This is a genomic window from Bacillus sp. S/N-304-OC-R1 (assembly GCF_019749375.1).
GTDB lineage: Bacteria > Bacillota > Bacilli > Bacillales > Cytobacillaceae > Cytobacillus.
Genome location: NZ_JACWFE010000001.1, coordinates 115,344 through 173,014, shown reverse-complemented (window position 1 = coordinate 173,014; position 57,671 = coordinate 115,344). Strand labels below are relative to the sequence as shown.

Genomic DNA, 57,671 nt, shown 5'->3' with positions numbered 1-57,671 from the left:
TGTAATCTCGATCAAATTGCCGGAATGCGGTTTTTATATTTCGGGCTCCCGCTCCGAATACGCAATGGAACAGGGTCTCCTATAAGAGCAGTTGCGGTCTTCATCGAATGAATAAATGGAGGATGATAGTATGAAAGAAATCTTTAATAGGGATAAAATTCGTGAAGAAATTATCATACCTCCTTATGAAGGTAGAAGTGCCTTTTTAAGAAAAGGAGAAACGCTTATTATTATCGATTTAGAAGGGAAGCAAGTTGGGGATTTTGTTTGCTTTAATCATGGGGATCCAAAGGAATATGTCTCACCTGTTCATATGAGAGCATCATTAAGCAGTATCCGATTAAAAAAAGGTGACTTATTATTCAGCAATAGACGCCGTCCTCTCATGCAGCTTATTGAGGACACTGTTGGGGTCCATGATATATTTTTTCCTGCTTGTGATTATTACCGCTATAAAATTGATTTTGACAGTGAAGATCATCCGAATTGTCATGATAATTTAGAAGTTGCACTTAAAAAATATAATATCCATCCTGCTATTATTCCAGATCCTATCAATCTATTTATGAATAATGTTCTAGATGATCAAGGTGACTATGTAATTGAGGAGCCTCATTCCAAGCCAGGAGATTATGTCAAATTGAAAGCTTTGGAGGATGTAGTTATTGCTTGTACGACATGTTCGCAAGATATGGCACCAGTCAACGGCTGGAAGGTTACACCGTTAAAAATGCAAATTGTGGAGGCGGAATAATGGATGAAATTCAATTTCTTCAAGAAATTCTGCAGATAAATAGTTCAAATCCCCCTGGAAATGAACACAAAGTAACTGAGGTTTTCATTGAAAGATGCAAGAAAAAAGGAATTCCTTTCAAATTGACTTTCCTTGAAGAAAATCGAAGTAATTTTGAAGTAACACTAAAGGGCAAAGGAGATAAACATTTATTCCTTTGCGGGCATATGGATACAGTTTCCCCTGGAGAGATTGAATGGGATCACGCTCCATTTTCAGGGGAAATCGTGGGAGAAAGAATCTATGGCAGAGGTGCTTCAGATATGAAAAGCGGTTTAGCCGCAATGTATTTGGCACTTGAGTCATTATATCTAGAAAAGGATGTTCCACCTGCTACAATCACGTTTTTAGCAACTGCCGGAGAAGAAGTGGACAGCTGCGGGGCAAGGGCTTTTTTGAATAATAACGAAAATAGAGTAATAGATGCACTTGTAATTGGTGAGCCAACAAATGAAAAAATCGTCGTGGGTCATAAAGGTGCCCTATGGCTTGAAATTTCAACATTTGGGAAAACAGCACATGGAGCAATGCCCCACCAAGGAATTAATGCTGTTGATCATATGGTTGAAGTAATAAAAGTATTAGATAGATTGAAGATAGATTGGAAATTAGAGAGGGAACCTCTAGGAAGCAGCAGTTTGGCAGTCACGATGATTAATGGCGGAATTCAAACAAATGTTATTCCTGATAAATGTACCATCCGTATAGATATAAGGACTGTTCCCCCACAATCCCATGACAGGTTGATGGTAGAGCTGAATACAGAGCTAAATAAACTCGTTGAAAGAAATATACTCTACCAGTTTAATATTACAAAAGTTCTTGACCGTCCACCTGTATTAACCCCTGTGACATCTGATATTATTCAATGTGCATTCGCTATTAAGGATGAACAGGATACCAATTGTTTTGGTGTTTCTTATTATACTGATGCCGCGGTATTAAACCCAAGAAGTGTAATTCCGACACTAATCTATGGGCCAGGTGATGAAAAATTAGCTCATCAGCCTAATGAATGGGTCAGTATTTCATCCTATAGAAGATCAATTGAGTTTTATAAATCATTAATTTTATCCTATAGCAATGAAACGGCAGATAGTGCGGAATCTTTGCAAGGAGGGGTAAAATGAGCAGCATTTTAATAAAAAATGCAGAAATTATTACGATGAACGATAACGAAGAGATCATTACTGGTGATATTTATATTATAGATGATCGGATCGTTGAGATTGGTCAAAACCTTCCTCATTTTGCCAGCAAAGTTATAGATGGAACCGCCAAGACTGTCATTCCCGGCTTTATCCAAACCCACATTCATCTATGTCAAACATTGTTTAGAGGCCAAGCAGATGATCTTGAACTATTAGATTGGCTAAAACAAAAAATTTGGCCACTAGAGGCTTCACATGATGAAGAATCTATTTATTATTCTGCCATGCTCGGAATTGGAGAGCTGCTGCAAAGCGGGACAACAACGGTAGTAGATATGGAAACAGTCCATCATACAGATTCGGCTTTTAAAGCCATTGCAGAAAGTGGAATCAGAGCCTTGGCGGGCAAAGTAATGATGGATAAAGGCGATGAAGTCCCTGTATTATTACGGGAAAATACAAAGGATTCAATTCAGCAAAGTGTTGACCTTCTTGAAAAATGGCATAATTATGATAGAGGCAGAGTCCAGTATGCCTTTTGTCCGCGATTTGTTGTGTCCTGTACAGAAGAATTATTAACAAATGTCAGAGACCTTTCCCATCAATATAATGTTAAGGTTCATACTCATGCTTCAGAAAATGCAACGGAAATATTATTAGTTGAGCGAGATCATGGAATGAGGAATGTAGTCTATTTAGACAGTATTGGTCTTGCAAATGAGAGGTTAATACTTGCACATTGCGTATGGCTTGATGAAGAGGAGAAGAGAATAATTAAAGAACGTGGTGTCAAAGTCAGTCATTGTCCTGGTTCAAATCTTAAGCTTGCATCTGGTATTGCTGAAATTCCTTCTCTTTTGGATTCCCATGCACATGTAAGTCTTGGTGCTGATGGAGCCCCATGTAACAATAACTTGGATATGTTTAATGAAATGAGAATGGCCGCAATTATTCAAAAACCAATACATGGACCGACTGCAATGAATGCCAGAACTGTATTCCGAATGGCTACTATCGGCGGTGCAAAGGCTGTTGGCATGGAAAATGATATTGGCAGTATTGAGGTTGGAAAAAAAGCGGATTTAGCCATATTAAATCTGAATGATTTTCACGTATATCCGTCTTTTGATATCGATCCGATTTCTAGAATTGTTTATTCAGCAACAAGAGCTGATGTAGAAACAACTATTGTTAACGGTAAAATTCTTATGGAAAATCGACGAATGAACACAATGGATAAAGAAATAATTTTAAAAGAATCGAATAAATCCATTAATCGTTTAGTTAAAAGGCTAGAAACAATTGCTTACTAAACTTGCTTGTACTGACCCTTCCTCTTCAATAACCTAAACCCTATATTAGTAAAAATACTATTAATTCGGTATGATAAAGATAGATCAAAAAATGATAATAGTTGGAGGGTCCTTATATGGCAATTGAAATTCCTAGCAGGGATGAGCTCGGTGTCATTCTCAAAAAAGCAAAAAAAGTCGCAGTAGTTGGTTTAAGCGGCAATCCTGAAAGAACATCATATATGGTTTCAAAGGCAATGCAGGATGCAGGCTATGAAATAATTCCTGTTAATCCAACAGTTGATGAAGTATTGGGAGTTAAGGCTGTAAAGAGATTGAAGGATATTGAAGGTCATGTGGATATTGTTAATGTTTTTCGCCGATCCGAACATTTGCTCGAAGTTGCGAAGGAATTTGCAGAAATTGATGCAGATGTTTTTTGGTCACAGCTTGGCTGCATTGACGAAGGTGCCTATAACTTTTTAAAGGAAAAGGGCTATACAGTTGTAATGGATCGCTGTATAAAAGTAGAACATGCCTTAACCAAATAAGCCAATTCATGAGATCTAAAATAGATCTCATTTTTTATTTTTCCAAATATATTTAAGGTTAGTTTCAATTCTTTGATCGTATTTCGGTCCAAACCTTATTTGCCAAATTTGAATAAATCGATAAAATAAAGCATAGACGCTTTTTAATATGTGGTAAAATACATATTAAGAACATTTGTTTGCGTCTTGGTTTTTCTTTAATTAATAGAGGATTAATCATTTTTTAGACGAATACGTTAAATGAAGGTATAATCAAGTTTGTTTCCAATCGAAATGTTTTCTTACATAATTGAATAGGTAATTGATTATAACTTTTTAAGCAATTCTTTTTGCAGTTACGAAAGGGGTATGTTTGTGGCAAGAAATCAGGGAGCTTTTGACTATAATGATGATGCCATACAAGTACTCGAAGGGCTAGAGGCTGTAAGAAAGCGCCCGGGTATGTACATTGGGAGTACGGATGCAAGAGGACTACATCATCTTGTGTATGAAATTGTCGATAATGCTGTCGATGAGGCATTGGCAGGTTTCGGCGATCAAATCATTGTCAAAATACATAAAGATAATTCAATAAGTGTAATAGATAAAGGACGCGGAATGCCTACCGGAATGCATCGAATGGGTAAGCCTACTCCAGAAGTTATATTAACAGTCCTGCATGCAGGCGGAAAATTTGGCCAAGGCGGCTATAAAACGAGCGGCGGTCTTCATGGAGTTGGTGCTTCAGTTGTAAACGCACTGTCTGAATGGCTAGTCGTTACGATAAAGCGTGATGGTATTATTTATGAACAGCGCTTTGAAAATGGCGGTAAGCCGGTAACGACACTTGAAAAAATAGGGAAAACAAATCAAACCGGGACAACAATTAAATTTAAGCCCGATAAAACGATTTTCTCCGCAACTACTTATAACTATGAAACTTTGTGTGAGCGGTTACGTGAGTCAGCCTTCCTTTTAAAAGGAATGAAAATAGAAATTATCGATGAACGTCATGGACTACATGAAGTGTTTCATTTTGAAAACGGAATTGAGGCTTTCGTTGAATATTTAAATGAAGAAAAGGATGTTTTACACTCTGTCGTTAGCTTTGAAGGTGAGCAAAATGGAATTGAAGTAGATTTTGCTTTCCAATTTAACGACGGCTATTCAGAAAATGTTCTTTCATTCGTTAATAATGTTCGTACGAAGGATGGCGGAACACATGAGGCAGGGGCAAAAACAGCGATGACTCGTATTTTTAATGAGTATGCTAGAAAGGTCAATCTGCTAAAGGAAAAAGAGAAAAATTTAGATGGTGCAGATATTCGCGAAGGATTTACAGCCATTATTTCTGTACGTGTTCCAGAGGATTTACTCCAATTTGAAGGTCAAACAAAAGGCAAGCTTGGAACAAGTGAAGCTAGATCAGCAGTAGATGCGGTTGTATCTGAGCATTTATCTTACTTTCTTGAAGAAAACCCGAACATTAGTTCGTTGTTGATAAAAAAGGCTATTAAAGCATATCAGGCTCGTGAAGCAGCACGTAAAGCGCGTGAAGATGCTCGAAGCGGAAAGAAAAGAAAACGTGCAGAGGCTGTACTTTCTGGTAAGTTAACACCTGCTCAATCTAGAAATCCCCAAAAAAATGAATTGTATTTAGTCGAAGGGGATTCAGCAGGAGGTTCGGCAAAACAAGGACGTGACCGTCGTTTTCAGGCTGTTTTGCCGCTGCGTGGTAAAGTAATTAATACGGAAAAAGCAAAGCTACAGGATATTTTTAAGAATGAAGAAATCAATACGATTATCCATGCGGTTGGTGCTGGTGTTGGAGCAGATTTTAATGTAGCTGATGTTAATTACGACAAGGTGATTATCATGACGGATGCTGATACAGATGGAGCTCATATCCAAGTTCTTCTCCTAACCTTTTTCTACCGTTATATGAGACCGCTTCTAGATGCAAGGAAGGTTTATATTGCGTTGCCACCTTTATATAAAGTAAGCAGGGGTACAGGCAAGAAGGAAGTTATAGAGTATGCTTGGAGTGACGATGATTTACAGGATGCTATTAAAAAGGTAGGAAAAGGCTATATGCTACAGCGTTATAAAGGTCTAGGCGAGATGAATGCGGATCAATTATGGGAAACAACGATGGATCCAGAAACCCGAACGTTAATTCGAGTTAGAATTGATGATGCTGCGAGAGCAGAAAGAAGGGTGACTACTCTTATGGGTGATAAAGTTGAGCCGCGCCGCAAATGGATTGAGACGAATGTTGCTTTTGGCTTAGAAGAAGATGCAAGTATACTAGAAAATGAAAATATATCAGTCATAGAGGAGGAGATTGAATAATGCCATCTGCTGAAAAGTTTCGTGATCTCCCTCTAGAAGATGTTCTTGGTGATCGTTTTGGCCGCTATAGTAAATATATTATCCAGGAACGGGCCTTACCTGATGCCAGAGATGGGTTAAAGCCTGTTCAGCGCCGAATACTATATGCAATGCATGTAGAGGGAAATACACATGAAAAAGGATTCCGGAAATCAGCAAAGACTGTAGGAAATGTAATTGGTAACTATCACCCACATGGGGATACATCTGTTTATGATGCAATGGTGCGGATGAGCCAGGAATGGAAATTGCGTAATCTTCTTGTTGAGATGCATGGAAATAATGGAAGTATAGACGGAGATCCTCCGGCAGCGATGCGTTACACTGAGGCAAGACTTTCTGCAATTTCTTCAGAATTGCTCAAAGATATTGAGAAACGGACAGTAGATTTTGTTCCGAACTTTGATGATACATCTAATGAGCCAACTGTTTTGCCTGCTATGTTTCCAAATCTCTTAGTCAATGGTTCTACAGGTATCTCAGCCGGATATGCAACAGAAATTCCACCACATCACCTTAACGAGGTTATAGATGGTGTCATTCACAGGTTGGAAAACCCTAATTGTTCTGTTGATGATTTGATGAAATATATAAAAGGACCTGATTTTCCAACTGGCGGTATTATCCAAGGTGTAGAAGGAATTAAAAAAGCATATGAAACTGGGAAGGGTAAAATCATTGTCCGCGGGAAAACAGAATTTGAAGAAATTCGCGGCGGAAAGAAACAAATTGTTATTACCGAAATCCCATTTGATGTTAATAAAGCCAATCTTGTAAAGAAAATTGATGAATTCCGGCTAGACCGTAAAGTAGAAGGCATTGCTGAAGTTCGTGATGAAACAGATCGGACAGGCTTGCGCATCGTCATCGAGCTTAAAAAAGATGCAGATCCAGAAGGTGTTCTTCATTACTTATATAAAAATAGTGATTTACAAGTTCCTTATAATTTTAATATGGTGGCAATTTCAAATAGACACCCGAAATTAATGGGGCTTAGGGAACTGCTTGATGCATATATACAGCATCGTAAAGAAGTTGTTACTAGGAGAACAGCATTTGATTTAGAAAAAGCTAAAGCAAGGCAGCATATTGTTGAAGGATTAATGAAGGCTTTATCAATACTAGATGAAGTCATTGCGGCAATTAGAGCATCTAAGGACAAACGGGATGCGAAAGATAATTTAATCGCCAAATTTGCTTTCACTGAAGCACAAGCAGAGGCTATTGTGTCTTTACAGTTATATCGTTTAACAAATACTGATATTACTGCATTACGTGAAGAAGCAGAAGAATTGTCTAAGAAAATTAATGAATTAACTGCAATCCTTGAAAGCGAGAAAAAGCTTTATTCTGTTATTCAGAAAGAGTTAAAAGATGTAAAAAAACGCTTTGCTGACGATCGCCGAACTGTGATTGAGGAAGAAATTGAAGAGATCAAAATTAATCTGGAAGTGCTAATCGCAAGTGAGGATGTCATTGTTACTGTGACAAAAGAAGGCTATGTCAAGCGGACAAGCACTCGTTCATTTGCAGCCTCTAACGGACAGGATTTTGGTATGAAGGATTCTGATAGGATCCTGGCTCAGTTAGAAATGAACACAACAGATGTATTATTATTGTTCACAAATAAAGGAAATTACTTATATTGTCCAGTTCATAATCTTCCTGATATACGCTGGAAGGATCTTGGGCAGCATGTAGCAAACATTATACCAATTGATGGAGACGAGTCGATCGTCAAGGCACTTCCGGTTAAGGATTTCGAAACAGAGTCATTCCTATTATTTGTAACGAAATATGGAATGGTGAAGAAAACCGAACTTAAGTTATATAAAGCACAGCGTTACTCCAAACCGCTAGTAGCGATTAACCTAAAGGATGATGATGAAGTAATCGATGTCTATATTACGGACGGTTCAAAAGATTTATTCCTTTCTACTTATAACGGTTATGGACTATGGTTCCATGAGGAAGAAGTCAGTATTGTTGGGACAAGGGCAGCTGGGGTAAAGGGAATTAATTTGAAAGATAGTGACTATGTTACTGGAGGTCAAGTGATTGCCGGTCCTGAAACTCAATCGGTTGTTATTGTTACCCAGCGTGGTGCCATTAAACGAATGAAATTAGCCGAATTTGAACGAGCTTCCCGTGCTAAACGAGGAGTTGTAATGTTAAGAGAACTTAAATCAAATCCTCACCGAGTAGTTGGAGCTGTTATTGTCAACGAAAATGATGATATCTATATGGAAACAGAAAAAGGTATCATTGAATCAACAAAAGCCTCTGCTATTCGATTTAATGATCGTTATTCAAATGGTTCGTTTATTCTTGATGAAACAGAAAGCGGTAAAACAAAAAATGTCTGGAAAATTGAAAATAAAATAAATGATCCTGCTTGTGAAGAGTAGGAAGGAGATCCCTGTATTAAAGTGCAGGGGTCTTTTTTGCATTATTTATAGCAGAAGCATTTTCAAAGGAATTAATTTTTATTAGAAAAATATTAATGTTAATAGATACACCTGTTACTGGAGTTCACCTCTTATCGAACTCAATTCAGTTCACGCAATTTTATGTTAATAGGTAGGAGGAACAATAAATGGATTTTGATAAATTAAAGCAATGGATGGAACTAGCAAAAAGTTATCAAACAGGTGATTTTTGGAGCGGCATGCTTGACCAATCATCCTTTAACCAATTTATGAAAGAAAATATGGAGATGGGTGCTAGTGAACCATCACGACAACGTACGATAAAAAATCAGTTTCCAAACATTGATATATATATAAATGATCTTGAAGTTATTGTTATTGCCGATTTGCCAGGATATAAAAAAGAAGATCTACATGTGTCAGTATCGGGGAACAAATTATTACTTAAAGGATCTACAGTACCGATTGTGGCAGGCGAGGCGGTACTTCAGGAAAGGATACAGGGGCAATTTCAAAGAGTTGTTGAATTACCTGAAGCAACTGATTCGGATCAGATAAAGGCTAAATTTCAAAATGGAGTGCTAACTCTAACGTATAAAAGAAAGTATATACAAGAGGAAAAGGTGATTATCGATTAGTAAACTAATTTCTTCGAATCCTTAGTTTCCTGAAATTTGGATCATCAATGTTGAATCCAGGCAGAGGAAAATCCCCTATCTCTCAGATTTTCACCAAATCCCTCTACACGTTTGTTATTCACATGATTTCTTACATGGTTTTAAATTAAATTATGAATATAGTGGGGTAAATATATATGTCTATAAAAGATTTATTCAACCAAAATCGAAATCATGAAAATATAACCCAAAAGATTTTGGAGCTCGAAAAGAGTTTCTTAAAAATCAATACACTTGAACTGCATATTAAAAGGCTGTTAAAACTGGAAGAAAAATTATTCTCGATCCAAAAGATTAAGGATGAATTAATGGTTACTGCTAAAAACTTAGATACTGGTAACCTAAACAAAGATAAAATAGAATATTTCATCCAATCCAAAGTGCAAGAAGTTGTAAGTACTGCCTTAATTCAAAACGATGATTTCAATGATAAAATAAAACTTCTTGAAAAATCTGTTGAAAGCATTAAGCGAAAAATAGCTCATCAAGATAAAGTTCATGAGATAGTTATTGGAAGAGTTGAAATGATTCAAGAAAAAATGAACACTTTAACCTTATCTACAGATGGGATTGCACAATTCAACTCAGATAACAATGATAACTATAACGAAACCGAGCACACTCTTTTTCAAAAATTAGAATTAATCGAGCAGAAGCTTAATCAATTTGAAGAATTGAATAAAAAAGAAAAAGGATTATCCGAAAACCCTGTTGTTATAAAAGAGATTCACATCGATAAATTTTATTTGGACAAGTATGAACAGAATAATAATATTGCTCAAGTAGGTATTAAGGAATTAAGCGGCGCGCTTAATATAGGAGCAACTTTCGGAAAGGATACAATCCCGAAAGAAATGAATGAACAACTTAAGGAATATTTTGATGAGGTTATTGCCATGAAAGCGGATAAAAATACAGCTGAAAAAGGAACATTTTCCAATGAACAAACTGAAGATGGAGAATCTAATGAATTTGCAGAAGATTATTCAGATATAGTGATTGAAGAAGAATTTTCAGAGATACAGATTGAAGAAGAAAATGACTAAATATGAAATATACGGTAAATAGAGAAAACCAGATTTCATTTTTAAAATCGGGGTATATATAGGATACGCTCATTAAATTATTAATTCCTCCTTATTATTAGGATTGAATCAACACTTGTTTATTCACTAATCTTTTGATAGATTAGTATGGTGTGATTAATATATCAATATAATAAAAAACGCAGAATTTTGCTGGGAGGTATAAAATGGATTTCCTATTAAAGGGTCTTGAATCGGCAGTAGGGGTTCTTAATGATTTAGTATGGACCTATATTCTAATTGCCGTATTAATTTTATTAGGCGCTTATTTTAGTTTTAGAACTAAATTTGTTCAATTTCGTTATATAGGCGAGATGTTTCGCATATTAGGCGATAAATCTATGATTTCCGCAGAAGGAAAAAGGGGAATTTCATCTTTCCAGGCTTTTTGTATTAGTGCGGCTTCACGTGTTGGGACCGGAAATATAGCTGGTGTCGCAACAGCAATTGCAGCTGGAGGTCCTGGTGCTGTCTTTTGGATGTGGCTGATTGCATTTTTAGGAGCAGCTTCCAGCTTTGTTGAGAGCACATTAGCCCAGATTTATAAAGTTAAGGACAATGATGGTTTTCGCGGCGGTCCGGCTTACTATATGGAAAAAGGGCTTAAAAAACGCTGGTTAGGGATTATTTTTGCTATCATCATAACTTTTTGTTTTGGTCTTGTTTTTAACTCTGTGCAATCAAATACCATTTCTTTAGCTTTTAATGAGGCGTTCGGCATGAGCCGTCTTTCCATTGGCTTTGTGCTCGCAGCTTTAACAGCGATAATTATTTTTGGCGGTGTTAAACGAATTGCGAATGTATCACAAGTAATTGTACCAATTATGGCAGTTATTTATCTTGTGGTTGCTATTATCGTTGTCTTAATGAACATTACTGAAATTCCTCATTTGATTATGATGATTATTAAAGGTGCATTCGGTATGAAGCAAGCAGTTGGCGGAACGTTAGGGGCTGCAATCATGATGGGAATCAAACGGGGACTATTCTCGAATGAAGCAGGTATGGGGAGTGCACCAAATGCTGCTGCAACCGCAGCAGTGAGCCATCCAGTTAAACAAGGTTTGATTCAGACTTTAGGTGTATTTGTGGACACGATTTTAATTTGTTCGGCAACAGCATTTATCATTTTGCTGTATAGTGACTTCTCAACTTCAGGGCTTACAGGCATTCAATTAACCCAAGCTGCTATGAGTGAGCATGTTGGATCTTGGGCTCCACTATTTATAGCAGTTGCAATTTTCTTATTTGCATTTAGTTCGGTTATTGGTAATTATTACTATGGTGAAACAAATATAGAATTTATTAAAAATAACCGTGTAGCATTGTTTATTTACCGATTGGCTGTTGTTGGAATGGTCATTTTCGGTACAGTTGCTGATTTATCCATTGTGTGGAATTTAGCTGATTTATTTATGGGTATTATGGCATTAATAAATCTAGTTGCCATTGTTATGCTTGGTAAAATTTCTTTTGCTGCATTAAAAGATTATAGAGAGCAAAGAAAACAGGGCAAAGACCCTATATTCTATGCGGACACAATTCCCGGCTTAGAAGGTGTTGAATGCTGGGAAACGAAAGAAGAAGCATTAAAAAAGACAAAAGATAAATAAATCATTTTTATACCCTTGTCCTAACTGGATAAGGGTTTTTTTCATAAATTAAAAATAAATACATTAAATTTCCATTATTGGACAAAATAAGCTGAGATATGTCCAAGGAGGATGGAAATGTCCATGAGAAAAGAAGTATTATTTGCTCTCGCAGCGTTTTTCTTTCTAACATTATCAGCAATTACCGCTGCGAATGCCGGAGAAAATCAAAATAAAATAATGACGATTTCAAAAGAAAAAGCCGATGTTACAGGAGATGGAAAAAAAGATCTAATTGTCATTAAAGGGCTGCCATATGAGGAAGGCACTGAATTTTTAAAGGAAATATTTGTAGAGATTCAAACCTTGAATAAAAAAACAATAAAAATTGATGTAGATAGCGGATTTAACCCGAGGGTAAATTTTGTTGATTTAAATCATGATGGAATAAAGGATATTTTTATAACAGTGGATACAGGTGGAAGCGGAGGCATTACAAATCATTACTTATATACGTTGAAAAATTTAAGTTTGGAAGATTTATCAGTCCCTGATCCGCTTGTTATTAACAGTCAATTTTTAGACGGCTATAAGGCATCGATAACCATACAAGATACTGGGGAATCCTATACTTTCGATTTAAGTAACCGTGCTGATGACTATGAAAAGACTGGCTTATATCAAAAAGGGAAGCTTAGTGAGCCAACCGAGCTAATGGTTGATAGCTTTTCAACTTTAAAGCCTATTCTAATGGATAATCAATACGGGTTAAGAGGAACTCAAGCTGTCAGTGGTGCTTACCATGCAGATAGGATAGCTATTATCGAATCCAATTGGCTGTATGAAAATGGGAAATGGATTTTAAAGAAGACGAGAGTGATGGAGAACAATCCTCGTATAAAAAAATAGAGGAATTAGGCAATTGTCACGTTTTTTTGAAAGGGACATAAAATGAGGTAAGTGAAAATCCTAACTTTTAGGAAGGGGGCACTTATCGTGAATAAATTGGATGTAGACCAATTATCGGTATCTTATTTACCGCCAACAACTGAATTTAGGCCAGTAGATGGGAGAAAATATACGTTGCTTCAATCCAATACTTCAGGTGAATGGTTTTTAACTATTGGTTATCATTATCATTCGAATGACGCAAACCGAAAATTTCGTGATGAAGTTTTTGCAGAATGGGTTCCGCAAATGGGTCAATATGTTTTAAGCGGAAAGGTCTTTGTAAGTGATCAGGAGTTTGATAAGCAATATGCCAAAATACGTTTTATGATTTTTCAACGAGAAGTAGAACAAGCATTATCAGCCATTGTTTATGGTGATCGAGTATTCTACTCAAATTATCCTTGGCTGTTAGATTCACCAATCTACATTCACTTTGATTCAAATTATGAAGATTTCAATAAGATGATTTATTATGGAACTCCCCGCCAGTATTTAAATGCTGTAATACAGCCCATTGAGACATAAGTATTTTTAATATCTCCTCACAAAAATGACAGGATCTTCTCCTGTATTTTTTTTGGTCAAAATCCGAAAATGGCATAAAAGCCTAATAAATACACACTATAAACATGGAAAGGGGTGATCCTCAGTGGAAAATAAAAATAAAGATTCTATAAGGATGAGTTATGAATCAGATGGAAAAATGGGAAAAACAAAAAAGCAGCAAGGGAAAAGAAATGAAAATGCAGATTTTTTTAACAGTACACAAAATAGTGAATGAAAATTGAAAACAGACACAGTTGATCAGTGTCTGTTTTTTTAATGGATGCAAAGGAATATACATAATTATATTATGTAAACTTGAACGCGAACCAACGGGATTGAAAAGAGGCAATTTAATGGGAAAAATTAACGTAATATTTGTTTTTATATTGAACTTTATTTTGAAATTAGGCTAGAAAAAATCTCAATGAAAAATGGATTAATTAAGCTAAATGCATTACTTGGGATCAAGATCAAATCTAGTTAATGATGTTGGGTTAAGAATGAATTTATGTATGAAAAAGTTTAATTCATTCATTTGTTAACCATTTTTCGATTCTGTCTCACTATTTTAAGTATACTTAGTAACTGAGACCATTTTAGTATTACTTCCTATAATATATATTATGTAAACTAGAAAAAGCTCTTAACAGAACGATAACTATCTTCTATTTCACATAATAAACATTATCAGGAAGTTCTCCTCCACAACTTGAAGATAATGTTTGGGGCGTTCTGGATAACTTCCCCCGCCGTCTCCATTACCATTAGGTTGGGATCATTATTATTAGTACTTCCAAATAATAAAACATTTGGACGACGTACACATGCACTACTAGCAAGCAATAGATGATTTTTTACTGTATCTAGTGGTCGAATAAAATTATTCATCCAACACGATTGTAAGCTATGAATATTAGAAATTGTTTTATTTTGTACATTTTTGGATTTTATTATATTGATATATTAAATTATAGATAAAATGCTAAAAATAACGGGTTTAGACTAAAAAAATATTTTATTAATATAATTTTAGGTCAGTTTAGATGTACTTCTCTTTTTAAGAGCCAGAAAGATCGAATCCAATTCTCTGCCATTTTCGCTAAGGCGCTCTGTATTCAAATGAATGACCTATCGTATTAAAAAACAAAAGTAATTTCGTCTGAGAGCGAATCTCAGACGCGTAACAAATAACTACGTATTTGATCAATTCCACTATATAGAACAAATATTCTATGATAATATAGAAGTAAAGATAAGTATGCCTTATCTTTACTATACATAATAAGATTATAATCAACTTAGGAGATTGACTATGAATGATTTAATCCTTTTTGATCAATTAACGAGTGAACAATATTTAATGAAGCTGAAAAATGAATTAGCACATCGGAACTTGCTTGATGAAAATAGAAATCTTACTCTCTCAGAAAGTTCTGAGCAGGAATTTTTGGAAATGTTTTTTTTAGAAAAAATTTTCTCTTTAGATAAACAGCTTTCCTCTCACACGATTAGAGCGTATCGTTCGGATGCCAAGACGCTGCTCCTCTTTTTAACAGAGCATTCTCTCTCTTTTCGGGATATCGGCTTCCCAGAAGTAAAAGCATACAATAAATATATAACAGAAAAGTATGCTCCTAAATCCGCTATTCGGAAACTAGAGTTTTTTCGAAGACTATTAGACTTTGGATATGAAACACAATTTTATAAGGCTCATCTTTCTACTTGGATCACTAAGCCAACATCTAAAAAAGGTCATTATATAATAGATAAAACTCGGCAAGAAACAGGGCAAACTCGTGTCCAAGTCAGAGAGTTAAATCAGAAAGATGCAGAATATCTGATTTCCTTCTTCCCGAAAATTGTGAAAGCAAATAGAAATCGCGAACAGCTGCAAAAGCGAAATTTATTGATTGGTTACCTTCTCTATACTACTGGTCTTCGCGCGAGTGAGTTATTAAGTTTAAATTGGGGAAGTTTTCGGTATAATCGACAAGGCTATCTTTTTGCCGATGTGATTGGTAAAGGAAACAAAGCGAGAACCATCCCTATTAAAGAAGAAACCATTGAGGTGATATTAGATTATCGTCAAAGCCTTGGAGAGTCAGTAGAAATAAATCCAGAAGATATCAGTCCTCTCTTCTTCTCTCTATATAATAAGAAAGGACCATTCGAACATAAAAAAAGGCTGACTTATGCCAGCCTCTATAAAATGGTGAAGGAAGCTGTTTCTTTAGCTGGAAGAAACTCAAAAGTTTCTCCACATTGGTTCAGGCATACGTTTGTTACAATGCTGCTTGAACAAGATGTACCGCTTGCGGTTGTCAAAGATTGGGCTGGTCATGCAGATATTTCTACCACTAATATTTATTTAGAACGTGTGAATCAGATAATACTTATGTTCATTTAAATAAAATGAAAGTATTTAATTGATGATAAAACGTTACAATTAAATGCCGTAATTTAATGAGCACCGCTTCCTTTAAGAAATGCGGTGCTTTATTATCAATCAAATGAGGCAGTCGAAATTTGATTAAGACTCAACTAACTTATTTTACATAATATTAGTCCGGTATAATTAATTTAATATCGTATATTTAAATACTGCGTTGGAGTGCCATAATTTATCATTTGATGATACCGCGGTAACACCGATTGGAACTGAATATAAATAGGGGCATGAAGAAGGTAAGGATAGTAGGAAAATAGTAAACGATCTCCGAAAAATATTGCCTTTAATGCGAGTGGTAATTCTTTTTGAAAAATCACGAATCTTCTATTTGCGATTTCTTCATCAAATTCCCCGCCAGTTACGTAAACAGTTCCAATCAAGGTGATCCTTCCCTCTACAAGTGTCCATTCAGCTATCACCTCATCACGTTTTTTTAAGTTAATACTATTGTTATCGTATTGCGTGCCAATACTTAAGTATAATTCCCCGCTCTCATCTGAATGTGTTAGAGTATATTTTCTACCTAATATAGGCTTTAGTGCTGAAGCTGGTGAGATGAATTTAGTCTGTAGTTTAGAGGGATCAAAATGGCTCATCTTATATCTTACCTCCAACCGAATATATATTAATTTAAAAGGTAACATTAAACTTAATCAAAAAACTGGGAGGCAAAAAAATGGACAAGCAGCGCGCGAAACAAATATCAGAATCTCCAGAGATGATGAATGTTACTTATAACGGCAAACAAGTTTATATCCAAAATGTAAATGAAAATGATACAGCAAGAGTTTATCCTCTTGATCAGCCCGAAAATGAACAAGATGTGGCATTAACACAATTAGAGGAGCATTAATTTGTATTAAAAACAAAAAGGGGCTGCACTATTCGTATTTTTTTGCAATATTAAGAAGCCCCTTTTAATTACTATTCTAATTAATTTTTCCCAGGCTGCCTGATTGGCTGTGTCATGCCAAGATTTAAATCAATTTTTACACCGCAATGAGGACATAATCCATGTTTTGCATCATCGTAATAATGTCCATTTATACATCTTTTCATGTTCCTTTCCCCCCTCTGCTTTTTGGCGGAAAAATGTCATTACCTCCTATCTATATGAAGATCTCCCAAGCTTTGCTCATTGTCGTTAAACTATCCTAAAAAGTAGTTCTGATTTTCTATCTTCGGTAAAGCTAAATGCCTAATTATATATATATGAAAATATGATATTAAAATTGCTTATCTGCCTTTGCAGAAATGTTGGCTTCATAATTTAGCAAAAAAAACCTTGTATAAAACAAGGTTCTGGTGAAATTATCCTATCTAAAATGTTTTTTAATGCTCTATCATTTCTCCTCCAATAATGGTCATCTCTATATTTGTCTCTAATAGTTCATCGGGATTACTCATTGAAAAAAGATTTTTTGAATAGACCGTCATATCAGCCAGCTTTCCACGAGAAATTGTTCCTTTTTTATGTTCTTCGTTTGTGGCATACGCCCCGCCAATCGTAAACAGTCTAACAGCTTCTTCCATCGATAGTTTTTCATGTTCATTCCACCCGCGATGATTTTCCAATGGAGAACGTCTGGTAATAACTGAGTGAATGCCTAATAGAGGATCAACAGGCTCTACGGGAGCATCTGAACCTCCTGCACAATGAACTCCTGCTTGAATAAGCGTTTTCCATGCGTATAAGAATTTCTCTCGTTCCTCCCCAATACTGTCCTTAACCCAAGGATAGTCGCCAACAATAAATCTTGGCTGAATATCAGCAATTCTGCTTTGATGAGCTAAGCGAGGGATTAAATCCATTCTGACAAGCGATGTATGGATAAGGCGATCACGATATTGTACACTAGGCATCTGATCAAGCACATTTAATACATTTTCCAAAGCTTTATCACCAATCGTATGGACAGCTATCGGCATACTATAGTCCCTTGCATCTTTAATGATTGAATAAAGATTTTCATAATTGTGCATGGCTTCACCATAATGCTGTGGCGCATCGGAATATGGTTCGGAAAGAAGAGCGGTTCTTCTTCCAAAGGCGCCGTCTGCAAAAATCTTTATTGCGCCTATTTGTAATTTTTCATTCCCATATCCCGCAGTCATTCCTAAATTCTTTAATGCTTGAAGATATGGAAAATCAATAAGGAGATTACATCTTAATCCTTTTCCATGCTTATTAATTATTTCATCATACAGCTTGTACGTTTGTTCTAGTCCTCCAAAGTAGACAGGATCATTTGTATGAACACTCGTCAGCCCTTTTTTTATTGCAAAGTTCATCGCCTGTTTTAAGCCGTGCTTTAATTCATCATATGATTTATCAGGAATATGTTTAGTTACAAGGGCAGACGCAGTTTCTAATAATAACCCTGTTGGCTTTTTCGTTACTGAATCAAGTACAATTTCTCCGCCTTCAGGAATGGTGGAAGTCGAATTAATTCCGCATACCTCTAAGGCTTTGCTATTAACTAGAAAGGCATGATGACAAATCCTTTTTAAAAAAATTGGACATTGAGGTGCTGCATAATCCAGCTCCTCAATAGTAGGAATTGACTTATCAGCAAACAGATTCTCATCCCAACCCATTCCGATAAGCCACTGCCCTTGTGAAAGTGTATGTGCCCTCTCCTTTATCCGTTCAAGCATATCGTGTTTTGATGCTACTCCTGTTAAATCTAAGTCTAGAAAATTAAAAGCAACACCTGATAAATGAAGATGACTATCGATTAACCCAGGGGTCACCATATTCCCCTGTAAATCTATTATTTTTGATTCTGGCCTTCCCCACTGCAAGGTCATATCTTTATGAGCTCCAGCATCTAATATTTTGCCGTTTTCAACGACAACAGTTTGTACAAGAGGCTGATTTTCATCTAAAGTATAAATAAGTCCGTTTGTAAAAATTGTTCTTGCCATACTAAAACCTCCATGTTTAAAGGAAATCGCTTAGTTATGATATTGCAAATTTTATGCCAATTTATTTTAGTTATATTAAGGGGTTTGAAAACAAAAAAGTTAATGAAAGTTCTTTGTTTTACCCTTATATTAGTAAAATTAATAATAATATCTAATAGACTTTATGTTGAATGTAGTAAAAATTTCTTTACTATGTAGAAAAAAATTACCCCCCTTTTAATAAAAAAACATGCCTGCTTTAGCAGACATGTTTTATTCGTTATTTGTTAGTTTGATTATTGGGATTCTCGGGAAGAAGTTCTTTTGCAAACTCGGCCATCATTGCATTTGGAATAGGACTATTAGTCTTTGCGGAAGTGAAACTATTCATAAGGTTTTGAATAGTATTATTGTTTGGCCCATTCGTACCTGGATTTCTTCGGACAAAATAGGCTGCAGCACTTACAATCAATCCAATAACTGATGCCCAGATCATGCCATTATTATTTCGCTTTTTCGGAAATAATTGTTTGCTCATTGTATTTATCAACCTAAGTAACTGGTTGTTCATATACAACACTTCCTCTAATAGTTGTTTGGAAAGAGATGTTCTCCCTTTCCCCATCTATTATTTACTTTCCCTTTAATGAACATGCTGGTAAGTTTTTGATTACATTCAAAAGTTATTTTGCAATTGCTTCCTGCACATTATAATCATTTAAGTCAATGTCCAGTTCATTTCCAAGAGCAAGCTTTGCCAGTTGTCCCCCTAAAAATGGGCCAACTGTCAATCCGGAAGCACCTAAACCATTGGCAATCAATATTCCTTCATATCCTAGCAAAGGTCCGATTACCGGCAAGAATCCTGGTGTAAAAGGACGAAATCCTACCCGTGTCTCAATTAATTCACAGTCATTTAGCTCTGAAGCAACGGCTAATGCTTTATCAAATATTTCGTGAAGACCGCCTGCTGTAACACTTAGATCGTACCCTTTATTGTCTTCATGTGTTGCTCCAATTACGATTCGATTGTCATCAAAAGCCAATATGTATTGATTATTTGGGGGCATAATAACAGGGAATTCACCTGTATCTGCTTCTGGCATGCGTAGATGAACGATTTGCGCCTTTTGTGGTGATACTAAGAAGTTTATCCCCAGTGGCTTCAAGAGTTCATTTGCCCAAGCACCCGCAGTCACAATAACAGTATCTGCTGACAGTGAACGTCCATCAACCATAACCCCGGTTACTTTATGGTCTTGATATACAATCGAGGCATCCCCATGAATGAAGTCTGCTCCATTTTTTATTGCACTATTTAACAATGCCAAACAAAGAGCCCGTCCGTTGACACGTGCAGCACCACTAATATGTACGGAGGAAAATTCTGTGTTTATTGGAGGAAAGAGCTCTTTAGTTTTTTCTTTTGACAAACGGCTAATTTCTCCAATTTCTGGTGCCTCTTCTCTACGCATAAAGGCTCGTTCTTCCATTTTATTTAATTTTTCTTCTTCCGTATGAATGCTAATTGCTCCGACTTTTTTATATCCCGTATTTTTTTCTCCATCGTCTTTTAATTGTTTAATTAAGCTTGAATAATATTTAGCTCCTTCTTTTGCAAGTGTATACCATGCCTTGTTTCTTCTCTGTGAAAGCCATGGACATACTATTCCTGCTGCAGCATCTGTTGCCTGTCCGAGGTCTTGACGGTCAATTATCGTTACCTTTGCTCCTGCCTTCGCTAAATGATAAGCAGCAGATGTTCCCAATATACCTGCCCCAATTACAATGACTCTTTTCATGTAAACACCTTTTCTTAAATTTAATTACTTCTTACATTCAAAAAGTATTATACCCTTCTTTTCAAAAAGACTGATAGCACAAGGATCAATTCTTATTAATGAAAAGAAATGCATATAACTACAATTTATTGGAAAAATATACTTAAAAGTTAAGGGAGGCTCTTAAATTTGGTTAATTTTAGCAAAAGGAAAAAATTATTTGATTTTAAAATAGAAAAAATCCAAGAGCCTTCAAGTCAAAAATCAAAAGATATTGATACACAGTTAGAAGCTAATAAAAAGAACCTAGAAGATATTTTTCAAAACTGTTCAGATTTTGTAACTCGAGTTATTTCAGTGAATAACGAAAAGAAGCTTCTTCTTGCATATATAGATGGTTTAATTGATACAAAAAGCCTTGAAGAAGATGTATTAAAACCTTTGCTATTCAATGGATTGCCGAAGGGTTTGGGTCAAATTGATTCTATTGGACAAGTTTTTGAACAAGAGCTCATCTCCATAACACAGATCAAGTCAGTGTCGAATATGAGTGAGCTAGTCGATGGAATATTAAAAGCAAACGTAGGAATAATGACAGAGGGTGAACTAAATGCAATAATAGCTGACTTAAAAGGCTTTGAAAAGCGAGGAATAGAAGAACCTCAAACAGAGGTAGTTATTCGAGGACCAAGAGATGGATTTACAGAAACCATTCGAACGAATACAACTCTTATCCGGAGACGAATTAGGAGTCCTAAGCTTAAGTTTGAGGCGTACTCATTAGGAGAATATTCAAAAACAGATGTAGCTATTGCCTATATAGCGGGAATTGCACAAGATTCAATTATCGAAGAGGTTCGGCAAAGAATGACCCGTATCCAAATTGATGGCATATTGGAATCAGAATTTATAGAAGAATTTATTGAGGACTTTCCTTTTTCCCCTTTTCCACAAATCTATAATACGGAAAGACCAGATGTTGTATCCGCTAATTTATTGGAAGGAAAAGTAGCCATTTTTGTAGATAATACCCCCTTTGTTCTTATAGTGCCGATGACATTTTGGGGAAGTCTTCAAGCAGCAGAGGATTATTATGAACGTTTTATATATACAACCTTTATTCGTATTATTCGTTTTACATTATTGAATATTTCACAATTCCTTCCTTCTATATATGTAGCACTTACAACGTATCATCCTGGACTTATTCCAACTTCTTTGTTAATAAGTGTTGCAGCTGCACGAGAGGGTATTCCTTTTCCAGCAATAATTGAAGCTTTAATTATGGAGCTAGTATTTGAAGGACTTCGTGAAGCAGGTATTCGGCTGCCAAAACCAGTTGGCTCTGCAGTAAGCATTGTCGGTGCTCTCGTAATCGGCCAGGCAGCTGTTCAGGCAGGCATTGTTTCTGCACCAATGGTAATAGTAGTCGCTACAACAGGAATTGCATCATTTGCGATTCCTCGTTACAATTTCGGAACTGCATTTCGGATGCTACGATTTGGTTTGCTTCTCTTAGCGGGAATGTTTGGATTGTATGGTGTTGTATGGGGATTTATTGCCATTACTATTCATCTTGTCAATCTTCGGTCATTTGGGGTTCCTTATTTCAGTCCATTTGCCCCGCAAATTATTTCTGACTTAAAGGATGTCATTATAAGAGTGCCTAAATGGGCATATAACTATCGCCCGAAAGAAACAAGCGGTTCAAATAAGAAAAGAATCCCCTTTAATCAAAGGCCAAAACCAGGTCGAGGCAGGGAATAATGATGATAAGAAAAAGCATGACAATTTGTACAATATGCTTAACTGTATTGTTTACAACAGGCTGCTGGGACCGCAAGGAATTAAATGAAAGAGGTTTATGGCTTGCGACAGGGTGGGATGTTGGAAAGAATGGAAATATTCAACTTAGCGGGCAGATCGTCGTCCCCTCAAATATGCAGTCTCAATCTGGCAGTACTTCTGGAGCAAATGCATTTTTTACGATTTCATCAGAAGGAATAAATGTAAATGATTCGACACAAAATTTACAGGCAAAGCTATCTAGAGAATCTTTTCCTGGTCATAGGAGAGTTGTTTTCTTCGGTGAAGAATTTGCTAAGCGCGGATTAACAAATAAATTGGATGCAAACACACGAGGATCAGATGTTAGTTTGCGAACAGATGTATTTGTCGTTAAAGGTGCTACAGCAATAGAGGTACTTGATTTAAATGATCCGTTAGAAAAACCTCCTGCTGTTGCAGGTATAAAAGGGCATCAAGAGTATGGCGGCAGAGGAGACATTGCTTTTGTTAATTTTCTTATTGCAGCAAGTAGCGATGGAACTCGTCCATCACTCCCTGTTATTGAGATTACTAAAATTCAGACAGGAAAGTCCTCAGAAGGAATCACATCTGAAAAAATCATGAGAATTGGAGGGCTCGCTGTATTTAATAAAGAACTAAAATTAGTTGGCTATTTAAACAATATGGAAAATCGAGCTTTTCTATGGATTAAAGGGCTTTTAAAAAAATTAACACTTACTGTGAAATATGATGATGGTAATGCAAGTATGATTTTTACAAAAATTAAAAGTGATATTGTACCTGAAGTAAGCAGTGATAATAAAATAAAAATTACTGTGAAGTTATCTGGTAAAGGCGCCATTCTTGAAAATAATACGAATTTAGACCTTAATGATCCTAAAAATGTTGACAAGCTAAAAAAGGCATTTGAAAAAGAATCCAAAAAAATAGTTTATAAAACAATCAAGAAGGTTCAAGGTAAATATGGCCAGGATATATTTGGCTTTGGCGATGTAGTTCATAAGAAATATCCCCAAAAGTGGAGTTCTTTAAGAAAGGATTGGGACATGCATTTTTCTAAAGCAGACATCGTCGTGACATCTAATTTACAAATAAGGCGGGTTGGTATGACAGGACCATCAATCTTGCAAAAAGAGAGCGAGATTAATAAATGAAAATTAGTCCTATGCAAATTTTTTGGATTATTTTTACTTTTGAGACTGGAAATATGCTTTTGTTATCAGTGAATCCTGCCATTATTGAAGCAAAACAAGACGCTTGGATTTCCTCCTTTTTTTCTATCATCTTAGGTGTCGTCATCTTATTTATTGCGAATAAGGTCACGCAATTTTATCCAGGAAAAACTTTAATCGAATTTAGTAAATTAATTTTAGGCAAATGGATTGGTACAATTATTATCTTCATTTATTTTATTCAATGGTATTCAGTAATTGGGAATATTCTCGGAGAGTTTTCACAATTTACTATAACCATTCTGTTGCCTCAAACGCCGTCATGGTCATTAATCTTAACAATGATGATCATTATTATCTATATAAATTATATTGGTGGAATTGAAGGAATTGGTCGCTGCAGTGAAGTATTCGGAGCACTTGTACTCACGATGGTCATTTTTTTAGTTTTTCTTACAATTCCAAATCTTGACTTTCAAAAGTTGTTGCCGATTTATTCGGAAAATGGTTTTCTTCCAATTTTAAAGGGATCCTTGTCTCCACTATCATTTTTGGGAGAGTCTGTGTTAATAATGATGCTTGTTGCATTCATGGATGAACCAAGGAAGTCTCTTTCCAGAGCTATTTGGGGTATTGTGCTCTCTGGTATATTTGTAAGTACTTCAATCATCACAACCTTAATGATATTCGGGCCACAAATCTCATCAAAATTATTGTTCCCTGCTATTGATATGGTTCGCTTTATTTCCATCATGAATTTTATTCAAAACTTAGAGATCATTGCAGTCCTTATTTGGATCCTGAGTGTATTTATAAAATTATCGTTATACTTTTTTGCTGCAAGCTATGGGACAGCTCAGTTACTTAAATTGAAGGATTGGAAAAAGGCAATTTGGTTTGTGGCAATTGTGACGTTTGTTTTGGCCGTACAAGAGCCAACTGTCACTCTATTTGGAATACAATATGTGAAAGAATATTGGGTAAAGTATGTATTGCCTATTAATATGGTTGGAATTCCTATGCTGTTATTGATTGTTGGCAGCATCCGCAAAGGTTTGGCTGCTGACAAAAAAGCATAAAATTAGGCGCTGATCTATTCAGCGCCTAATGTTTTATAAATCATTGAAGCTATCCAATATATTAAAGATTTCTTCCAGATGCCGGATCTCATATGCAGGAACTACTTCATTCCGTTCCTTATCATGTCTGTTAATCCAAACTGACTTAATGCCACAGCGATTGGCACCGAGAATATCAGTCATCAGATTATCTCCGACCATTAGCACTTCATCCTTTTGTAAAGACATAAGAGATAATGCATGTTCAAATATAGAAGGATCTGGTTTACCTCTTCCGAAATCACCTGAAATAAGAATTTGATCAAAAAATGGGGCAATTTCAGGTGTAATCTTTAATTTTGTATGCTGCAGATCAGGAGACCCATTTGTTAATAGCAGCAGCTTATACTTCCCCTTTAATGCATCTAATACTTGAAAAGTTTCTTCATAGACGAATGGATTTTTTCTCCTCTCTTCAGGAAATCTTTCCGCTAATTCATAACCAAATTCAGGGTCATCGAATCCCATTTTTGATAAACCTTCCGTCCATGCATCACGTCTATAGGCAGGTATGATTTCACTCATTTTTTTAAACTCATCATGATCATCTAGGAAATTTCCCCAAAGTCCTTCAAACGGATTAATACCGATCATCTGTGTAAAATCATATGTTTCATAGGAAGAGTATAGATTTCTGGCAGCTTCACGCACCGCTTCTTCTAATTGATCAGGATCTAATCCATAGCGATCATGTGCAATTTTGCATGTTGCTAAAAACGCTTCTTTCACACTTTTTTGATCCCACAAGAGGGTGTCATCTAAATCGAAAAAAATAGCCTTTATCATTTTGAGCCTCTCTTTTTTGTAAAATTTCGTTTCTACAAGTTTATCATTACTTTCTATGTAAAAATATCATTCTTTTGAAAATTAATAAATAAAAACAAACCCACCTTAAAAGATGGGCTTGCTTTAATGTGAATTGATTAGAAGGCTGCAGCAGCTTTTGCAGTTTTTTCTAATCCCTCCTCGATTATTTGCTGAGAACGATCTGGATATTGATTATGTCCTTCAATAATTACTACTTCTGGATTTGAAATTCCCCACAGTGCAATCGTTGCCTTCACTAGATTAACAGCCATTTCGGAACCAGCCATATACTCAAGTGAATAATCAGAGCCACGTGCATTTAACAGCATAACTTTTTTATCTCCTGCTAATCCAACTGGACCTTCTGCAGTATATTTAAAAGTTCGTCCAGCCTGAGCTAAGTATGCTAGGTAATTAATTAGCGGTGCAGGAACAGTTGAATTCCATAATGGGAATGCGAATACAATTTTATCTGCTGCGAAGAATTGATCTAAATATTGATCAATTAACTGAACAGCTTTCTCTTCTTCAGCTGTCAGTTCCATTCCTTGCTTAGCCTTATAGGCACCGGTAATGGCTGTGTTTCCATAAGTAGGAATTTTTTCATTGAATAAATCTAACTCGATGATCTCATCATTTTTATTTGCTTCTTTATATGTTTGTAAAAATGCATCATACATTTTTGCACTAATAGCTTGATTAGCAGGACGATCATTTGCTTTAACAAAAAGTACTTTTGACATAATTTAAAATACCTCCGATGTATAATAATATTATATTTAATTAAGATATATTCAATCTATTTATCTCGAATACGAGATTTATATTAATATAATAAAATCATATTGTCAATAAAAAGAAAAGAGCTGCATTAGCAGCTCCCTATAGCAAAGAAAATTCATCAACAAGTTCGGAAAATCTTTTAAGTGTATTTTTAATTGGCATTGGTGAAGTAAGGTCTACGCCAGTTTTCTTAAGTAATTCCAGAGGATAATCGGAGCTTCCGCTTCTTAAGAATTGTAAATAGGATTGAAGTGTATCTTTGTCTCCCTCTAAGATTTTAGTAGCAAGATGAATAGCTGAAGCGAAGCCGGTCGCATATTTATAAACGTAAAATGGGCGATAAAAGTGAGGAATTCTAGACCAGCCGTATTTTACCTCTTCATCAAATACGACTTCTTCTCCATTGTAATCTCTAAATAGAGTCTCATATGTTCTATTGAATACCTCGACATTTAATGGCGCTCCTTTTTCAGCCAGCTCATGTGTAATTTTCTCAAACTCGGCAAACATTACTTGAGTGAAAAATGTTCCCCTAAACTGGTCAATGAAATGATTTAATAAGTGTTTCTTCATATCAAAATCCGTTTCATTATTTAATAAATAGTTAATTAACAAAACTTCATTAACTGTTGAAGCTACTTCAGCAACAAATATACTATAACGAGCAGTAATTTGAGGCTGATGCTGTGAGCTTAGTTTGCTGTGCACACCATGACCGCATTCATGAACAAGAGTGAATAAGCTATCCAAATCATCTTGATGATTTAATAGAATGTATGGATGTACACCGTAGACGCCAAGATTATAAGCACCTGATCTTTTTCCAGGAGTTTCCCTTACATCTATATATTGACCATCTTTAAATTCATCCAGGATTTTACTATATTCATCACCAAGAGGAGTTAAGGCTTTTTTCATTGTTTTAAATGCTTCTTCATATGAGATGACTGGTTTTACTCCTTTTACAAGTGGTGCACTCAAGTCATATTGTCTAAGTTCTTCAACTCCGAGTATTTCCTTCCGAATACGGGAATATTTGTGCAGCGGAGCAATATATTCTTTAGTTGTATCGATTAGATTTTCGTACACTTCTTTCTGAACATTATCACCAAATAAAGCTTTTTCTAGTGCTGATGGATAATGGCGTACCTTAGAAAGGGTAACATTATTTTTTATAGCGCCTGCTAAAGTAGAAGCAATAGAGTTCTTTAACTGTAAATAAGGCTGATAATATGCCTTATAGGCTTCCCTGCGTTTTTCTCTATCATCATCTTCAATTAACTTTGCATACATCCCTCTCGTTAATTCAACCTTCTTTCCATTCTCTGTAGCAACCTCACCAAATTTGATATCGGCATTATTCATCATGCCGAATGTTTGGCTAGGAACTGAAAATGCTTCACCTAATTGCGAAAGCAGCTCTTCTTGCTCTTTATTAAGTACATGTGGCTTATATCGGAATGATTCCCATAAGTCATTCTCGAAATACTTTAAACTTTCTTCTGATGCTATGTATGCTTTTAATGTATCTTCATCTAAACTTAATAGGAATGGCAAAAAGAAAGCTGATGAGGCACTAACTTTGACACTTAGCTGCTTTGCACGGTCTAATAATGCTTGAGCATTGGTCTCCCTTGTATCTTCATCTACCTTTAACATCGCATAGGCATATAGTTTGTTAAAAATAAATGATAGCTGTTCTCTGTTTTTAAGGAATCGAAGCATTGAATTGCCATCTTGGATTTTTCCATCATATCCCTTCAGCTTTTTTGCCAATCCTTCAATTTTTTCATAATCTTCTTCCCAAGAGCTTATGTCAGAATAAATATCTGATAAATTCCATTTCTCGTAGCCTGGGATTTCTTGTCTGCTAGCATATGTTTGCATATTTTTTTCTCCTTTACACAATTTTTAGCTTCTATCATTATTCTAGAAATCATTAACAAACCCCTTTGAATGAGTTAATATATGGTTAATGATTATAAGCACGTTCCTGATTGTTATAAATATTCCTACGAAAGGTTGAGTATTCATGTCTGCAACTTCCCAAATTAAAGAAATATACCTGCTTCCTCCAAAAGGAGAATATGAGACATTTACAGATGATGTTCACTATTCAGAAAAAGTCAGAGAATGGGGACTTTCTACAACAAAAGAAGTAAAAAAACAATTCCTGTATAAGGAGAAAAATCTCCTATATACAGTTACTGTAAAAGGTTATGAAGTCTATGGCAAGGAAAATGATCAAAACACAATCATTATTGAATTCCAGGACGGAAGCTTAACATGCATCCATCCTGCCTATTTAAAAGAAATGCAAGCTTCAAGCTTTGGAAAAGGAACTTTTACTGAAGCAGCAGCAGCTCCAGCAGCTGCTTCAGTAGCAGAAAATAAGGAAACAGATGCAACACCTGTTAAAAGAACCGAAAAAGTCAACGAAGGAAACAACAAAAACGAAAAGAAAGAAAAGCCTGTAAAGCTTGAGCTTCCAGAGGATAAAGTTCATTTTACTGCAGCTGTAAAGCAATTCGCATTCAGCTGGAACAACTTTAATGAAGAAAATGATGAAGTCATTGTATTGGAGGATGTTAGGATTGAGCAAGAAAATCCAATCGATGTTGGTTTATCATGGTGCTCTCATTCGAAAACATTGAAGAAGTTTGAATTGCAGCCTGGAGATATTCTTGAATTTGATGGGAAAATAGTTAGGAAAAAATTGCCAAAAGCTAAAGATGCAGAAGAGGAATTCATTGTTTCGGAGCCAGTACATTACAAAATCAATAATCCTTCCAAAATTAAAAAGCGCTAAAAGAACGATCCGTTCTTTTAGCGCTTTTTTTATAACTCATATTCCCATTCGTCTCTTAAATTTAAATAAAGAATTAATAAAACATTTTCGATTTCTTTGAAATTTTTTCCACTTAATAATACCCCGGCTTTTGGGAACACAATGTCAGCAACTTGTCTCGTAAGAATAATCCTTTCCTCATCTGATAATTGTAAAAATCGGTTGCAGTATGTTTTGACTAAGTGCCAGTCCTTTTGACTGAATGATTTGATCACTGCATCTTCTAATTTGATATTTTCTTTTGTAAGACCCCGTCTCTCTATTTCTTTTTCTAGTGGAGAAAGTCTTTTTTTCTTGCCAGTCCTTCTTTCGTGAACAACAATTGTTCCAGCGACGAGATCCCCTATTCTTTTATGTTTGGAGTGAAAGAAAATCATAATCATGCCAAGAAAATAATTAGCTGGCAATGAATCAATAATGCGAAGTAAATTACGAATAAAGCTCGAAAGCAGTGTAATGCTATGCCCATTTTCCTGAATGACTCTTAATCCGAGTATTTTCTTGCCAATTGTTCGTCCTCCAGAAAAATATTCAAAGGCAAAAAAGTATCCCCAATTAATGATAAAAAGAATAATAATCGTTATGGCATAGGTAGAAGAGCTTATTTCATCCCAAAAGAATAATTTTGATTGCCCGTATAAAAGCGCAAAAAGTCCTAACAAAACTAACATATTTGAGATTATTAAAATAATCTGATCAATTAAAAATGCTGCAGTCCTGCTTCCAAGACCAGCAAGCTGAAAGTTTAAGGATACATATTCAGGGGTTTTAATCCCAATTTGGTCTTGGTTCATGATCTAACCTCCACTCATTGTTTGTTAATTGAACCAAATTATTTCTATTTTTCTACAATATTACTATAATAAGGATAATGGCAGTTAACAAGAGGTGTTCATATGAATGTAAAGCAATTTATTAAACAGCATCGTGAAGATTGGAAACAACTCGAAATATTAACCGTAACCATGCATAAAAGAAAAAGTGCGATTAGCGGCGAAGACATTAATAAGTTTCACCGGCTGTATCAAAAAGCTGCTCAAAATTTATCATACAGTCAAACATATTTTCCTGATGAAGAAGTGACCCACTATTTAAATGCTATTGTCTCCAAATCACATAATCTATTGTATAAAAGTCAAACGACTAGCTCGAAGCAAATCAGTTATTTTTTTAAAACGAAGTTTATTAGCTTATTACTCGAGCAATGGAAATTTATTATAGGTGCAATGATTTTGTTTACAATTGGCGCTGTTGGCAGCTTTCTATCAGTTGCCAATGACCCACTGAATATCTACTCGATTCTGCCTTCGGAAATATCACAAAGCGTAAATCCTGAGAACCTTGGGAGCAGCGATGGTGCCGTTGATTCTTCCCTTATGTCAGCTTCTATCATGACGAATAATATTAAAGTCGCCATTTTGGCATTTGCAGGTGGTGTCACATTTGGCATTTTGACTGTTTATTTATTAATCTACAACGGGATAATCGTTGGCTCTTTAGCTGCCCTATTTTGGCACCACGGCATGTCGTATGAATTCTGGGCTTATATCGTACCACATGGGATGATCGAATTGACCGCTATTTTTATTGCTGGCGGTGCCGGATTATTGATGGGCTATAAGCTATTTGTTCCAGGGAATAACTCCAGACTGTTTCAGCTAAAGAAAGGAGCAAAACGATCTGTGCAGCTTTTGCTTGGAACGATTCCCCTATTTGTCATTGCTGGAATTATCGAGGGTTTTATTACCCCAGCTGCTATCTCTCTTGAAGCAAAATATATTGTGGCTCTTTTAACCGTAATTGGATTAATAATTTATATTCTGCTTGGAAGGCTATCCTTAAAGAAAAACCATGCTATAACAGATTTCGATTCATAATATCGATATAATGAGAAACTGCAGTCACAGCAAGCTTTTCCTCGAGGGCCTCTACCATAAGGAGGCCTTGCTTTTCCCATTTTGCCTTCTGACTCTTCTTTAATAAAATCTGCTGCTGAGCCATACTTTTAACCATGGCATCTTGTATTCGAACGGGTTCTTTTTGTACTGTTTTTAAAAGTGTCATATCCTCAATACCGATGATTAAGAATAAATGGCGCCTTCTAAGCCTTTTTAAGTATGCAAGCGCAGTTTCCTCATGAAGGAAGGTGGCAACATCACTAAATAATAATAGAAGGCTCCGTTTTTTCTGCATTGTTTCCAAATAATGAAGGACGGCAGCATAATTAGATTCAGCTGCATCCACCTGAAGATCATAAATTGCTTGAACAATTGTTTGCAGATGAGACATCCCCTTGCCAGGGGGAACAAACACTTTGACTTCCTTAGAGAAAGCGAGTACAGATACATGATCTCCTTTTTGAAGAGCGGCTGCTGCTACTGTTATTGCGGCTTCAAGTGATTTTTCAAGCCTGTTCCCTTTTGTCAGCTCCGCACCCATCATTCTTCCACAGTCGATTAATAGCGTAATATATTTCCCATGCTCTGGTTCGTTTTCGTTCGTCATTAATTCGCGAAGCTTAGCACTTTGTCGCCAATTAATTTTTCTCGGATCATCCCCGACGACATAGCTTCTTATTTTGGCAAAGTCACCTAACCCGCTTTGCTGTTTTCGAATCTTTAACCCCTCATATAATAAAAATGCTTGTGCATTTTCCAAATATCTTTTCGTCTCAGTTAAATCTGGAATTACCTTTACAGATTGAGGTAGCCCGTAGGTGATTTGCTTTTCCCACAAACCAAGTGAACTTTTGTACCGGAAGTAAAGCTTCGTTATTTCATATTTTCCTCGGACTCTTGCCGCTGTTTCATAAGCTGCTGTAACAGTTGAATTCCTTGGAACGCTGCCATGATAAGGAAAGGGTCTGTCGAAAATTTGCGGAACTTCGTCAACTAAGCGAAATTGCATTGGATATTTTGATGAATTAGTCATTTCAATTGTAATCGGATATGTAACTCCTCTTTCCATTTCTTCAGGAAATATTCGATTTAATTGAATTTGTCTTTTTCCTGGAGAAAGCAATAAATCCAGCAGACTAATAGAAAAAACAAATAGATTAATAGAAATTACCAGTGTCCAGGAAAGTGAGAAAAAGGAACTTGCCAATAATAAAATGGATATGATGCTAAAAAGAACTAGTAATCGATTTGCAGGCAATATTCCTCTATCTTGGAACAGGAATCGACCCCACAAGCTCTTCAATAATTTGGTCACCGGTCACTCCCTCCAATTCTATATGCGGAGATAACTGAATTCTATGTCTTAAAGCTGATTTTGCTACCATTTTTACATCATCTGGTGTGACATAATCTCTTCCTGCGAGATATGCCCAAGCTTGTGCGGCTCTCCCAATTGAAATCGCTGCTCTGGTACTCGCACCAAAGCGAATGGACTCTGAATCGCGTGTTTTTCTTACGATATTCATGATATAGTCCAACACTCCATCACCGATTGTTGAGTTTTGAATCTCTTTTTTTATCGCTAGAAAAGTATCCATTTCCATTATTGGTGTAATATTTTGAAGTTCAAAGCTATTTTCGATTACTTTCTTCAATACATTTTTTTCGTCTTCAAAAGCTGGAAAGTCAATATTCAGCTTGAATAAAAATCGGTCTTGCTGTGCCTCTGGCAATGGATACGTCCCTTCAAACTCTATCGGATTTTGAGTTGCTACAACAAAAAACATTTCTGGAAGAGAGTACGTTTCCCCTTGAATGGTGACCTGCTTTTCCTCCATTGCTTCTAGTAGGGCAGCCTGAGTCTTGGCTGGGGTTCTATTTATTTCATCAGCTAATAGAATATTAGTAAATACTGGGCCTTTAAGTGTTTGAAAACTGCTTTCTTTCATGTTGTAAATGGTGCTGCCCGTAATATCACTTGGCAACAGATCTGGTGTGAATTGAATTCGATTAAAACTGCCACCCAGAAGATTGGCAAGCGATCTTACCATTTGTGTTTTTCCGGTGCCGGGAACTCCTTCAATCAATACATGGCCACCCGCAAGAATAGCTGATAAAAGCAACCTAAGGTTTGTTTTCTGTCCTAAAATACGTTCTTCATACTTTTCCAATAAGGATGATAATTCTGTCCTCATTTCTTCTCTACCTCTTTCCTTAAACGTTCAAGTTTTTTCGACCATAGCAAGTACTCCTGCTTAGTTATTTTATCTTTCGTTAATGTGATTGTCAGACCTTTTAGAAAAGCTTGAATATCCTTCTGCGAGTTATTCCTCCATTTTTGAAGTAATAGATCCGAAAGATCAAGCCACCCTTTGTTAAATGGAATTCCCCACTTTTCCTGCATAAGCATCTTCACATAATCGGATTGAGTTTTTATTGATTCTTGATAACTTCTGCTTCGAATATACAAAAATGCCAAAGCACGAATTCTTTCATCACTGAACCGGACAGTCTCTTCTCTTGTTATATAAATTGGCCCAAAACGCTTACCATTTCGCCAAAGAAGCAGGATCATTATAATAATTCCTTGAAGCACTAATAGTAAGAACCATCTCGGGTAGAGGTCAGTCCATTTTCCAGCGTTCTCACCGCCATGTATGTATACATCAAATAATATCGTTGTAGGTTTCTCTTCATTAAGCAGTGAAAAAAGAAGATTAGTATGATTATAGACTGTAATGTTTTCATTCGTTATCCATTCAGGGGCGGTAGATACAATTAATTGTCCCTCGCCAAATGTCCTCTTTAATGCAATGATTCCCTCTTTATTTGAAAGTAGGACAGTATCTTCTTTATTTGCCTTAAGACGAAAGAGTGAGCTTGTTTTTGCAAGATAACTTTTCCCGTCACCGCTTGTTATAGTTACAGCATCATCCGGTGAATGATTAGCTAGTATTGGAATCGTGTTTATGCTGAAGAAGTCTTTGGGGTTCTTTTTCAATAATAATATGACATTTCCCGCTTCCATAAACTTTAAATATGCTTGCATTTCTTCACTCTTAGGCATAAACAATGGTTCAGCCATGATTAATAATTCTCTCTCTTTAGTTTTTCCTAAAAGATTGGGTGGATGAGACCATTTTTTAACGTTCTTTTCTTTTCCTAAATACGTATATAATGCCTTTATTCCGGTTGGGGAAGGAGATTCAATCGTGTAGCTCGGATATTGTGTAGGCTTAGGTGAGTAAGAAACATAGCTTATGAAGATAAATGCACTAAGTAGGATTGGCAGAGAAATCCAGGCTTTTCCCTTCGATATCATATTCAGCAAATTGAATTCCCTCCTTTACCCATCAAGCGAAACATTTTGATCCGATATCCAGAACATCGCCTCTTTTTTAAACCGGCTGTATTCCTCTTTATTAATGTTCCGCTCTCCATATGTAGCTTCATCAAACAGATAAGCAAGATAGAAAAATTGATCTGCCCACCTTGAATTTACTTTCTGAAGCTCATCATAATACTCCCAATTTGTTTTCCAAATTCTAGCTTCAAGCCATTCTTTTTCATGAAAATAAAGGAGTAATGCGAGAAACATATGCCGGGTAGAAAGGTTGTAGTTTCCTAATAACTCTTGTTTCTCCGCTTCATTCATATGCTGATGATATGTCCAATTTAACTCTATGTTGGATTGAAGTGGATTGTTATTGCGCAGCAGCCGATTTCTCATCCTATTTCTTAGGGTGAAAAATAGTACGAATCCGAGCAGAGCTATAATGATAATGATCATAACAATTAATATAAAACTAGAGACATTCCCGCTCGGTTCAAAAGAAGGAAAAAGATTTGATAGTCTATCAGAAATCCACTTTTTCGCTTCTTTCCACCATAGTTGAAATAGATTTTGAGATTGATCATAATAAACTCGATATTCATTACCTTCTAAAATTTTTTGAAGCTCTTCTTGTGCTAATTCCTTATCTAACATAGGCGATCACCAGACTTTAATATATTAAAAGGCATGATAGTCATCAATCATTTCCTTAAGGTCATCCGCATCATGTCTTATTTTCAGGTCAAAATACATGACTCCATATCCAACAGCCAGAATCATTGACGTAAATAAGCTTGCAATGTTTACGATAATAGACAAAAGAACACTGTTTCCGAGGAAAATCCCAAACGTCATTTCAATCGCAAAACTTATGCAGGATATAATGAAAAAGAACAAAATATATAGCCCCATTAGAATCCAGGTCCGCTTTGATGTAAGCCTCCAGCTATTTGTAAAACCTGGAGATTCTCGTTCCAGTACGACAGAGGCAAAATAAAAACTCCATCGTGTTAATAAATAGCCAATTCCAACTGCAAATCCTAGCAGGAAAAGGATTGATAAGATGATGCCAATAGCGGGATGAATCATAGAGCCGCTTATACCTATTAAGCTTATGAAAAAAACCGGGACAATCATTAATCCGAAAATAATTAGCCCATACAATATACTGCTGCCAATAATTGGCCAAAATCTAGAAAACGCTTGTCGAATAACAGAACCGACTGTGAATTCTTCGTTATTCCGGATACTATTAATGGCAAACAAGATCGCAGCTTCAGCAACAGGCAGCAAAATAAAACTTAAAAGTCCAACAAAGAACATTCCAATGCTCGCTCCAAAACTTGGAACTGCGGCTTCTGAGTCTATCACGCCTGACAGAACCTTTTCGTACCATGTACTCCCGCTTCCGAGCTCCTGAAAAAAACTAACTCCAGATAAAAGTTGAATCAACGCTTGTAGTAAGTAAATTGGCCCCATTAAAATAAGCAGAATCATAAAAAATTCCTTAAACCGATTTTTACTTAAACTAAAGGTATGATCCAATATTTGACTAAATCCTTTTGGTTTATTAAACATAGTATTCAAGTCTTTTATCCCCCCGAAGTTTTCAAAAAATAATGGTAATATTGCCTATTTTACCATTATTCTGGTTTATATTGAGTAAAAAATTGTAAAATTCCGTCTAATAGGCGGAAAGAACTAATTCATATTGATAACTATATTTCTTTTAAAGGTACTTTTTTCTGTAATGTGCAAGTGCTAATAGAGGGAAAATATAGCGGTAGCTGTGGTAATGGATATAAAAATTTCCTGCCATTCCTTGACCTGCAGGATAATCTGTAGTCCATTCATCATTCAATAAATTTTTTACTAAAAACTTAATTCCATTTTGGATCTCTTTTGTTGGCTGATCATATACCGAAATTAGAGCATCGACAGCCCATGCAGTATGAGTTAATGTACTAGATTCCAATGGAATGTACACTTCCATACTATCGCTTTTACACGACTCTCCCCAGCTCCCATCTTGATTTTGGATGCCATTTAGCCACTTTGCCCCTTTTACAATAGATGGCTGATTTGACTGAATACCGCATGCTCTAAGACCTGTTAAAGCTCCCCAAGTTCCATAGATGTAGCAAATTCCCCATTTTCCATACCAAGATCCATTATTCTCTTGCTGCTTTAGAAGCCATTTAATACCTCTTTGAATGATAGAATGATTCTTAGGCAGGTTTGTAAACTTCCCTATAAATTCAAGAGTTCGTCCTGTCAAATCTGCTGAAGAAGGATCAGTTAGCATATATTTGGCTTTTTCAATGGGAAGAAGTTTGATAATTGAGCTGTTTGTATTTCGTTCAAATGCTGCCCAGCCGCCATCATTGTTTTGCATCGATAATAGCCATTGAATCCCTTTTTCCCATGAATGGCGAAAGTCCGGATTTGTTAAAACAATATTTGCAATGGACCTTAAAGAAGCGGAAGTATCATCCGTATCTGGATGCATCGTATTCTTATCAGCAAAACCCCATCCACCCGGAGAACTTGAAGGATTATGCATTACCCAGTCACCGTATTTATATTGCTGCCTCTTAAGTAAATAAGTATTTGCCTTCATGATCATCGGATCAAGGTAGGAAACGCCTGCTTCTTGCAGAGCATAATTGATTAATGATGTATTCCATACTGTTGCAGTTGTGTATTGCATGTGAGGATGGCCATCGATCTCACATTTCATACTATATAGTCCGCTTATTGCCTTTTTAATGATCGCATGATCTTTTGAATATCCAAGTGATAATAAAGCAAAAATCATTAGAAAAGTAGAACTAAAATACCCGTAAAAGGTCCCGTCCCGTTCAATCCGGTTAAGCATATATTGTTTTGTTTGCTCTGTAGCTTGCTTATGAATCTGACTTGGCAGCCCAATTAACCCTTTTATGGCGGTTTCTATACTTGAAAAGAGAGATCGCCATTCAAACTCTTCTCTTTCAAAAGCAGTTTTTTTTAGCAGTAATTGAGTTAGATTTGGGCTTTTGCTAGTTTTAAGCTGAAACTTCCGATCTGCCAAAATCATAACGGGAGCAAGGTTCACCCTTCCGAATTCAGGGAATGAATAAAAGTTTATTGGGAATGAGAGTGGGAGCAATATCATTTCAATTGGAAGGGGAAAAAAGGATGGCCATTTAATTTGGCCTGTTATAGCAAGCATGATTTTAGTAAACATATGAGCGTGATCGATACCGCCATTTTTTAAGATAAATTCCTTTGCAAGTTGCAGACGATCGTCCGTTTCCTGAAATTTCCCTGCATAAAGTAAAGCATAGTAAGCTTCTAAAGTAGCACTCACATTTCCCTCCACTTCATCAAAATATAGTTTCCATGCACCATTCTTTCCCTGTCTGCTTATGATTCGATCCGAAAGCTCCGAAATTAATTTTTCATCATTTATTTCTAATGTCCTTAATAAAATAATCATATAGCAATCAGTGATTATTCCTGTTTCAAAAGGATATCTCCATGTTCCGTCCTTGTTCTGGTCCTGTTTCAATATGTCAATCAGCCCGTTTATTCCATCTTCAATCTCCCTTTTCATAATGTTCATTCCTTTCTTTGAAAATGATCCTTACTAAACCATACATATTCATCAAGAAACTCGAGGATTCACATAATTGAGGTGATGATCATCTTATGTAAATTTATTCCTATGAAACCGAAGCTGCTTCAAGGCTCTTTAATAAAAATAAAACAGGAATTAAAGAAAATTAGTAGTAAGACTGTTGTAAAAGAAGATCTTTCCCATAAAGATAGGTTATTGATAAAGGAGATTTATGATAAGACAAGTCTGTTAAACTCAAATAATATTACTAGGACAAAAGCGTATCTTGATTATTACAATCGGTTTCCAGAAGTTCATTGGTCTTTTTTAGCTCATATGGTATCACGTAATGCCGGCTGGAATATGACAGATTTAAAAGGCGAACTTTTATCACGATTACTTAATCGAAAAGAGGCAGCAGTATTTTTTAATTTTCTTGAGCGAGGAAACTGGCTGATTTTTCAAGATGTTTTTCCGCAGTTGTTACTGTATGAGGAAAGCTTAAAATACGGCAAAAGTTTATTTCATCTTTTATCATACCTAAATATTTCAGTTTTTATGGAGGCAATGTGGAATTTCTTTTTGGATGAGAAAGATCCATATTTATTGACTATGGCACTTGTTATTAATGAACAATCGTATATAGAAGAAAGAGTAATTAGAAATCCGGATTATAAAAAGATGGTGGTGAATACACTCCAATTTAAACTTCAGGATTATTTGTCAGTAACCCATATTATTTTTCCATATGAAGAAAAAGACGAAATTAAACTAGCTGGTCAGACTATTCACCATTTTGAAAGCTTACACGAACGAATTTTCAATGGGAAGAGATTATATAATATCTTGTTTGCTCAAGAAGATCGATTATTTGTGATGAGGAAATGGGCTAACCAACATCCACATACAGGCTCGAGAAAAGATTATTGGCCACATCTATTTAATAATGTTATGGAGAGTCCTCCAGGTAGCATTTTAAAACCGCGTATAAAAGGTTGTAGGCTATTTCCTGGTGCTGAAAGAGTGTATAGTCCCTGCTTAGAATTTGCCTGGAAGGATCAGACTCATTCTGCTGCTGAAACGGGAGACTGGTATAAAGATTGGAAAGTTATATACTATATGCAAAACCTGGACGAAACTATAGATGGAGAGATAAAACACGACTATTGTAAATCTCTTGAAATACTCGAACTCGCTTCCAATACGAAAAAAGCCATTTCACATAGAGATGAATAGGTTGATTCCGCCTCTGCTTTTTGCCTCTGTGCTAAGTACCTATCTTCATCTTTATTTTGTTTGTTTGAAGATGTATTCATTTGTGTTTATTTATATTATTATGTGAATCTATTGCTTGAAGAAAAATAAAAGCAGCCATTTCTAAAAAAATGGCTGCTTAACTGTATTATTGATTGTTTTCCTTCCAAGCAGTAATTCCACCTGATAGTAACGTAACTTCATAGCCTTTTGCAGATAAAATATCCGCACATTTCCTTGCCGAATTCCCTGTTGTACACGTAACAATGATCTCCTTATTCATCGGTAAGGATGAAATTTTTCCGTAATTATTGTCATCATGAAGCGCAAAAATAGCTGTTTTCTCAATGTTTAAGCTATGAATATGTTCGCTTTCAATATGATAGCTGTTATATTTCTCTGGAGACCTGACATCAAGGACTGTAACCTCTTCATTTTTAGCTAGTTTATCAGCCAATTCAGCTGGTGTAATAGTTCTCATACAGTATATGCCACCCTTACTGTTTTTTTGCTATCATATCATATTTGTGTATCTACGATAAAATTAGAAATTTTATCAAGATCAACATTTCCACCGGAAACAACCGTTACCACCTTTTTTCCTTGTAAAGGCAATTTACCAAACATGGCAGTAGCAATCGTTGTTGCACTTGAAGGCTCAATCAGCTGTTTCATTCTTTCCATTACGAAACTAAATGCTTTCCGAATTTCATCTTCGCTGACAAGAACAATATCATCTAAATATTTCAGTAATACTGGAAAAGTAAGATCCCCGGGCTGATTCGTTCTTAATCCATCTGCAATTGTATTCGTTCCAGTTAACGATATAATCTGCTTATTTTGGAATGAAAGAAATGTGTCATTTGCGATCTCTGGCTCAACACCAATTACTTTAATGCTTGGCTTGCTTTCCTTAATGGCAGTTAAGATGCCGGAAATAAGCCCGCCGCCTCCAATTGGAACAATTACTGCATCTGCATCTTGGACCTGATCTAGTATCTCAAGTCCAATTGTTCCTTGGCCAGCCATAATAAAAGGATCATCATAAGGTGGAATGTAAACACCGTTCTCTTGATTTGCTATTTCCTTAGCTCTAGGCAGTCTCTCTGCAGAGGTAGTACCGCATTTTTCTATTTTTCCATTGTAGGCTTTTATTGCGTTTTCTTTACAGTAGCTAATATCTTCCGGCACGACAATTGTGGCTGGAACATTGAATTGATTTGCAATATAGGCAACTGCTTGTCCGTGATTGCCGGAAGAAGCAGCGGTAACATATTGGGCTCCTTCTTGAACAGCTCCAATTACTTTATTTGCAGCTCCTCTAATTTTGAATGAACCTGTTTTTTGCAAATGCTCAGATTTCAAAAATATTTGATTGCCACATATATGAGATAACTGATCGGATTTCAAAATCGGAGTTACATATGTTATTTCCTTTATTCTCTCTTTTGCTGCTACTATATCAGATAACGAAATCATTCGCCTCTTCCTTCCTATTCATTAATAGCGAAAATAAAGTCGATCTCAACCGGTGTATTGCTTGGTAATTCTGCTACACCGACAGCGGATCGGGCGTGGCGGCCTTTGTCGCCGAAAATCTTAACTAATAATTCGGAAGCCGCATCAATTACGTTCGGCTGATTAGAAAAACCTGGGGCTGATTGTACAAATCCAGTCAGCTTTAATACTTTCTCTACCTTGTCCAGACTTCCAATCTCAGCCTTGAGGCAGCTAAGTCCTTTTAATACACAAATTTCTGCCAGTTCACGTGCTTGATCAATTGTTACTGTATCCCCTACTTTGCCAGTATAAGGAATTTGCCCCTCTACTCTTGGCACTTGACCGCTAATATAGGCTACTTGATTGTGAATCATAACAGGTACATAGTTATATAGGGGAGCGGCTGCTTCCGGTAAAGTTAATCCAAGCTCTTGCAAACGTTGTTCAATCATATCTAGTCTCCTTTAATCTGTCTTGTTTTCAATTTTTATTATTCTGTAAAACATAAAAAAATTCCTCTAAAAAAAGACAACTCCTAAATATATCAGGAAATTGTCCAGAGCTACCTTTACTTATTCTACACTACTAATTAGAACATGGAAATGAAAGAGTAATTGTTGTACCCGTTTGAAATTCACTCATAACTTCAACATGGCCATTCATACTTTCAACAATCTTAAATACGACCATCATTCCCAGACCAGTTCCTTTTTGCCCTTTTAAGGAAAAATAAGGTTCACCTAGACGAGCTATATGTTCAGGCTTCATTCCATGACCGGTATCCTTTATGCTGATTAATAATTTTCCTTTTTCATTCGAAGTATGGATAAATAGCCTTCCGCCATCAGGCATTGCTTCAAAACTGTTTTTAAATATATTTAATAAGACTTGATGAAACTTATGCGGATCTCCATTTATTGACCCGCTATGCTGAAAGATGACGTCAATTACTACATTTTGCTTCAGTGAAAGCGGCCGAAGGATTTCAGCACTTTTCATTATTTCTTCTTCGATATTCAAAAATCTTTCCTCAACTGAATGGGGCTTTGCGAAGGTAAGGTAATCATTAATAATGTTAGATGCTCGATTTGCCTCATCTATTGCGTAAGTAGCATATGCTCTATTAGTATCAGATGTTTTTTGGTTTTCGGCAATTAATTGTAAAAAACCAATGACTGCCGTTAAAGGATTACGGACTTCATGACTGATACTTGCAGCTAAATGACTAACGATTTCCATTTTCTCCATTTTGATTGCTTCAAGATGCAATATATATGCCTCTCTAAGTATTTCAAATAAATAAGATACAAAAAAGGTTGATGCAGTTAAGACGATAGAATAAGTCAGAAACGACTTTATATCCTTAAAACCATAAATGAATGACGGAACAAGAAAGGCTGTAATAGAATAACAGAAAGCAAAAAAAGTCGCAATGAAGATTTTATTTCTAAGCGGTCGTTTTAAATAATAGGATTGAAGTAAAATGATCACTAATGATGTTGATGCAGTCAGTAATAGGGATACCCAAAACCCGCTGCCGCCGATAAAGAATCGAATAATAATGAGAAAAAAAGCAAGTCCTGCCGTTACGCGTTTTCCACCATAGAGACCACATAACAGAAAGGGAATAAACCGTAAATCATATATAAAGCCATCACCTTTTGGGACTGATAATAGCAGACATAGAATAATCTGTAAGGCGGCGATGACAAACATATAGATTTTCTGCAATGAAAACTGGAAACATTTATGCTTGTACCATAGGAGCATGTTCGTAAGCAGTATTAATATGAGAATGAGAAGCAGATTGATTAATAATCCATATAACATATCCAATTTTGGAGCTCCCTCCGTAAATCCTTTGGCACTTTCCTCCTATTTTAATAGTTTTTCTATTATTTAACAATATTATAAAATTGTTGAAATGAAAAAATCTCACCTTCAACATGGTGAGATTTTATGTCTTCTATAATATTTCTTTCATTGCTTCCCTATATATTTTAGCCGCAGAATATGGATTATCTGCCTTCATTATGCCTGAAACAATGGCACAGCCAGCAATTTGATATTCTTGCAGCTTATTCATATTTTCAATTTTTATGCCACCGATCGCAACAACAGGAATTGACGCTTTGCTAATGATCGCCTCTAGCATACCTTTAGGTAGTAATTTGGCATCGCTTTTTGAATTTGTTGGAAAAACAGCACCAACTCCTAGATAGTTGGCTCCATTTTTTACTGCATTCTCGGCCTCCTCGACTGTTGATACAGAGACTCCTATAATCATTGATTCAGGGACAATCCTTCTAACTGCAGGCAGGGGCATATCACTTTGCCCAATATGAACTCCGGCCGCTTCTACTGCTAAGGCTACATCAATTCTGTCGTTAATAATGAGAGGCACTTCATATTTATCTAGCAAGCTTTTAAGCTGAGATGCCTTCTCGTAGAAAAGCTTGCCGCTGCTTTGCTTTTCTCGGAGCTGAACGATTGTCACGCCTCCTTTTACAGCACTTTCAACTGTCTGAAGAAGCACTTCTAGAGGAGCTGTTTCTTCTGTAACTAAATATAATGCATAGTTTGGATTCATGCGAACCTGACACCTTCCTCCCATATTTCTCCATCCATTGACGATATCATATCCATTAGCTTAACACGGTACGTACCAATACCGTCTTGATTATTTAACCTTTTTCTTGCTCTTTCTCCTGATAAACTCATGACAGACATACCTGCTATGGCAGCTGAAAAAAGATCATCTGTAATGCCAGCAAAACATCCAATTAACGAAGCCGTCATACATCCTGTCCCAGTAATTCGTGTTAGCCAAATATCACCATTAGCAATTCTGATGGTTTCTAACCCATTCGAAATGACATCAAGCTCTCCACTTATTACAGTAATGGCCTTTAACTTTACTGCCGCTTTCACAGCAAGTTCTTCCTTTGAAATAGAAATGTCTCCAGCATCGACACCTCTAGTAATTGCTTTTCCGCCAATAAGGGCATACACTTCTGTCGCATTCCCTCTAACGATTGATACCTTCACTTTATGCAGAAAATCAGCTGCCTTTTCCGTTCGGAACGGAGTAGCACCTACACCAACTGGATCAAAAATGACAGGAATCCCCTCTTCATTTGCTGCCAAACCTGCTCTAATCATAGCAGCATAGGTTAAATCATCAATCGTGCCAAAGTTAATGACAAGTGCATTTGCCAGACCTACCATATCAGCTACTTCTTCTATACTTGTAGCCATAACTGGTGAACCGCCGATCGCCAATGTTGCATTTGCACAATCATTGATCGTTACATTATTTGTAATATGGTGAATAAGTGGATGACGCTCTTTGACTTTTGTAAATAATTGTTTAATCGTCGCGGTGTTCATACTTTTAGTACCTCACTTTTTAGGAGTTTTGCTTAAATAGCAGATTGGCATTTTCATATAGCTCATAGAAATGATTAGTTGGACCATGTCCGTGTCCAAGACTAAGGCTATGCTTGATTGCAAGTGTTATATAATGTTTAGACTTACGTAGCGCTCCTAATAGAGACTCCCCTTTTGCCAGATTAGCAGCAATAGCAGAGGATAAAGTACAGCCAGTGCCATGTGTGTTTTTAGTATGAATTCTTTCTCCTTTTATCCAATGAAAGTCAGTACCATCATAAAATAAATCATTCGGTTCTCCACTTAAATGTCCACCTTTTAATAAAACTGAACGGGCACCAAACTCCTTAATCACTAAACAAGCATCGTATAGATCTTCTTCGGAGTTAATTTGCATTCCGGTTAATACTTCTGCTTCTGGAATATTTGGAGTAATAACGGTTGCTAGGGGAATCATTTTTTCTATAAGTGCTTTTATGGCTTCTTTTTGTAAAAGGTGATGCCCGCCTTTTGAAACCATTACCGGATCTAATACAATATAGTCCGGATTATATTTTTTTAAGGAGCCTGTCACTGTTTTAACTGTATCTGGTGAAGAAAGCATCCCGATTTTTACTGCATCTACTCTTATATCATCAAAAACTGCCTCGATTTGATCTTGAATTATAGGCAGATCAATATTTTGAACGGATCGAACTTCCTTTGTGTTTTGAGCTGTGACTGCAGTAATGACTGACATTCCGAATACGCCATTCGCAGCAAATGCTTTTAAATCCGCTTGAATTCCAGCGCCGCCACCAGAATCAGAGCCCGCGATTGTAAGTGCTGTTTTCATTAAGCATCCCTCCAATCGCTTTATTTTTAATTAATATTTTTAATAATCCAAAGCCCATTATCGCACCTGTAAATGAACTCATTGTAAATGCAGGGATTAATCCGAATAGCGTTGCTTCCTTACCTAGTATTAGAACAGCGATTGGATAGGTTGCCATAGCACCAAGAATGCCGGTTCCTATCACCTCACCAGCTGCAGCTAAGCCGATATTTTTTGTCTTTCGATAAAGTAAGGCCGCCAAAAGCGCGCCAATCATACTGCCAGGGTAGGCAAATAAACTTCCGGTTCCAAGCATATTTCTAAGAGATGAGGAGATAAATGCTTGAATGACAGCATACCAGGGTCCTAGTAAAACGGCAGAAAGAACGTTCGCAAAGTGCTGGATGGGAAAAATCTTTGCAAAACCAACTGGAATGTAAATGAAACTGCTCGATACGGTTGTGATTGCTGCGATAATTGCAGTTAATGTAAGTTTTTTAGTTTTTTGCATACTCTTCACCCCTAGTCCTATTGTTGATTAGAAACGATATTTTCAAATGCTTGCTTTGGATCAATTTGGTCTTTTATGACACCTGATTTGTATAACCAATTTGCGACTTCTTGCCATACGGCTTCATCTTGATAACCAAATGGAACATGTTCATCTTCCATTAACGGCAATAATACTTGTAAACTTTTCTTTTCAACCTCTTTATCTAATGGGAAGCTATCATTTTCATGATCTAGTAATACTTGAAGTCCAGCATCAGGATTTTCTTTTACAACTACTTGTCCTTTCGTAACAGCTCGCCAAAACTTTTCAAAGGCTGCTTTCTTCTTATCTAATGTTTTTTCACCTGTAACGAAGATCAGTTCATAATTATCTGGCACTCCGTAATCAGTCAGATGCAGAACATCAATGTTATAGCCTTCCTTCTCCAAGAGAACTCCCTCATGATTAATATAAGCACCAACAAGGGCATCGACATGATCTGAAGCTAAAGAAGTCATTAAGTCCCAGCCAACATCTGTCTTTTTGACTTTGTTAATATCTCCTCCATCATTTTTGACCATTGATGCCACAACCGCTTCACTTACTAATGAAGAAGGATAACCAACATTTTTACCTTCGAGATCTTTAGGTGACTTTATGCCGCTTTCCGTTTTATACATAATTGCGTCAAGTGAATGTCTTACATATGCGGCGATCGAAACAACTGGTATACCCTCTGCTCTTGAAACGAGCAGCTGGCTTTGATAGCTGATTGCTAGATCTACTTTACCGGTGGCTGCTAGCTTTAAAGGATCGTTTGTATCAGCGGGCATTTCGATTTTCACGTTTAGCCCTTCATCTTCAAAGTAACCTTTTTCTTTGGCCACATAAATTGCTGAATGAACGGCATTTGGATACCAATCCAGCATAATGCTTATATCTTCAAGTTTTTTTTCTTTATTGGATTCAGTAGCTTTATTTTTTGATGTGTTACAACCGGCAAGCATGACTAACATGAACACGATTACTAAATGGGATATCCATTTTTTTTTCATTTTTGACCAACTCCAAATGTAAATTATTCTGCGTTTTTCCATTTCAGCGTATATTTTTCTATGACTGTTACAAAAGCAAACAATAGAATGCCCATAATCGTTAAAATCGTTATGGCAGCAAAAACACCTTCAGCATTTAAATTTCCAGACATCCTCCGGCTATAATATCCTAGCCCCTCACTAGCTCCCAGCCATTCACCAATCGTCGCACCTACAAGCGCATAAACAATGGCGAGCTTCAGGCCAGAGAAAAAAGATGACATGGCCATCGGTATGTTTAATTTTAGGAAGATTTGCCAGCGATTTGCCCCCATAGAGCGTAATAATTCACTATACTCTTGATCACTAGATTTCAGCCCATCATATGTACCGACTACTATCGGAAAAAAGGAGATAAGAATGGTTACGGCAACCTTGCTCCATATCGTATAGCCAAACCAAAGAACAAAGATCGGTGAAAGAGCGATAATTGGAATCATTTGTGAAATAAGGACAGCTGGATAAAGCATTTTTTCCAGCGTTTTGAAAAAAAACATCCCTACTGCTAAAAGGATTCCTCCTAAAACAGCAAGTGTAAAACCAATGAGAAATTCTAAAAAAGTGGCAGGCAAATGTTCCAGTAACAATGGCTTCCAATTCTCAAAAATAGAGATTATTACATTTGTTGGCGCTGGAATAATAAAGGCAGGGATTATCCTCGACCTAACGAGCCACTCAACGAAAATAAGAATTGTAATAGAAAAAATAAAAAACAAGCTATATGACCGTATCCAAATATTAAATCTTCTCATAGGCGATCTTCTTCTCCAGGCTCTGTCTTAACGTAATTAGCTCATGATTATGCAGCATGCTGATCTCACGAGGTCGATTTAAATGAACGGTGATGTCTTCGATTTTTTTATTAGGATAAAGCAGAAGAATTCGATCACTTAAAAAACATGCTTCTTCTAAATCATGAGTTATAAATAATACTGTTTTATTTAAATCCTGCCATATGGAAAGGAGCCAAGCCTGCATTTCTTTTTTCGTTAAAGAATCTAGTGCTCCAAAAGGTTCATCAAGCAAAAGTAATTCTTTACCTGTTAACAATGCCCTCAGAAAAGAAACTCTTTGTCTCATTCCCCCAGATAGCTGTTTTGGAAGAGCATTTTCATACTCCTGTAAACCTACTCGCTCTAGCCAGGTTCGTGCTTCTTCCTTAGAGAGTTGAAGATTTTTCTGAATTTCTGCTGAGATCATTATATTTTCTATAATTGTCCGCCATGGTAGCAGTAAATCACGCTGGGGCATATAGCCAACATCCCCAAGCGTGATCGATTTATTATTAATAAGGATTTCTCCCTTATCCTGTTTAATCAAACCAGTAATCAATTTTAGAAGTGTACTCTTTCCTGTTCCGCTTCTTCCTATTAAAGAAACAAATTCACCTTGATTAACTTTAAAACTTAAATTTGTAATGATGCTATTCTCGAGTTCTTCTTTTTTATAGGAATAGGATATATTTTTTAGTTCAAGTGTCATGTTTCCACCAACTTATTTTAGATTGGCCAGTCTTGTTTGTAATAGTTCATATCCCAGAATAAATATTCATATTTGGATGTCATTTGAAAATGCTCTTCAAGCACGGCAAGTTCTCGTTCTGGCTTTCCTTCAGCGAGCTCATCCATTAAATTAATTAACCATTTCGCTCCTTCGCCAAATGTTTCTGAATCATATGTTTCGATCCATTTTGCATAACGATTTGATGCAAGTCCATTGCCGTATTGCTTTCTTAATAGTTTCCCAATTTCCCAATAATCCCATGCACATGGAAGGAGACAAGAAACGACTTCAGCTAAATTGCCATTTTGTGCAACGTTCAGCATATAACGTGTATAGGCTAAATTGACAGGAGTCGGTTTCGTCGCTTCTAATTCCTCTCGCGAAATTCCGAATTCAGCCGCAAATTGACGGTGTAGCTCCATCTCGAAATGCAAAGTTTCATGAAGGATGTGTGCAAATTTCCCCATCATATCCAAGTCACGCGCTTTCAGGACTCCAATTGCAAACAGCTTAGAATAATCTATTAAATACACATAGTCCTGCTTCATATAGTGAATAAATTTCTCTTCATCTAAAACTCCCTTCCCCAGTTCTTGAACAAAAGGATGACTGTGGTTTTTATCCCAGATTGGCTTTACGTTTTCAAATAGCCTTTCTGTAAATCTTTTTGTTTTAACAGTTTCCATTCAAATTCTCCTCCTGATAAAATGTTTTATATTTTATGTTGTATTTCAGTAATACACAATAATTTGAGGAAATAAAAACCGCTTCCCTAATTAGGAAGCGGTTAATCCATTACGTATGTATTTCCGTAATAATTAACTACTTCCCTACGCTAGCATGACCTAGATCAGGTTCCAAGGGTTCATCTCAGCCTTTTGGGCGCCCCTAGTAGATAAAAACTATTAAATTAATAAAACCCCCACTCCATATGACTATAGAGTGGGGGTTGAGTTAGCATAATCAACCAGAAAAACCACTTCCCTACGCCAGCATGAACTAGATCAGGTTCCGAGGGTTCAGAACGAACGTTCTATCTCAGTCTTATTGAAGACACCCCTAGTGTTTGTATTTATTAATAGGATAGCATGAATAATGATTATTGCAAGTAAAATTATCCAGAAAGGTAAAAAGAACTGCAAAAGCAGTTCTTATACTTCCACACACCAGCCAAATGGATCAGGCTGCGTCCCGTTTTGAATTCCAGTTAATGTATCATAAAGTTTTTTAGTTAATGTGCCAGTTTCTCCGTTATTTACAATCATTTTTTCGTTTTTCCAGAATAGCTCGCCAATTGGAGAAATAACTGCAGCTGTTCCAGTTCCAAATGCTTCTTCTAGAGTTCCGTCTAAGCTTGCTTGATAAACTTCATCCATTGAAATTTTCCGTTCCACTACTGGTAAGTTCCAATGCTTTAATAAATGAATGATAGAATCACGGGTTACCCCTTGTAAAATACTGCCATTCAGTTCTGGAGTAACAATCTCTCCATTTATTTTAAAGAAGACGTTCATACTGCCAACTTCTTCGATATATTTTTTTTCTTTTCCATCCAGCCAAAGAACTTGTGAATAACCAGATTTGCTTGATTCCTCTTGTGCTTTTAAGCTGCCAGCATAATTTCCTGCTGTTTTAGCATTTCCGGTACCACCTTGAACTGCACGAACATACTCTGTTTCAACAGAAATTTTTACTGGGTTAATGCCTTCTTTATAGTAAGCACCAACTGGTGAAAGAATAATGATAAATTGGTATGTTAAAGAGGCAGATACCCCTAAGTGGACTTCAGTAGAAATAATAAACGGACGAATGTATAAGGATGTACCTTCTAGGTTAGGGATCCAGTCCCGTTCTACTCGAATTAATTCTTTTAATGCTTCCACTGCAAATTCCTCGTCAAGCTCTGGCATGCACAAGCGAGCGCTTGATCGGTTTAAGCGTTCAAAATTTTTATTTGGCCTAAATAAAAAAACTTTTTCATCCTTCGTTAAATAGGCTTTTAACCCTTCAAATACAGTCTGTCCATAATGAAAAATAGTGGCTGCAGGGTCTAAAGTTAGAGGTTGATATGGAACAATTCTTGGATCATGCCAGCCTTTTCCTTCGGTGTAATCCATAATAAACATATGGTCTGTGAAGGTTCTTCCAAATTTAAGTTTATCAAATGCTGGCTTTTCTTTTCTTGTTTCAGCTAAGTTAATTTTGATCTGTTGGTCTGTCATCCTTCATTTCCCTGCCTTTTTATTTGCTTTGTCGCTTTAAATGATTAATTCAATCACTAAAAAAAATTTCCTTAGTTAGACTAAAGATACATTAATAATATTTTTATATAATTTTTTATGCGAGTGATTGTAATTATAATTATCCGACAATTTATAGTGATTTGTCGAGAGGTTTTTACAAACTTTTTAAAAAATTTGCATTGAACCTTTAACCACTACTTGAACCATCCCTTTTCCTTTGATTGTGTAATCGCTTCAATTCTATTTTTTACTTCAAGCTTATCTAAAATCTGTGAAATATAATTTCGAACAGTTCCTGTTTTAATGCTTAGTTCATCTGCGATTTCTTTCGTATTCTTACCATCAGCAACAAGTTCTAGCACAGCTTTTTCTCTTTCAGTTAAGGGGTTTTCCTCATTATATACATCATCCATTAGCTCTGGAGCAAATATTCTTCTCCCAGTCATCACAGTACGGATCGAATCTGCTAGCTCTTCACTTGGACTGTCTTTAAGCAGATAGCCTCTCACTCCAGCTCGTAATGCTCTTTGAAAATATCCTGTCCGTGCAAAAGTAGTTAGGATGATGACCTTGCAGCCAAACTCTTTTAGCTCTTCGGCTGCCTCAAGGCCGCTTTTTCCTGGCATTTCAATATCCATGATACATACATCTGGTTTATGCTGTCTTACGAGTGTGACAGCTTCTTCCCCATTGCTCGCTTTCCCTATTACTTCCATATCCTCTTCTAAATTGAGTAGTGAGCCTAACGCCCCCAGCATCATACGCTGATCTTCTGCAATGACAATTCGAATCATGAATGCTCCTCCTTATCTGTCTGCTTGATCACATTTGGAACCTTCATTATTATGGCTGTTCCATTATTGTCAGATATTTCAAGACTGCCGTTAACAAACTCCAGTCTCTCTTTAATTCCGAGTAATCCATTACCTTTAGAAAGTTCATAATTATTCCCGATGCCAATTCCGTTATCTTCAATTTTAATACAGATTTCATTTAATGTTTGCTCGAAGCTTATTTGGCAGACCGTCGCCTTGCTATGTTTTACAACATTTGTCACAGCTTCCTTCATACACATGCTTAATATATTTTCGAGGAAAATTGAAATGTTTGAAAACTTCAATTCTGTCTCGCAAATAAATTCAATCTGCGCTGCAGCAAGAATTTGTTTTATCAGCACAATCTCTTCTTTTATTCTAATTCCTCTCATTTGTGAAACCATTTTTCGGACTTCATTTAATGCAGTCCTCGCTGTCTGCTGTACATCCTTCATTTCATTGCGTGCCTGCTCTGGATCTTTATACACTAGTCTTCTTGCTAAGTCACTTTTAAGCCCAATGAGTGATAGCTTTTGTCCTAGCGTATCATGCAGATCACGGGCAATACGCTGCCGTTCCTCTTGCTTGACGAGTTCTGAAATTCTTTTATTCGCAACTTCCAATTGTTCCTCTAGCTTTTCTTGTTTTTTCTTATTGTATAAGTTAAATGGCAATAGAATCACACTTATCCAAATAATGATGATAAAAGGCAGCTGCTTTAAGAAAAGCTCGTCTCTAAGAATTAAATTAAAGTTAATGGATATCGTCGTAGCTACTAAATGAATAATATACAGTGTTAGAAAAGCAATGCGATTTTTGATATTTCCATTGTAATACGCAATATAAAATGCAAAATAAACAAATTGAAAATGAACGGTCATCGTGATCGAAATGCCGATCAAAATACAGGTCCATAAATACACTGGCCATTTTTTTGAAATAAACGCTAGCCGATAGGTGATAAAAAAGAGTATGGTCAGGATTAATCCAATAATAATGTCAATGGTGGATGAAGATTGAAATATAAAATAAAAAGGCAAGATACTAAAAACACTCCAAATATATGGAGAGATTCCTGAACTTTTTAACTGTGTTAAATATTTTTTTAGCATAGTTGACCTCTAATTGTGAGTCTTTATGATACAACTTAATTCTAACATAAAAAAGGCAAGGTTCTCATTTATTATGAATGAGTCCTCGCCTTTTAAGAAATTAAGCGATTTCTTTTTTGTTTCTGTTCTTCATATAATTAGAAGCTTCTTTATAAGTGACAAACGTTTTATTAAGCTCATCCCAAAGTTTAAATCGAAGCGCTGATAAGCTTGTTTTTAAAGTAACAGTTGGAACATTGCGTAACGGTTCTGTATTATTGTGGGCTTCCTCTAGTTTATAGTTCGGGACTCTTGGGCTTAAATGATGTACATGATGGTATCCAATATTCCCTGTTAACCATTGAAGAAGTTTTGGAAGCTTGTAAAAGGAACTTCCTTCAACAGCAGCCTTTACGTATTCCCAATTTTCATCCTCTTCAAAATACGAATCTTCAAATGTATGCTGAACATAAAATAGCCATATTCCAGCAGCGCCTGAGATTAAGAAAATAGGACCCTGAACAAGTACAAATGCTTCCCAGCCTATTGCCCAGCACATTAAGCTGTACAAAATGACGATAGAGACGTTTGTTAAATACGTATTGATCCGTTCATTTACTCGTGCTCCCTTTCTGTTAAAACGATTCACAATCAAAAATTGGTAAATAGGACCAAATCCGAACATAATAATTGGATTTCGATATAAACGATATCCGACACGCTGCCAGAAGGATGCTGCAATATATTCATCCACAGTCAGCATCCAAATATCACCTACCCCACGCTTATCCAAATTACTGCTTGTGGCATGATGAACAGAGTGATCGTGTTGCCATTGACTGAAAGGAAAAACAGTGATTATCCCTGTAATCGTACCGATAATTTTATTCGCGGTTCGATTTTTAAAGAAAGAGTGGTGGCAGCAATCATGAAAAATAATAAAGATTCGAATTAAGAAACCAGCAGCGATTACAGCTATTGCTAATGTTATGATGTAAGATATAGATAAGCTTTTATATGCCAGAAACCATAATAAGAAAAAAGGAATTATGGTATTTATTATTTGCCAAACACTTGCCTGAACATCAGATTTTTCGTAAGGAGCCATTTGTTTTTTTAAATGAATTTGCTTTTGTTTGGTCATATTAATGGTATCCTTCCTCTCGTTTTTTTTAATTATAAAAAATTCAAAAAAAGATTTGAAGACATACGTGTCATGCACAAACCATGATAAATGTCATGGTCTGAGTAAATAATTTCCAAAGGAGATAAGCAATGAACCGCATTTTTGATAAGTTTTTACACAAAGCAAAAACAACCTTACATTCCACATCTGCTCTTGTGAAAGAAAGAATTTTTACATTGACTGGAACATCATCCACAACAGTAGTACAGTTAGCTGATTTTATCCGCAATCACCCTGATACGCAGAAATGGAGGAAAGAACTTCTTGGGAGGGCCATTCAATTTTATGAATTGAAGAAAGATGGGGTTCGTTATTATCTTGAATGCAGAGGTTCATATATTCTGCAGTTAGACGTCCAATCCGAAAACACTCCTGTTGTATCTTATCGTTCTTACCGGGATCATTACGCATTAAATACTCCAATTAAATTTCCCGAACTAACAGGTGAATAAAAAATGAAAGGACCCCCATATTTGGAGGTCCTAATTATTATGAGAAAATGCTTTTAATGCTTTCAATTAAATTCTTAAAAAAATCAGAAATAGCTTGCAGAAATCCTTTATCGCCAACAGCTTCTTCAATACGCTGTTTTATGTCTTTCGAAATATTCTCTAACTGCGACTGTACATTATCGAAATTAATATTTAAACTGCGCATTTTTTCGAATAAATCGATTAGCAGCTGTCGATCTTGGTCACTCAGCTGAATCTCAAGCTTCTCTACTTGTTCATTAATAATTCGTTCAATATCTTCCTTCGTTGCTGGCTTTTGATTGGCAATTTCTTTTTTTATTTCTGTCAGAAGTTCTGTGACTTTGTCCTGATCCATGCCGTCTTTTTTTGCTAATTGAGTAGCCAAATTGAGCTCTTCATTAGCGACTTCAGTATGCTCAGTATTTAAACCTTCTCCATTTCCTTCATCATAAGCTTTATAAATACCAACTAAAGCAGAATGTCCTGAAACCTTAACAGGAGAGGCAACTTCAACAACGGCATCTTGAATACCCGCAGTTAAAAGAGCATTTGCATACATTTCATCTGTTACTTCGGTAATATTTTCTGGGGTAACTTGTTTAATGACTAGACCTTCTCCTGGTTCCTTGCGAGTAATCTTTGCTGAAGAATACATATTTGCATGCCTGTCCCCTTTGATGTAGGTGACAAGATCATCGCCAGTTACTGTTATTTCAGTTACTTTGCTTGTGTCATTTACTCCTAGTAATTTCCGCACCTCTTCCTTTTGAGCAGGTGACAGTTTTTCACCATACACAACGATTGGGAGCCCAAATTTTTCGTTAATACTTTCCTCATCATCAGTATTACCATTAGATGCGAGCGCAACCGTTCCAATATTAGCTGCGAATAAGAAAACAAATCCAATGATCATCCATTTCGTCAATCGTTTTAGCATGATTACACTCTCCATTTAAATTGAATCTTAATAATAGCTATACATTCTTTATCTGTACTTGTATAGCATTGCAGAAATTTTATCACACTTTTGGAGAAAATTCTTGTCATACACTATTGATCTACTCTTTTCTAATCGGCTTGCTTTTTAATGCATGAAAAGCATAGGCAAGTTTATTAGCAAAATTTAATGGAGGTTCAACAGATTGCAGATGAATATATAATATATTTGGCTTTGTAAATACCCAATGGTTATGAAGTGCGCTAACAATAATGCCTTGCCCGACAACAGCATGCATAAACCCCGGAATTTCCTCTTCTAGAATAGCGATTTCTGCCAAATTTAATGCGTTCCCTTCGTGATCTAAAGCTTCAAAAGAAACGCCTGCAGGAACGACTGATGATGTAAGCCGTCCCTGAACGGAAACTTTAAAATCCCGCTGCATTTCTACAGAACAAACACCGTTGTTCAATTTCCCATTTCCGTTCAGTATTTTTGCAAATTGAGTGCACAATAAATGATCCATCCTTGAACCCTCCTTTTCTAGAGAATTCATATGATGGATCATATAATTTTATGAGATTAGAATAAATTTTTACGCTATTGTTTTTTTTCTTCAATCGTCATTATAAGCTTGAATAAGAATAAATAAACCAGCCTGCATGCTTCACTAATCGTCATTTCTTCCTGAAATCCATCAATCCCATTTATGGCAAAATTAAAATCCCATAATCCATCAGCCTGAGAAAACAGCAGACTGGATTTGTTTTTATCCATTAACTCAATTTCTAAAAAGTCTTTAATTGTTTTTTCATGCTTTTTTTGCAGCCTTAAACCTAACATTGCTTCATATGTACCGAAGACATCATCCACTTCTAAACATAATGAATCTATGCCTATTATATTGAAGCGGCTAGTTTCAATATATATAAATTGTTCTTTATGTTTTTTCAAAAAACTAATGGGCTGATCAAAAAATTGAACAGATTCTTCAGCAATCAATTCCTCTGTTTCTTTGCTGCTTCTCTCAATATAAGAATCATTGAAAAGTGAAACATCATTTTTTTCAATTATCTTCATTTCATCACTTAAGATTTGCTGTTTTTTTAAATAGTCAACCTCTTCTGGAAATAATTCAATTTTTTGCATATTTGCAATTAAAGCTTCTAACTTTGCTTTTAGCATAATTACGATCTCCTTTGTTTCTTTTTGAATGTCTTTTATTATGAATGCACGTAAATCTTTTTCATTTTGCTTGTTTTTCTGTTAAATATCAATTAAAAAAACAGACATTCATTTATTGTCTGTTTTTCCTCTTTATATTTTATGCTTGGAACTTAAAATTTTCAATTACGGTTACGTTTGCATTAGTAGTACTGCCAATTTGTTTTGTATTTTCAACTAGTTTATTAATATTAAGGCATGATTTCTTTGCTCCTGCGACTAATAAAGGAACGCCTATAAAATCAATTTTTAACCCTCTTGAAAAAAATCCACCCATTGTCATGGCAAAAGGAACGGTTGGAGATGTATTTGAGAATACAATTTTTTCTTCAATTTGAAATTGTTCCTCTAGTATAAGGCATAAGTTTTTTAAAGATGGGACGACTAGCTTTGATGATCGTCTCCCTAAAGTATAAACAAGATTTTCGTCATCATCCTTACCATGAAAAATAAATCTTCCTGCATCCGATTTTTTTAGCTTATTAAAATATGGAGTCGATAATATTTCTTCTTCTGTTAGCACCCTATTAGTTGGAAGCTTTTTCAAATGATAGGCTGCTGCAAGTGAGGTAGTGTGGGTTCCGCCGAAATCATTATAAACGTAGATCAATTTGATCATTCCTCTTAATTTGCTATTCCTATTATTTCCGGTAATAATGATATTCATTCAGTTTGTAAAACTAATTAATAATCCCCTTTTGAACGATTTCCACGTTTACTTTAGGATTAAATGTAATAGTTGGATAAGTATCTTTCCAGTCAAGGTCTTTCCAAACATGATAATGGAGTGCGGCCAATCTTCTACCAATTCCAAGACCATCACAATTAGCCTCTTGCAGCTGACTTAATACGCTTTGTGCCTGGTCAGTGAGCTCTTTTGAAAGAATGCTATTTAGTTTTTTTATTTCCTTGTTCGAATCCAATACATCATGTGGAAATTCTATTACTGTTGCCTTTATAAAAAGATTGATGTCGACAATAATATTAGAAGAATCTTTAGCCTTTATGACTAATTTTCTTTTTACCTTTGAAACGTCAAAAGTAATATAATCTTTGACGCTATTTGTATCATAAATCTTCTTTGTAAACCTTGCCATTTTCGATAAGTACCCACTTAATAACTGAAACAGAACACTATCTTCATGATTTAAATCTGCCCCAGAGTATATTTTGCCGTTAAACATACCTAGTCCCATTACTTTCGCTGTTTTATGATCGATTCGATGAATGAATGGGATTAATACATCTTGACCTGGATCTAAGATAATCGTGCCAAGTGATTGAATATCGTTCTTTTTAACCATTGTTGCATCCTCGGCGCTTGATAATAAATCAAAAACATATTCACCAACGATTAAGTCTGAGTCACTGCCTAATTCTATCACCTTTTTTGCTTCTCCTTTTACGATTGCTGCTTTTGCATTTAATGCACTTTTAGGATCTCTATAAAAAATATCTAGTGCGTAGTAAAACTCTTTTTTAGCAAGCTCTTCTCCAATTAAAACAACTTGTAATTTAGAGCTATTAATTTTTTTAGATACTTGTAAATCAATTTTGTCCCTTGCACCTCTTGGGGTGCTGTCAAGCTCTGAGAATGTGACAGTTTTCAATTTTTGCTCACCAGTCCCCTCTGAGCCTTGTATTGTACGAATTGATACTGTAGTTGAAACTTTATTAGAATCTTCTAAATCTAAAGCGACACTGTTTATT

58 protein-coding genes and 2 riboswitches (2 of these 60 cut by a window edge) are annotated in these 57,671 nt (G+C 36.0%); of the genes, 22 read left to right on the top strand and 36 right to left on the bottom strand.

Features of this window, described 5'->3' with window-relative positions; translation table 11 throughout:
• The 14 genes from H0173_RS00855 to H0173_RS00795 all read left to right on the top strand — a co-directional run.
• On the top strand, positions 1 to 111 hold the 3' end of the coding sequence (locus tag H0173_RS00855) for a cyclase family protein (RefSeq protein WP_221844031.1). 573 nt of this gene lie to the left of the window's left edge; only the last 111 of its 684 coding nucleotides appear in the window; its start codon lies beyond the left edge, outside the window; its stop codon occupies positions 109 to 111.
• 19 nt (positions 112 to 130) lie between these two features.
• Positions 131 to 754: a DUF1989 domain-containing protein gene (locus tag H0173_RS00850; protein WP_221844030.1), complete on the top strand. Its 624-nt coding sequence runs from the start codon at positions 131 to 133 to the stop codon at positions 752 to 754.
• On the top strand, positions 754 to 1,923 hold the full coding sequence (locus H0173_RS00845) for a M20 family metallopeptidase (RefSeq protein ID WP_221844029.1): 1,170 nt from the start codon (positions 754 to 756) through the stop codon (positions 1,921 to 1,923). Before H0173_RS00850 ends, H0173_RS00845 begins: the two co-directional genes overlap by 1 nt.
• Complete coding sequence (locus H0173_RS00840; RefSeq protein WP_221844028.1) at positions 1,920 to 3,257, top strand: 5'-deoxyadenosine deaminase; 1,338 nt, start codon at positions 1,920 to 1,922, stop codon at positions 3,255 to 3,257. Before H0173_RS00845 ends, H0173_RS00840 begins: the two co-directional genes overlap by 4 nt.
• 116 nt (positions 3,258 to 3,373) lie before the next feature.
• The gene (locus H0173_RS00835) at positions 3,374 to 3,787 is read left to right on the top strand and encodes a CoA-binding protein (protein ID WP_221844027.1); all 414 of its coding nucleotides are present in this window, start codon (positions 3,374 to 3,376) and stop codon (positions 3,785 to 3,787) included.
• A 354-nt stretch (positions 3,788 to 4,141) separates the two neighbouring features.
• Entirely contained in the window at positions 4,142 to 6,118 is a 1,977-nt protein-coding gene (gene parE, locus H0173_RS00830) for a DNA topoisomerase IV subunit B (RefSeq protein ID WP_221844026.1), read from the top strand.
• Positions 6,118 to 8,565: a DNA topoisomerase IV subunit A gene (gene parC, locus H0173_RS00825; protein WP_221844025.1), complete on the top strand. Its 2,448-nt coding sequence runs from the start codon at positions 6,118 to 6,120 to the stop codon at positions 8,563 to 8,565. The genes parE and parC overlap by 1 nt, the downstream gene beginning before the upstream one ends.
• A 188-nt stretch (positions 8,566 to 8,753) precedes the next feature.
• The gene (locus H0173_RS00820; protein WP_221844024.1) at positions 8,754 to 9,224 is read left to right on the top strand and encodes an Hsp20/alpha crystallin family protein; all 471 of its coding nucleotides are present in this window, start codon (positions 8,754 to 8,756) and stop codon (positions 9,222 to 9,224) included.
• A gap of 176 nt (positions 9,225 to 9,400) precedes the next feature.
• Positions 9,401 to 10,309 (top strand): hypothetical protein, encoded by a 909-nt coding sequence (locus H0173_RS00815; RefSeq protein WP_221844023.1) that lies wholly within the window; start codon positions 9,401 to 9,403, stop codon positions 10,307 to 10,309.
• A gap of 206 nt (positions 10,310 to 10,515) precedes the next feature.
• The gene (locus H0173_RS00810; protein WP_221844022.1) at positions 10,516 to 11,961 is read left to right on the top strand and encodes an alanine/glycine:cation symporter family protein; all 1,446 of its coding nucleotides are present in this window, start codon (positions 10,516 to 10,518) and stop codon (positions 11,959 to 11,961) included.
• A gap of 117 nt (positions 11,962 to 12,078) precedes the next feature.
• Positions 12,079 to 12,849 carry a hypothetical protein gene (locus tag H0173_RS00805; RefSeq protein WP_313770588.1) on the top strand — a complete coding sequence of 257 codons (771 nt, stop codon included), beginning with the start codon at positions 12,079 to 12,081 and terminating at the stop codon, positions 12,847 to 12,849.
• Positions 12,850 to 12,936: 87 nt separating this feature from the next.
• Entirely contained in the window at positions 12,937 to 13,416 is a 480-nt protein-coding gene (locus H0173_RS00800) for a staygreen family protein (protein WP_221844021.1), read from the top strand.
• A gap of 124 nt (positions 13,417 to 13,540) precedes the next feature.
• Entirely contained in the window at positions 13,541 to 13,672 is a 132-nt protein-coding gene (locus tag H0173_RS22115; protein WP_260631020.1) for a hypothetical protein, read from the top strand.
• A gap of 1,077 nt (positions 13,673 to 14,749) precedes the next feature.
• Complete coding sequence (locus tag H0173_RS00795; protein ID WP_221844020.1) at positions 14,750 to 15,844, top strand: tyrosine-type recombinase/integrase; 1,095 nt, start codon at positions 14,750 to 14,752, stop codon at positions 15,842 to 15,844.
• A 173-nt stretch (positions 15,845 to 16,017) separates the two neighbouring features.
• On the opposite strand, the gene H0173_RS00790 is transcribed toward H0173_RS00795, so the two are convergent.
• A complete protein-coding gene (locus H0173_RS00790; RefSeq protein ID WP_221844019.1) occupies positions 16,018 to 16,482 on the bottom strand; it encodes a staygreen family protein in 465 nt (154 codons plus the stop codon).
• Positions 16,483 to 16,562: 80 nt separating this feature from the next.
• On the opposite strand from H0173_RS00790, the gene H0173_RS00785 reads away from it, so the two are divergent.
• The gene (locus H0173_RS00785) at positions 16,563 to 16,739 is read left to right on the top strand and encodes an H-type small acid-soluble spore protein (RefSeq protein ID WP_221844018.1); all 177 of its coding nucleotides are present in this window, start codon (positions 16,563 to 16,565) and stop codon (positions 16,737 to 16,739) included.
• A gap of 80 nt (positions 16,740 to 16,819) precedes the next feature.
• Here H0173_RS00785 and H0173_RS22110 read toward each other — a convergent pair whose 3' ends face one another.
• The 4 genes from H0173_RS22110 to H0173_RS00770 all read right to left on the bottom strand — a co-directional run bounded on the left by H0173_RS22110 (position 16,820) and on the right by H0173_RS00770 (position 20,595).
• On the bottom strand, positions 16,820 to 16,945 hold the full coding sequence (locus H0173_RS22110) for a hypothetical protein (protein WP_260630961.1): 126 nt from the start codon (positions 16,943 to 16,945) through the stop codon (positions 16,820 to 16,822).
• A 273-nt stretch (positions 16,946 to 17,218) separates the two neighbouring features.
• Positions 17,219 to 18,814 (bottom strand): amidohydrolase, encoded by a 1,596-nt coding sequence (locus H0173_RS00780; RefSeq protein ID WP_221844017.1) that lies wholly within the window; start codon positions 18,812 to 18,814, stop codon positions 17,219 to 17,221.
• Between the two features lie 259 nt (positions 18,815 to 19,073).
• Positions 19,074 to 19,331, bottom strand: a complete 258-nt coding sequence (locus H0173_RS00775) for a hypothetical protein (RefSeq protein ID WP_221844016.1) — start codon at positions 19,329 to 19,331, stop codon at positions 19,074 to 19,076.
• A gap of 145 nt (positions 19,332 to 19,476) precedes the next feature.
• Positions 19,477 to 20,595, bottom strand: a complete 1,119-nt coding sequence (locus tag H0173_RS00770) for an NAD(P)/FAD-dependent oxidoreductase (protein WP_221844015.1) — start codon at positions 20,593 to 20,595, stop codon at positions 19,477 to 19,479.
• Positions 20,596 to 20,763: 168 nt separating this feature from the next.
• Between H0173_RS00770 and H0173_RS00765 the strand changes: the two genes are divergently transcribed.
• From H0173_RS00765 to H0173_RS00755, 3 genes are read left to right on the top strand one after another with little or no spacing between them, the layout of a single operon-like run.
• On the top strand, positions 20,764 to 22,341 hold the full coding sequence (locus H0173_RS00765) for a spore germination protein (RefSeq protein ID WP_221844014.1): 1,578 nt from the start codon (positions 20,764 to 20,766) through the stop codon (positions 22,339 to 22,341).
• A gap of 2 nt (positions 22,342 to 22,343) precedes the next feature.
• A complete protein-coding gene (locus H0173_RS00760) occupies positions 22,344 to 23,537 on the top strand; it encodes a Ger(x)C family spore germination protein (RefSeq protein ID WP_221844013.1) in 1,194 nt (397 codons plus the stop codon).
• Positions 23,534 to 24,634, top strand: coding sequence for a GerAB/ArcD/ProY family transporter (locus H0173_RS00755; protein ID WP_221844012.1), 1,101 nt, complete (start codon positions 23,534 to 23,536; stop codon positions 24,632 to 24,634). Before H0173_RS00760 ends, H0173_RS00755 begins: the two co-directional genes overlap by 4 nt.
• A 33-nt stretch (positions 24,635 to 24,667) precedes the next feature.
• Here H0173_RS00755 and H0173_RS00750 read toward each other — a convergent pair whose 3' ends face one another.
• From H0173_RS00750 to pepF, 3 genes are all read right to left on the bottom strand, one after another.
• Complete coding sequence (locus H0173_RS00750) at positions 24,668 to 25,459, bottom strand: HAD family hydrolase (RefSeq protein ID WP_221844011.1); 792 nt, start codon at positions 25,457 to 25,459, stop codon at positions 24,668 to 24,670.
• Positions 25,460 to 25,596: 137 nt separating this feature from the next.
• The gene (locus H0173_RS00745; RefSeq protein WP_221844010.1) at positions 25,597 to 26,223 is read right to left on the bottom strand and encodes an FMN-dependent NADH-azoreductase; all 627 of its coding nucleotides are present in this window, start codon (positions 26,221 to 26,223) and stop codon (positions 25,597 to 25,599) included.
• Between the two features lie 139 nt (positions 26,224 to 26,362).
• A complete protein-coding gene (pepF, locus tag H0173_RS00740; protein WP_221844009.1) occupies positions 26,363 to 28,150 on the bottom strand; it encodes an oligoendopeptidase F in 1,788 nt (595 codons plus the stop codon).
• 145 nt (positions 28,151 to 28,295) lie between these two features.
• Between pepF and H0173_RS00735 the strand changes: the two genes are divergently transcribed.
• Complete coding sequence (locus H0173_RS00735; RefSeq protein ID WP_221844008.1) at positions 28,296 to 29,072, top strand: hypothetical protein; 777 nt, start codon at positions 28,296 to 28,298, stop codon at positions 29,070 to 29,072.
• A 29-nt stretch (positions 29,073 to 29,101) separates the two neighbouring features.
• Here H0173_RS00735 and H0173_RS00730 read toward each other — a convergent pair whose 3' ends face one another.
• On the bottom strand, positions 29,102 to 29,905 hold the full coding sequence (locus tag H0173_RS00730) for an RDD family protein (RefSeq protein WP_221844007.1): 804 nt from the start codon (positions 29,903 to 29,905) through the stop codon (positions 29,102 to 29,104).
• A gap of 102 nt (positions 29,906 to 30,007) precedes the next feature.
• Here H0173_RS00730 and H0173_RS00725 point away from each other — a divergent pair, with 102 nt between their 5' ends.
• Positions 30,008 to 30,988 (top strand): stage II sporulation protein M, encoded by a 981-nt coding sequence (locus tag H0173_RS00725; RefSeq protein WP_221844006.1) that lies wholly within the window; start codon positions 30,008 to 30,010, stop codon positions 30,986 to 30,988.
• Here the strand turns inward: H0173_RS00725 and H0173_RS00720 are convergent.
• The 6 genes from H0173_RS00720 to shc all read right to left on the bottom strand — a co-directional run bounded on the left by H0173_RS00720 (position 30,966) and on the right by shc (position 37,941).
• Complete coding sequence (locus tag H0173_RS00720; RefSeq protein WP_313770587.1) at positions 30,966 to 32,324, bottom strand: DUF58 domain-containing protein; 1,359 nt, start codon at positions 32,322 to 32,324, stop codon at positions 30,966 to 30,968. The genes H0173_RS00725 and H0173_RS00720 overlap by 23 nt on opposite strands.
• Positions 32,275 to 33,204 (bottom strand): AAA family ATPase, encoded by a 930-nt coding sequence (locus tag H0173_RS00715; protein ID WP_221844005.1) that lies wholly within the window; start codon positions 33,202 to 33,204, stop codon positions 32,275 to 32,277. Before H0173_RS00715 ends, H0173_RS00720 begins: the two co-directional genes overlap by 50 nt.
• Complete coding sequence (locus H0173_RS00710) at positions 33,201 to 34,331, bottom strand: DUF4350 domain-containing protein (protein WP_260630990.1); 1,131 nt, start codon at positions 34,329 to 34,331, stop codon at positions 33,201 to 33,203. The genes H0173_RS00715 and H0173_RS00710 overlap by 4 nt, the downstream gene beginning before the upstream one ends.
• 24 nt (positions 34,332 to 34,355) lie before the next feature.
• On the bottom strand, positions 34,356 to 34,997 hold the full coding sequence (locus H0173_RS00705; RefSeq protein WP_221844003.1) for a DUF4129 domain-containing protein: 642 nt from the start codon (positions 34,995 to 34,997) through the stop codon (positions 34,356 to 34,358).
• 24 nt (positions 34,998 to 35,021) lie between these two features.
• On the bottom strand, positions 35,022 to 35,921 hold the full coding sequence (locus H0173_RS00700; RefSeq protein ID WP_313770595.1) for a hypothetical protein: 900 nt from the start codon (positions 35,919 to 35,921) through the stop codon (positions 35,022 to 35,024).
• Between the two features lie 151 nt (positions 35,922 to 36,072).
• Positions 36,073 to 37,941: a squalene--hopene cyclase gene (gene shc / locus H0173_RS00695; RefSeq protein WP_221844001.1), complete on the bottom strand. Its 1,869-nt coding sequence runs from the start codon at positions 37,939 to 37,941 to the stop codon at positions 36,073 to 36,075.
• Positions 37,942 to 38,025: 84 nt separating this feature from the next.
• Between shc and H0173_RS00690 the strand changes: the two genes are divergently transcribed.
• A complete protein-coding gene (locus tag H0173_RS00690; RefSeq protein ID WP_260630960.1) occupies positions 38,026 to 39,180 on the top strand; it encodes a DUF2515 domain-containing protein in 1,155 nt (384 codons plus the stop codon).
• A 166-nt stretch (positions 39,181 to 39,346) separates the two neighbouring features.
• On the opposite strand, the gene H0173_RS00685 is transcribed toward H0173_RS00690, so the two are convergent.
• The 16 genes from H0173_RS00685 to desA all read right to left on the bottom strand — a co-directional run bounded on the left by H0173_RS00685 (position 39,347) and on the right by desA (position 53,285).
• Complete coding sequence (locus tag H0173_RS00685; RefSeq protein ID WP_221844000.1) at positions 39,347 to 39,679, bottom strand: rhodanese-like domain-containing protein; 333 nt, start codon at positions 39,677 to 39,679, stop codon at positions 39,347 to 39,349.
• A 38-nt stretch (positions 39,680 to 39,717) separates the two neighbouring features.
• Positions 39,718 to 40,677 (bottom strand): threonine ammonia-lyase, encoded by a 960-nt coding sequence (locus tag H0173_RS00680; protein ID WP_221843999.1) that lies wholly within the window; start codon positions 40,675 to 40,677, stop codon positions 39,718 to 39,720.
• Positions 40,678 to 40,691: 14 nt separating this feature from the next.
• The gene (locus H0173_RS00675; RefSeq protein ID WP_221843998.1) at positions 40,692 to 41,150 is read right to left on the bottom strand and encodes a RidA family protein; all 459 of its coding nucleotides are present in this window, start codon (positions 41,148 to 41,150) and stop codon (positions 40,692 to 40,694) included.
• Positions 41,151 to 41,283: 133 nt separating this feature from the next.
• Positions 41,284 to 42,528: a sensor histidine kinase gene (locus tag H0173_RS00670; RefSeq protein WP_260630989.1), complete on the bottom strand. Its 1,245-nt coding sequence runs from the start codon at positions 42,526 to 42,528 to the stop codon at positions 41,284 to 41,286.
• A 136-nt stretch (positions 42,529 to 42,664) separates the two neighbouring features.
• Entirely contained in the window at positions 42,665 to 43,312 is a 648-nt protein-coding gene (gene thiE, locus H0173_RS00665) for a thiamine phosphate synthase (protein WP_260630959.1), read from the bottom strand.
• Positions 43,285 to 44,088 carry a hydroxyethylthiazole kinase gene (gene thiM / locus H0173_RS00660; protein ID WP_221843996.1) on the bottom strand — a complete coding sequence of 268 codons (804 nt, stop codon included), beginning with the start codon at positions 44,086 to 44,088 and terminating at the stop codon, positions 43,285 to 43,287. Before thiM ends, thiE begins: the two co-directional genes overlap by 28 nt.
• Positions 44,089 to 44,107: 19 nt before the next feature.
• Complete coding sequence (gene thiD / locus H0173_RS00655) at positions 44,108 to 44,923, bottom strand: bifunctional hydroxymethylpyrimidine kinase/phosphomethylpyrimidine kinase (protein WP_221843995.1); 816 nt, start codon at positions 44,921 to 44,923, stop codon at positions 44,108 to 44,110.
• Entirely contained in the window at positions 44,892 to 45,413 is a 522-nt protein-coding gene (gene thiW, locus H0173_RS00650) for an energy coupling factor transporter S component ThiW (RefSeq protein WP_221843994.1), read from the bottom strand. Before thiW ends, thiD begins: the two co-directional genes overlap by 32 nt.
• A gap of 17 nt (positions 45,414 to 45,430) precedes the next feature.
• Positions 45,431 to 46,450, bottom strand: coding sequence for an ABC transporter substrate-binding protein (locus H0173_RS00645; RefSeq protein WP_221843993.1), 1,020 nt, complete (start codon positions 46,448 to 46,450; stop codon positions 45,431 to 45,433).
• Positions 46,451 to 46,473: 23 nt separating this feature from the next.
• Positions 46,474 to 47,241, bottom strand: coding sequence for an ABC transporter permease (locus H0173_RS00640; protein WP_221843992.1), 768 nt, complete (start codon positions 47,239 to 47,241; stop codon positions 46,474 to 46,476).
• Positions 47,228 to 47,971, bottom strand: coding sequence for an ABC transporter ATP-binding protein (locus tag H0173_RS00635; RefSeq protein ID WP_221843991.1), 744 nt, complete (start codon positions 47,969 to 47,971; stop codon positions 47,228 to 47,230). Before H0173_RS00635 ends, H0173_RS00640 begins: the two co-directional genes overlap by 14 nt.
• Before the next feature lie 17 nt (positions 47,972 to 47,988).
• Entirely contained in the window at positions 47,989 to 48,678 is a 690-nt protein-coding gene (gene tenA, locus H0173_RS00630) for a thiaminase II (RefSeq protein WP_221843990.1), read from the bottom strand.
• A 124-nt stretch (positions 48,679 to 48,802) separates the two neighbouring features.
• Positions 48,803 to 48,892: riboswitch (TPP riboswitch) on the bottom strand.
• A gap of 64 nt (positions 48,893 to 48,956) precedes the next feature.
• Positions 48,957 to 49,063, bottom strand: a riboswitch (TPP riboswitch).
• 80 nt (positions 49,064 to 49,143) lie between these two features.
• On the bottom strand, positions 49,144 to 50,214 hold the full coding sequence (locus tag H0173_RS00625; RefSeq protein WP_221843989.1) for a branched-chain amino acid aminotransferase: 1,071 nt from the start codon (positions 50,212 to 50,214) through the stop codon (positions 49,144 to 49,146).
• A gap of 215 nt (positions 50,215 to 50,429) precedes the next feature.
• The gene (locus H0173_RS00620; RefSeq protein WP_221843988.1) at positions 50,430 to 51,029 is read right to left on the bottom strand and encodes a response regulator transcription factor; all 600 of its coding nucleotides are present in this window, start codon (positions 51,027 to 51,029) and stop codon (positions 50,430 to 50,432) included.
• A complete protein-coding gene (locus H0173_RS00615; protein WP_221843987.1) occupies positions 51,026 to 52,162 on the bottom strand; it encodes a sensor histidine kinase in 1,137 nt (378 codons plus the stop codon). Before H0173_RS00615 ends, H0173_RS00620 begins: the two co-directional genes overlap by 4 nt.
• 100 nt (positions 52,163 to 52,262) lie before the next feature.
• On the bottom strand, positions 52,263 to 53,285 hold the full coding sequence (desA, locus tag H0173_RS00610; protein ID WP_221843986.1) for a Delta(5) desaturase DesA: 1,023 nt from the start codon (positions 53,283 to 53,285) through the stop codon (positions 52,263 to 52,265).
• A 131-nt stretch (positions 53,286 to 53,416) separates the two neighbouring features.
• Here desA and H0173_RS00605 point away from each other — a divergent pair, with 131 nt between their 5' ends.
• Complete coding sequence (locus H0173_RS00605; protein WP_221843985.1) at positions 53,417 to 53,779, top strand: hypothetical protein; 363 nt, start codon at positions 53,417 to 53,419, stop codon at positions 53,777 to 53,779.
• Positions 53,780 to 53,816: 37 nt separating this feature from the next.
• On the opposite strand, the gene H0173_RS00600 is transcribed toward H0173_RS00605, so the two are convergent.
• The 5 genes from H0173_RS00600 to H0173_RS00580 form a co-directional block, all read right to left on the bottom strand.
• A complete protein-coding gene (locus tag H0173_RS00600; protein ID WP_221843984.1) occupies positions 53,817 to 54,737 on the bottom strand; it encodes a DUF1002 domain-containing protein in 921 nt (306 codons plus the stop codon).
• 121 nt (positions 54,738 to 54,858) lie between these two features.
• Positions 54,859 to 55,263 (bottom strand): DUF1259 domain-containing protein, encoded by a 405-nt coding sequence (locus tag H0173_RS00595; RefSeq protein WP_221843983.1) that lies wholly within the window; start codon positions 55,261 to 55,263, stop codon positions 54,859 to 54,861.
• Positions 55,264 to 55,337: 74 nt separating this feature from the next.
• Positions 55,338 to 55,922, bottom strand: coding sequence for a branched-chain amino acid aminotransferase (locus H0173_RS00590; protein ID WP_260630958.1), 585 nt, complete (start codon positions 55,920 to 55,922; stop codon positions 55,338 to 55,340).
• Between the two features lie 139 nt (positions 55,923 to 56,061).
• Complete coding sequence (locus H0173_RS00585) at positions 56,062 to 56,571, bottom strand: DUF3189 family protein (protein ID WP_221843982.1); 510 nt, start codon at positions 56,569 to 56,571, stop codon at positions 56,062 to 56,064.
• A 70-nt stretch (positions 56,572 to 56,641) separates the two neighbouring features.
• On the bottom strand, positions 56,642 to 57,671 hold the 3' portion of the coding sequence (locus tag H0173_RS00580) for a Ger(x)C family spore germination protein (RefSeq protein ID WP_221843981.1). Its footprint extends 80 nt past the window's final position; the window shows 1,030 of its 1,110 coding nt (coding positions 81-1,110); its start codon lies off the right edge, out of view — the gene reads right to left on this strand; it ends in the stop codon at positions 56,642 to 56,644.

Coding starts and splice junctions, on each gene's coding strand:
- H0173_RS00850 (WP_221844030.1), top strand. CDS start 131: ATGAAAGAAATCTTTAATAGGGATAAAATTCGTGAAGAAATTATCATA.
- H0173_RS00845 (WP_221844029.1), top strand. CDS start 754: ATGGATGAAATTCAATTTCTTCAAGAAATTCTGCAGATAAATAGTTCA.
- H0173_RS00840 (WP_221844028.1), top strand. CDS start 1,920: ATGAGCAGCATTTTAATAAAAAATGCAGAAATTATTACGATGAACGAT.
- H0173_RS00835 (WP_221844027.1), top strand. CDS start 3,374: ATGGCAATTGAAATTCCTAGCAGGGATGAGCTCGGTGTCATTCTCAAA.
- parC (WP_221844025.1), top strand. CDS start 6,118: ATGCCATCTGCTGAAAAGTTTCGTGATCTCCCTCTAGAAGATGTTCTT.
- H0173_RS00820 (WP_221844024.1), top strand. CDS start 8,754: ATGGATTTTGATAAATTAAAGCAATGGATGGAACTAGCAAAAAGTTAT.
- H0173_RS00815 (WP_221844023.1), top strand. CDS start 9,401: ATGTCTATAAAAGATTTATTCAACCAAAATCGAAATCATGAAAATATA.
- H0173_RS00810 (WP_221844022.1), top strand. CDS start 10,516: ATGGATTTCCTATTAAAGGGTCTTGAATCGGCAGTAGGGGTTCTTAAT.
- H0173_RS00805 (WP_313770588.1), top strand. CDS start 12,079: ATGTCCATGAGAAAAGAAGTATTATTTGCTCTCGCAGCGTTTTTCTTT.
- H0173_RS00795 (WP_221844020.1), top strand. CDS start 14,750: ATGAATGATTTAATCCTTTTTGATCAATTAACGAGTGAACAATATTTA.
- H0173_RS00790 (WP_221844019.1), bottom strand. CDS start 16,482: ATGAGCCATTTTGATCCCTCTAAACTACAGACTAAATTCATCTCACCA.
- H0173_RS00785 (WP_221844018.1), top strand. CDS start 16,563: ATGGACAAGCAGCGCGCGAAACAAATATCAGAATCTCCAGAGATGATG.
- H0173_RS22110 (WP_260630961.1), bottom strand. CDS start 16,945: ATGAAAAGATGTATAAATGGACATTATTACGATGATGCAAAACATGGA.
- H0173_RS00780 (WP_221844017.1), bottom strand. CDS start 18,814: ATGGCAAGAACAATTTTTACAAACGGACTTATTTATACTTTAGATGAA.
- H0173_RS00775 (WP_221844016.1), bottom strand. CDS start 19,331: ATGAGCAAACAATTATTTCCGAAAAAGCGAAATAATAATGGCATGATC.
- H0173_RS00770 (WP_221844015.1), bottom strand. CDS start 20,595: ATGAAAAGAGTCATTGTAATTGGGGCAGGTATATTGGGAACATCTGCT.
- H0173_RS00760 (WP_221844013.1), top strand. CDS start 22,344: ATGATAAGAAAAAGCATGACAATTTGTACAATATGCTTAACTGTATTG.
- H0173_RS00755 (WP_221844012.1), top strand. CDS start 23,534: ATGAAAATTAGTCCTATGCAAATTTTTTGGATTATTTTTACTTTTGAG.
- H0173_RS00750 (WP_221844011.1), bottom strand. CDS start 25,459: ATGATAAAGGCTATTTTTTTCGATTTAGATGACACCCTCTTGTGGGAT.
- H0173_RS00745 (WP_221844010.1), bottom strand. CDS start 26,223: ATGTCAAAAGTACTTTTTGTTAAAGCAAATGATCGTCCTGCTAATCAA.
- pepF (WP_221844009.1), bottom strand. CDS start 28,150: ATGCAAACATATGCTAGCAGACAAGAAATCCCAGGCTACGAGAAATGG.
- H0173_RS00735 (WP_221844008.1), top strand. CDS start 28,296: ATGTCTGCAACTTCCCAAATTAAAGAAATATACCTGCTTCCTCCAAAA.
- H0173_RS00730 (WP_221844007.1), bottom strand. CDS start 29,905: ATGAACCAAGACCAAATTGGGATTAAAACCCCTGAATATGTATCCTTA.
- H0173_RS00725 (WP_221844006.1), top strand. CDS start 30,008: ATGAATGTAAAGCAATTTATTAAACAGCATCGTGAAGATTGGAAACAA.
- H0173_RS00715 (WP_221844005.1), bottom strand. CDS start 33,204: ATGAGGACAGAATTATCATCCTTATTGGAAAAGTATGAAGAACGTATT.
- H0173_RS00710 (WP_260630990.1), bottom strand. CDS start 34,331: ATGATATCGAAGGGAAAAGCCTGGATTTCTCTGCCAATCCTACTTAGT.
- H0173_RS00705 (WP_221844003.1), bottom strand. CDS start 34,997: ATGTTAGATAAGGAATTAGCACAAGAAGAGCTTCAAAAAATTTTAGAA.
- H0173_RS00700 (WP_313770595.1), bottom strand. CDS start 35,921: ATGTTTAATAAACCAAAAGGATTTAGTCAAATATTGGATCATACCTTT.
- shc (WP_221844001.1), bottom strand. CDS start 37,941: ATGAAAAGGGAGATTGAAGATGGAATAAACGGGCTGATTGACATATTG.
- H0173_RS00690 (WP_260630960.1), top strand. CDS start 38,026: ATGATCATCTTATGTAAATTTATTCCTATGAAACCGAAGCTGCTTCAA.
- H0173_RS00685 (WP_221844000.1), bottom strand. CDS start 39,679: ATGAGAACTATTACACCAGCTGAATTGGCTGATAAACTAGCTAAAAAT.
- H0173_RS00680 (WP_221843999.1), bottom strand. CDS start 40,677: ATGATTTCGTTATCTGATATAGTAGCAGCAAAAGAGAGAATAAAGGAA.
- H0173_RS00675 (WP_221843998.1), bottom strand. CDS start 41,150: ATGATTGAACAACGTTTGCAAGAGCTTGGATTAACTTTACCGGAAGCA.
- H0173_RS00670 (WP_260630989.1), bottom strand. CDS start 42,528: ATGTTATATGGATTATTAATCAATCTGCTTCTCATTCTCATATTAATA.
- thiE (WP_260630959.1), bottom strand. CDS start 43,312: ATGGGAGGAAGGTGTCAGGTTCGCATGAATCCAAACTATGCATTATAT.
- thiM (WP_221843996.1), bottom strand. CDS start 44,088: ATGAACACCGCGACGATTAAACAATTATTTACAAAAGTCAAAGAGCGT.
- thiD (WP_221843995.1), bottom strand. CDS start 44,923: ATGAAAACAGCACTTACAATCGCGGGCTCTGATTCTGGTGGCGGCGCT.
- thiW (WP_221843994.1), bottom strand. CDS start 45,413: ATGCAAAAAACTAAAAAACTTACATTAACTGCAATTATCGCAGCAATC.
- H0173_RS00645 (WP_221843993.1), bottom strand. CDS start 46,450: ATGAAAAAAAAATGGATATCCCATTTAGTAATCGTGTTCATGTTAGTC.
- H0173_RS00640 (WP_221843992.1), bottom strand. CDS start 47,241: ATGAGAAGATTTAATATTTGGATACGGTCATATAGCTTGTTTTTTATT.
- H0173_RS00635 (WP_221843991.1), bottom strand. CDS start 47,971: ATGACACTTGAACTAAAAAATATATCCTATTCCTATAAAAAAGAAGAA.
- tenA (WP_221843990.1), bottom strand. CDS start 48,678: ATGGAAACTGTTAAAACAAAAAGATTTACAGAAAGGCTATTTGAAAAC.
- H0173_RS00625 (WP_221843989.1), bottom strand. CDS start 50,214: ATGACAGACCAACAGATCAAAATTAACTTAGCTGAAACAAGAAAAGAA.
- H0173_RS00620 (WP_221843988.1), bottom strand. CDS start 51,029: ATGATTCGAATTGTCATTGCAGAAGATCAGCGTATGATGCTGGGGGCG.
- H0173_RS00615 (WP_221843987.1), bottom strand. CDS start 52,162: ATGCTAAAAAAATATTTAACACAGTTAAAAAGTTCAGGAATCTCTCCA.
- desA (WP_221843986.1), bottom strand. CDS start 53,285: ATGACCAAACAAAAGCAAATTCATTTAAAAAAACAAATGGCTCCTTAC.
- H0173_RS00605 (WP_221843985.1), top strand. CDS start 53,417: ATGAACCGCATTTTTGATAAGTTTTTACACAAAGCAAAAACAACCTTA.
- H0173_RS00600 (WP_221843984.1), bottom strand. CDS start 54,737: ATGCTAAAACGATTGACGAAATGGATGATCATTGGATTTGTTTTCTTA.
- H0173_RS00595 (WP_221843983.1), bottom strand. CDS start 55,263: ATGGATCATTTATTGTGCACTCAATTTGCAAAAATACTGAACGGAAAT.
- H0173_RS00590 (WP_260630958.1), bottom strand. CDS start 55,922: ATGCTAAAAGCAAAGTTAGAAGCTTTAATTGCAAATATGCAAAAAATT.